The 57449-nt window shown below is 65.0% G+C and carries 53 protein-coding genes; 16 read left to right on the plus strand and 37 right to left on the minus strand.

The features are described from left to right. The 4 genes from XF30_RS32000 to XF30_RS32015 form a co-directional block, all read left to right on the plus strand. The coding region (locus XF30_RS32000; RefSeq protein WP_109144903.1) for an SMP-30/gluconolactonase/LRE family protein at positions 1-1020 on the plus strand (1020 nt) is incomplete at its 5' end. Between the two features lie 136 nt (positions 1021-1156). Continuing rightward, positions 1157-2278: a D-alanine--D-alanine ligase family protein gene (locus XF30_RS32005; protein ID WP_109145934.1), complete on the plus strand. Its 1122-nt coding sequence runs from the start codon at positions 1157-1159 to the stop codon at positions 2276-2278. A 58-nt stretch (positions 2279-2336) separates the two neighbouring features. Beyond that, entirely contained in the window at positions 2337-3434 is a 1098-nt protein-coding gene (locus tag XF30_RS32010) for an NAD(P)/FAD-dependent oxidoreductase (protein WP_109144904.1), read from the plus strand. A gap of 226 nt (positions 3435-3660) precedes the next feature. Then, positions 3661-4971 (plus strand): ABC transporter substrate-binding protein, encoded by a 1311-nt coding sequence (locus XF30_RS32015; RefSeq protein ID WP_057026370.1) that lies wholly within the window; start codon positions 3661-3663, stop codon positions 4969-4971. A gap of 199 nt (positions 4972-5170) precedes the next feature. Here XF30_RS32015 and XF30_RS32020 read toward each other — a convergent pair whose 3' ends face one another. The 8 genes from XF30_RS32020 to XF30_RS32055 form a co-directional block, all read right to left on the minus strand. Next, on the minus strand, positions 5171-6340 hold the full coding sequence (locus tag XF30_RS32020; protein ID WP_109144905.1) for a Gfo/Idh/MocA family protein: 1170 nt from the start codon (positions 6338-6340) through the stop codon (positions 5171-5173). A 113-nt stretch (positions 6341-6453) separates the two neighbouring features. Then, entirely contained in the window at positions 6454-7299 is an 846-nt protein-coding gene (locus XF30_RS32025) for a CmcJ/NvfI family oxidoreductase (protein WP_109144906.1), read from the minus strand. A 313-nt stretch (positions 7300-7612) separates the two neighbouring features. After that, entirely contained in the window at positions 7613-8551 is a 939-nt protein-coding gene (locus XF30_RS32030; protein WP_109144907.1) for an ABC transporter substrate-binding protein, read from the minus strand. Next, positions 8548-9648 carry an LLM class flavin-dependent oxidoreductase gene (locus XF30_RS32035; protein ID WP_109144908.1) on the minus strand — a complete coding sequence of 367 codons (1101 nt, stop codon included), beginning with the start codon at positions 9646-9648 and terminating at the stop codon, positions 8548-8550. The genes XF30_RS32030 and XF30_RS32035 overlap by 4 nt, the downstream gene beginning before the upstream one ends. Before the next feature lie 20 nt (positions 9649-9668). Further along, the gene (locus tag XF30_RS32040; protein ID WP_109144909.1) at positions 9669-10841 is read right to left on the minus strand and encodes an acyl-CoA dehydrogenase family protein; all 1173 of its coding nucleotides are present in this window, start codon (positions 10839-10841) and stop codon (positions 9669-9671) included. After that, entirely contained in the window at positions 10835-11632 is a 798-nt protein-coding gene (locus XF30_RS32045) for an ABC transporter ATP-binding protein (protein ID WP_109144910.1), read from the minus strand. The genes XF30_RS32040 and XF30_RS32045 overlap by 7 nt, the downstream gene beginning before the upstream one ends. Further along, positions 11626-12648, minus strand: coding sequence for an ABC transporter permease (locus XF30_RS32050; RefSeq protein WP_109144911.1), 1023 nt, complete (start codon positions 12646-12648; stop codon positions 11626-11628). Before XF30_RS32050 ends, XF30_RS32045 begins: the two co-directional genes overlap by 7 nt. Then, entirely contained in the window at positions 12626-13726 is a 1101-nt protein-coding gene (locus XF30_RS32055) for an ABC transporter substrate-binding protein (protein WP_109144912.1), read from the minus strand. The genes XF30_RS32050 and XF30_RS32055 overlap by 23 nt, the downstream gene beginning before the upstream one ends. 477 nt (positions 13727-14203) lie before the next feature. Here XF30_RS32055 and XF30_RS32060 point away from each other — a divergent pair, with 477 nt between their 5' ends. Beyond that, positions 14204-15184 (plus strand): ABC transporter substrate-binding protein, encoded by a 981-nt coding sequence (locus XF30_RS32060; RefSeq protein WP_109145935.1) that lies wholly within the window; start codon positions 14204-14206, stop codon positions 15182-15184. A 121-nt stretch (positions 15185-15305) separates the two neighbouring features. Here the strand turns inward: XF30_RS32060 and XF30_RS32065 are convergent, their stop codons facing one another. After that, positions 15306-15767 carry a hypothetical protein gene (locus XF30_RS32065; protein WP_109144913.1) on the minus strand — a complete coding sequence of 154 codons (462 nt, stop codon included), beginning with the start codon at positions 15765-15767 and terminating at the stop codon, positions 15306-15308. A gap of 341 nt (positions 15768-16108) precedes the next feature. Between XF30_RS32065 and glgC the strand changes: the two genes are divergently transcribed. The 3 genes from glgC to XF30_RS32080 are packed head-to-tail and all read left to right on the plus strand — an operon-like array spanning position 16109 to position 19114. Beyond that, the gene (glgC, locus tag XF30_RS32070; RefSeq protein WP_036006706.1) at positions 16109-17371 is read left to right on the plus strand and encodes a glucose-1-phosphate adenylyltransferase; all 1263 of its coding nucleotides are present in this window, start codon (positions 16109-16111) and stop codon (positions 17369-17371) included. Beyond that, entirely contained in the window at positions 17368-18822 is a 1455-nt protein-coding gene (gene glgA, locus XF30_RS32075; protein ID WP_109144914.1) for a glycogen synthase GlgA, read from the plus strand. Before glgC ends, glgA begins: the two co-directional genes overlap by 4 nt. Positions 18823-18853: 31 nt before the next feature. Next, entirely contained in the window at positions 18854-19114 is a 261-nt protein-coding gene (locus XF30_RS32080) for a SemiSWEET transporter (RefSeq protein ID WP_036006700.1), read from the plus strand. Between the two features lie 47 nt (positions 19115-19161). On the opposite strand, the gene XF30_RS32085 is transcribed toward XF30_RS32080, so the two are convergent. After that, positions 19162-19956, minus strand: coding sequence for a DODA-type extradiol aromatic ring-opening family dioxygenase (locus XF30_RS32085; RefSeq protein WP_036006697.1), 795 nt, complete (start codon positions 19954-19956; stop codon positions 19162-19164). A 154-nt stretch (positions 19957-20110) separates the two neighbouring features. Between XF30_RS32085 and XF30_RS32090 the strand changes: the two genes are divergently transcribed. Then, positions 20111-20290: a hypothetical protein gene (locus tag XF30_RS32090; RefSeq protein WP_036006694.1), complete on the plus strand. Its 180-nt coding sequence runs from the start codon at positions 20111-20113 to the stop codon at positions 20288-20290. A 7-nt stretch (positions 20291-20297) separates the two neighbouring features. On the opposite strand, the gene XF30_RS32095 is transcribed toward XF30_RS32090, so the two are convergent. Continuing rightward, on the minus strand, positions 20298-21782 hold the full coding sequence (locus XF30_RS32095) for a carboxylesterase/lipase family protein (RefSeq protein WP_109144915.1): 1485 nt from the start codon (positions 21780-21782) through the stop codon (positions 20298-20300). Positions 21783-21859: 77 nt separating this feature from the next. After that, entirely contained in the window at positions 21860-22108 is a 249-nt protein-coding gene (locus XF30_RS32100) for a hypothetical protein (protein WP_036006688.1), read from the minus strand. Between the two features lie 191 nt (positions 22109-22299). Here XF30_RS32100 and XF30_RS32105 point away from each other — a divergent pair, with 191 nt between their 5' ends. From XF30_RS32105 to XF30_RS32115, 3 genes are all read left to right on the plus strand, one after another. Next, positions 22300-24987, plus strand: coding sequence for a flavin-containing monooxygenase (locus XF30_RS32105; protein WP_109144916.1), 2688 nt, complete (start codon positions 22300-22302; stop codon positions 24985-24987). Between the two features lie 137 nt (positions 24988-25124). Further along, positions 25125-25397: a hypothetical protein gene (locus XF30_RS32110; protein ID WP_109144917.1), complete on the plus strand. Its 273-nt coding sequence runs from the start codon at positions 25125-25127 to the stop codon at positions 25395-25397. Between the two features lie 84 nt (positions 25398-25481). Beyond that, positions 25482-25802, plus strand: a complete 321-nt coding sequence (locus XF30_RS32115) for a hypothetical protein (protein ID WP_036006679.1) — start codon at positions 25482-25484, stop codon at positions 25800-25802. 319 nt (positions 25803-26121) lie between these two features. On the opposite strand, the gene XF30_RS38715 is transcribed toward XF30_RS32115, so the two are convergent. The 15 genes from XF30_RS38715 to XF30_RS32185 all read right to left on the minus strand — a co-directional run bounded on the left by XF30_RS38715 (position 26122) and on the right by XF30_RS32185 (position 42290). Continuing rightward, complete coding sequence (locus XF30_RS38715) at positions 26122-26277, minus strand: hypothetical protein (RefSeq protein ID WP_192893313.1); 156 nt, start codon at positions 26275-26277, stop codon at positions 26122-26124. A gap of 103 nt (positions 26278-26380) precedes the next feature. Further along, the gene (locus tag XF30_RS32120) at positions 26381-26899 is read right to left on the minus strand and encodes a septal ring lytic transglycosylase RlpA family protein (protein ID WP_036025042.1); all 519 of its coding nucleotides are present in this window, start codon (positions 26897-26899) and stop codon (positions 26381-26383) included. A 198-nt stretch (positions 26900-27097) separates the two neighbouring features. Next, positions 27098-28750 (minus strand): NAD-dependent malic enzyme, encoded by a 1653-nt coding sequence (locus XF30_RS32125; protein WP_074448138.1) that lies wholly within the window; start codon positions 28748-28750, stop codon positions 27098-27100. Positions 28751-28960: 210 nt separating this feature from the next. Beyond that, on the minus strand, positions 28961-31285 hold the full coding sequence (locus tag XF30_RS32130; protein WP_036006674.1) for a mechanosensitive ion channel domain-containing protein: 2325 nt from the start codon (positions 31283-31285) through the stop codon (positions 28961-28963). 767 nt (positions 31286-32052) lie between these two features. Next, positions 32053-33090 (minus strand): patatin-like phospholipase family protein, encoded by a 1038-nt coding sequence (locus tag XF30_RS32135; RefSeq protein WP_109144918.1) that lies wholly within the window; start codon positions 33088-33090, stop codon positions 32053-32055. Continuing rightward, entirely contained in the window at positions 33087-34016 is a 930-nt protein-coding gene (locus XF30_RS32140) for a polyphosphate kinase 2 family protein (RefSeq protein WP_109144919.1), read from the minus strand. Before XF30_RS32140 ends, XF30_RS32135 begins: the two co-directional genes overlap by 4 nt. After that, positions 33976-34995 (minus strand): branched-chain amino acid ABC transporter permease, encoded by a 1020-nt coding sequence (locus XF30_RS32145; protein WP_036025024.1) that lies wholly within the window; start codon positions 34993-34995, stop codon positions 33976-33978. Before XF30_RS32145 ends, XF30_RS32140 begins: the two co-directional genes overlap by 41 nt. Continuing rightward, entirely contained in the window at positions 34992-35873 is an 882-nt protein-coding gene (locus XF30_RS32150) for a branched-chain amino acid ABC transporter permease (RefSeq protein WP_109145936.1), read from the minus strand. Before XF30_RS32150 ends, XF30_RS32145 begins: the two co-directional genes overlap by 4 nt. Before the next feature lie 5 nt (positions 35874-35878). Beyond that, a complete protein-coding gene (locus tag XF30_RS32155) occupies positions 35879-36583 on the minus strand; it encodes an ABC transporter ATP-binding protein (RefSeq protein ID WP_109144920.1) in 705 nt (234 codons plus the stop codon). Positions 36584-36586: 3 nt separating this feature from the next. Next, positions 36587-37354 carry an ABC transporter ATP-binding protein gene (locus XF30_RS32160; protein ID WP_036037489.1) on the minus strand — a complete coding sequence of 256 codons (768 nt, stop codon included), beginning with the start codon at positions 37352-37354 and terminating at the stop codon, positions 36587-36589. A 12-nt stretch (positions 37355-37366) separates the two neighbouring features. Further along, positions 37367-38677 carry an ABC transporter substrate-binding protein gene (locus tag XF30_RS32165; protein ID WP_036037487.1) on the minus strand — a complete coding sequence of 437 codons (1311 nt, stop codon included), beginning with the start codon at positions 38675-38677 and terminating at the stop codon, positions 37367-37369. A 93-nt stretch (positions 38678-38770) separates the two neighbouring features. Then, a complete protein-coding gene (locus XF30_RS32170; protein WP_036006647.1) occupies positions 38771-39475 on the minus strand; it encodes a hypothetical protein in 705 nt (234 codons plus the stop codon). 30 nt (positions 39476-39505) lie between these two features. Next, positions 39506-40531: an ABC transporter substrate-binding protein gene (locus XF30_RS32175; protein ID WP_036006644.1), complete on the minus strand. Its 1026-nt coding sequence runs from the start codon at positions 40529-40531 to the stop codon at positions 39506-39508. A gap of 152 nt (positions 40532-40683) precedes the next feature. After that, positions 40684-41472, minus strand: a complete 789-nt coding sequence (locus XF30_RS32180) for an ABC transporter permease (protein ID WP_036006641.1) — start codon at positions 41470-41472, stop codon at positions 40684-40686. Next, a complete protein-coding gene (locus XF30_RS32185) occupies positions 41472-42290 on the minus strand; it encodes an ABC transporter ATP-binding protein (RefSeq protein WP_036006639.1) in 819 nt (272 codons plus the stop codon). The genes XF30_RS32180 and XF30_RS32185 overlap by 1 nt, the downstream gene beginning before the upstream one ends. 278 nt (positions 42291-42568) lie before the next feature. On the opposite strand from XF30_RS32185, the gene XF30_RS32190 reads away from it, so the two are divergent. Together XF30_RS32190 and XF30_RS32195 are read left to right on the plus strand one after the other, a co-directional pair. Beyond that, complete coding sequence (locus tag XF30_RS32190) at positions 42569-43351, plus strand: ATP-binding cassette domain-containing protein (RefSeq protein WP_109144921.1); 783 nt, start codon at positions 42569-42571, stop codon at positions 43349-43351. Next, positions 43348-44904, plus strand: coding sequence for an ABC transporter permease/substrate-binding protein (locus tag XF30_RS32195; RefSeq protein ID WP_109144922.1), 1557 nt, complete (start codon positions 43348-43350; stop codon positions 44902-44904). The genes XF30_RS32190 and XF30_RS32195 overlap by 4 nt, the downstream gene beginning before the upstream one ends. A 70-nt stretch (positions 44905-44974) precedes the next feature. Here XF30_RS32195 and XF30_RS32200 read toward each other — a convergent pair whose 3' ends face one another. Further along, complete coding sequence (locus XF30_RS32200) at positions 44975-46687, minus strand: sulfatase-like hydrolase/transferase (protein WP_109144923.1); 1713 nt, start codon at positions 46685-46687, stop codon at positions 44975-44977. A gap of 210 nt (positions 46688-46897) precedes the next feature. Further along, on the minus strand, positions 46898-47551 hold the full coding sequence (locus XF30_RS32205) for a TetR/AcrR family transcriptional regulator (RefSeq protein ID WP_225173547.1): 654 nt from the start codon (positions 47549-47551) through the stop codon (positions 46898-46900). A 105-nt stretch (positions 47552-47656) separates the two neighbouring features. Between XF30_RS32205 and XF30_RS32210 the strand changes: the two genes are divergently transcribed. Further along, on the plus strand, positions 47657-48277 hold the full coding sequence (locus XF30_RS32210) for a hypothetical protein (protein ID WP_109144925.1): 621 nt from the start codon (positions 47657-47659) through the stop codon (positions 48275-48277). Positions 48278-48503: 226 nt separating this feature from the next. Here XF30_RS32210 and ilvC read toward each other — a convergent pair whose 3' ends face one another. The 8 genes from ilvC to miaA form a co-directional block, all read right to left on the minus strand. Next, entirely contained in the window at positions 48504-49523 is a 1020-nt protein-coding gene (gene ilvC, locus XF30_RS32215) for a ketol-acid reductoisomerase (RefSeq protein WP_036006621.1), read from the minus strand. A gap of 133 nt (positions 49524-49656) precedes the next feature. Beyond that, complete coding sequence (locus tag XF30_RS32220; protein WP_036006650.1) at positions 49657-50259, minus strand: LysE family translocator; 603 nt, start codon at positions 50257-50259, stop codon at positions 49657-49659. An 8-nt stretch (positions 50260-50267) separates the two neighbouring features. Beyond that, positions 50268-51143, minus strand: coding sequence for an EamA family transporter (locus tag XF30_RS32225; protein WP_036025003.1), 876 nt, complete (start codon positions 51141-51143; stop codon positions 50268-50270). A gap of 49 nt (positions 51144-51192) precedes the next feature. Continuing rightward, a complete protein-coding gene (locus XF30_RS32230; protein WP_036006616.1) occupies positions 51193-51888 on the minus strand; it encodes a class I SAM-dependent methyltransferase in 696 nt (231 codons plus the stop codon). A gap of 3 nt (positions 51889-51891) precedes the next feature. Next, the gene (ilvN, locus tag XF30_RS32235; RefSeq protein WP_018640841.1) at positions 51892-52434 is read right to left on the minus strand and encodes an acetolactate synthase small subunit; all 543 of its coding nucleotides are present in this window, start codon (positions 52432-52434) and stop codon (positions 51892-51894) included. 23 nt (positions 52435-52457) lie between these two features. Continuing rightward, the gene (locus XF30_RS32240; protein WP_109144926.1) at positions 52458-53429 is read right to left on the minus strand and encodes a threonine dehydratase; all 972 of its coding nucleotides are present in this window, start codon (positions 53427-53429) and stop codon (positions 52458-52460) included. A 4-nt stretch (positions 53430-53433) separates the two neighbouring features. Continuing rightward, a complete protein-coding gene (locus XF30_RS32245) occupies positions 53434-55209 on the minus strand; it encodes an acetolactate synthase 3 large subunit (RefSeq protein ID WP_109144927.1) in 1776 nt (591 codons plus the stop codon). Positions 55210-55536: 327 nt separating this feature from the next. Further along, a complete protein-coding gene (gene miaA / locus XF30_RS32250; protein WP_109144928.1) occupies positions 55537-56478 on the minus strand; it encodes a tRNA (adenosine(37)-N6)-dimethylallyltransferase MiaA in 942 nt (313 codons plus the stop codon). 11 nt (positions 56479-56489) lie between these two features. Between miaA and serB the strand changes: the two genes are divergently transcribed. Continuing rightward, on the plus strand, positions 56490-57395 hold the full coding sequence (serB, locus tag XF30_RS32255) for a phosphoserine phosphatase SerB (protein ID WP_109144929.1): 906 nt from the start codon (positions 56490-56492) through the stop codon (positions 57393-57395). Positions 57396-57449 lie beyond the last annotated feature (54 nt).

Genomic DNA, 57449 nt, shown 5'->3' on the forward strand with positions numbered 1-57449 from the left:
CCCGACATCATCGCGGTCGATCCGTCCTTCAACGATCTCGCGCAGCCCAACACCGCGATCAAGCGTCTCTACACCGGGCTGCTCTGGGCGGAAGGCCCGGCGTGGAGTGCGCAGGGCCGCTATCTCTTGTGGAGCGACATTCCCAACAACCGGCAGATGCGCTGGACCGAGGACGACGGCCGCGTCAGCGTGTTCCGCTCGCCCTCCAACAATTCCAACGGCAACTCGTTCGACTTCCAGGGCCGCCAGCTCTCCTGCGAACACCTGACGCGGCGGGTGACGCGCTACGAGCATGACGGCACCGCCACCGTGCTCGCCGAGTCCTACCAGGGCAAGAAGCTGAACTCGCCGAACGACATCGCCGCGCATCCCGACGGCAGCTATTGGTTCACCGATCCGCCGTATGGCGGCCAGCTCTACGAAGGCGAGCCCGACGTCGCGGGCGGCCCGAGCAATGCAGGCGGCAAGCTCAATCCGCGGATCGGGCAGCCGGCCGGCTTCGTGCCGGGCAAGCGCGAGCTGCCGACCAATTGCTATCGCATCGATCCCTCCGGCCGCATCGACCTCGTCGTCACCGAAGACCAGGTGCCCGACCCGAACGGGCTCTGCTTCTCGCCCGACTACAAGAAGCTCTACATCGCCTCGACCGGCAAGGGTCCGGGCGACACCGGCCCCGGCGGCAAGGGCGAGATCTTCGTGTTCGACGTCGGCAGCGACAACAAGCTGTCGAACCTGAAGAAGTTCACCGATTGCGTGATCGACGGCGTGAAGTGCGGACCGGATGGCCTGCGTTGCGACGTCAACGGCAATCTCTGGGCCTCCAGCAATGCCGGACGCGCCGTCGGCTACAGCGGCGTCACGGTGTGGTCGCCGGAGGGCAAGCTGCTCGGCCGCATCCGTCTGCCGGAAGTGTGCGGCAACGTCTGCTTCGGCGGCCCCAAGCGCAACCGCCTGTTCATGGCCGCGAGCCAATCGCTCTACGCGGTATATACGGCGACGCAGGGCGCAGGGCCGGGCTGAAACGCAGCGAGCCTTGCTACGACATGGCGCCGGCGGCCCTCGCCGGCGCCGAACTTTTTTGATCGAAGCACCAACCTGCCAACAGAGGTGACTTTCGGACAGAGCACGTCATAAATGAGCCATGGCAAACAAAATATTGGCAGACAAAATTCGCGTCGTTGTTCTCTATGGCGGCAGGTCCGGCGAGCATGAGGTCTCGCTGAAATCGGCGGCCTCCGCATTCAGGCATCTCGACCGCACCCGCTTCGAGGTGATCCCGGTCTCCATCGACAAGGAGGGCCGCTGGCAATGGAACGATCTTGGTGCGCTCGATCTGGCGCAGACGACGTCCTTGCCGATCCTGCCCAATGCGCCCGAGATACGGCTCGCCAGAGAACCTGACGGACGGGTGGCTCTCATGCCTGTAACCGCAGGGACGATGGATCCGCTCGAGATCGACGTCGTCTTTCCGGTCATCCATGGCCCGCTTTGCGAGGACGGCACCGTGCAGGGCCTGCTTGAATTGGCCGACGTCGCCTATGTCGGATCCGGCGTTCTCGCCTCTGCCGTCAGCATGGACAAGGACGTCGCCAAGCGGCTCGCCGAATTCGCCGGCATTCCGGTCGCGCCCTATCGCGTGCTCACAAGCAAGGCCTTCGCGCAGGACCGTAGCTCGTCGCTTGCGAAGGCGGCCGGGGGCCTGAGCCTCCCGGTGTTCGTCAAGCCGTGCAATATGGGCTCCAGTGTCGGCATTCACAAGGTCAAGACCTTGGATGCGCTCGGAGCGGCGCTCGACGATGCCTTTCGTTATGACATCAAGGTGCTGGTCGAACAGGGCATCGACGCACGCGAGATCGAGGTCGCGGTGCTCGAGGGCGAGACGCTGTTCGCCAGCGTTGCCAGCGAGCTCAATCCGAACGCCCATCACGAGTTCTATTCCTACGAAGCGAAATATATCGATCCTGACGGCGCCCGGGTCGATCTTCCCGCGAGGTTGGACGCGGCGCAGATGGAGCGCGTGCGCGCGCTGGCGACGCAGGTGTTCGCGGCGCTCGAATGCAGCGGCTTCGCGCGCGTCGACTTCTTCCTCGACCGGCAAACCGGAAACTTCTATTTCAATGAGATCAACACCCTGCCCGGCTTCACCTCGATCAGCATGTATCCGAAGATGATGGAAGCCTCGGGCGTGCCTTATAGCGAGCTGCTGACGCGCCTCATCGACCTGGCGCTGGAGCGGCACCGGCAGCGGCAATCGCTGGAACGGGGTTACGCGAGCTAGGTTGTCTCCGCTCGGGAGCAAAGCGCCCCACGAATTGACGCGAACCGGGGTAGATACCATGCGCGTTGTGATCTGCGGCGGCGGCGTGATCGGGGCCTGCACCGCTTATTTCCTTCGCCGCCACGGCATCGACGCGATCGTCGTGGAGCGAACCGAGGTCGCAGCTGCTGCCTCCGGCAAGGCCGGCGGCTTCCTGGCCCAGGACTGGTGCGCCGGCACGTCGCTCGACGCGCTCGCGCGGCGTAGCTTTGCACTTCACGCGCAACTGCCGGAGGAGATCGCCGGCGATTGGGGCTACCGGCCGATGACCGCCTATAGCGGCTTCGTTGCCACCGAGGGCACTGCGCGCAAGGACGCACCATCCGCACTCGGCTGGCTCAGCAACGGCGTCGTCATCACACAACGCATCGGTACGATAGAGACAACGGCAATCGTTCATCCCCGCAAGTTCACGTCGGCTGTGATGAACGCGGCCCTTGCGCAAGGCGCGGAGCTTTACCCTGGCCGTGTCACCGGCATCGTGCGCGATGGCGACCATGCGGCCGGCGTCGAGATCGAAGGCACCCTGGTCGAGGCGAATGCCGTCGTGATCGCGATGGGACCGTGGTCGCTGCTCGCGTCGCCATGGACCAGCCTGCCGGCCGTTTACGGCCAGCGCAGCCCTAGCATCGTGTACGACACCGCCTCCGACGTGCCGGCCGATGCGTTATTCCTGGAGTATGAGGAAGCCGGCAGCGCGGTCTCGATCGAGGTCTTCCCGCGCGCCGATGGCAGCACACACATCACGGCCCTCTCCGACATCGCAGCGCTGCCGCTCGATCCTGCCGCCGTGACGCCGGACGTTGATGCGATCGCCCGGCTGCAACGCATGTCGGAGCGGCTGTCACCGCTGTTCCGTCCCGAAAGGATCATCGCACAGCAGGCCTGTTTCCGTCCGGTGACGGAGGACGGCTTGCCGCTGATCGGCAAGGTGCCGTACAGCGAGGGTCTCTATGTTGCGACCGGACACAATGTCTGGGGCATCCTCAATGCACCCGCCACCGGAGAAGCGCTGGCGCAGTTGATCGCCGAGGGCGCAACGCGCGAGATCGACCTGTCGCCATTCGATCCCGCCCGGCTGACACCGCTTGATCCATCCCTGCTGCAGGCACGCTGAACCACTTGACGGCATCGGCCGCCGCTCGCTCGCGGCCGGCCCAGGCCAACATCAGGCCCCATCCGCTCCACGGGACGCGGTGGGCCTCTCTCCTTAGCCTTCGCAACTGCGTTGTGCCGCCGCTGGCGCCCATCGACCTTGGGCGATGTTGACTTTCCGCCGCCCCCCTCCACATACTTCGCAAAAAAGCAACCAATCATAAGAACGGGTTTTGAGGGAGGATAGGATGCCGACTTCACGCAGGCAGCTGCTGAAGACATCGGCGGCTGCCGCCGCCGCACTCAGCCTCGATTGGACACGCGCCCAGGCACAAGCCGAGACTATACGCATCGGCCTGATCTACGACCTCACCGGCCCCTTCGCCGCCGGCGGCTCGGTCGCCTCCTCGATCGGCGCGCAGATCGCCATCGATCTCGTCAACGAGAAAGGCGGTGTCGGCGGCAAATACAAGGTTGCTCCGGTCGCCGCGGATTCGCAGAGCAAGCCCGACGTTGCGATCAACGAGGCCGAACGCCTGATCAGCCAAGAGAAGATCGACATCCTCAACGGCGTCTATGCGAGCTCGCATGCGGTGCCTCTCGCGGCCAAGGTCGAGCAGCAGAAGAAGATCCTCTGGATCACGACCGCGGTCTCGACCGCCGTGTTCAAGGACAAGAACCTGCAACACGTATTTCGCGCGCAAATCCATTCGGATCAATACGGCCAGGCCTTTGCAAGCTTCCTCACCGAGCACGCCAAAGCCAAGCTCGGCATGGATCCGAAGGAGGTCAAGGTCGCGTTGATCCACGAGGACGGCCCTTATGGCGTCGGCGTTGCCTCGGCCGACGAGGCCTACGCCAAGGAGGCCGGCATTCCGGTGGTGCTGCGCGAAGGCTATTCGGCCTCGGCGCCCGACCTGTCGGTGCTGGTGACGAAGATCAAGCGGGCCAAGGCCGACGTGATCTCGCACGCGGGCTACAACCCTGACATCACCCTGTTCCTGCGCCAGGCCCGCGAGAGCGGGTTGCGCTTCAAGATGCTGTTCGGAGCCGGTGCCGGCTACAGCCAACTCGACAAGTTGCGCGCCACGTTCGGCGCCGACATCGACAATTTCTGCAACATCGACCCGGTGCCGGCACAGCTGCTCGATCCCGCCAAGCTCGCGCCCGGCATGGGCGATCTGATCAAGACCATGGTCAGTCGCTACCAGGCCAAGACCGGCGCCACCGACGTGCCACCGCACTGCTCGATGGGCTTCAACCAGACCTGGGTGCTGCTCAACAACGTGCTGCCTGTCGCCAAGGAGAAGTACGGCAGCTTCGAGCCCGAGGCGATCCGGAAAGCGGCGCTCGACGTCGACATCCCCGCGGGCGGCACGATCCAGGGCTATGGCGTGAAATTCTTCCCGCCGGGCACGCCGCTCTCCGGCCAGAACGAACGTTCGACGCCGGTCGTGATGCAGAACGCCGGCGCGCACATCTCCGTCGTGTGGCCGACCAACATCCGCACGCAGGACCCGGTCTTCCCGCTGCCGAAGGGCTCGACCTACGGGGCGTGAGGGGGCGGCACGGGCAGTGTACACCCTCTCCCCTTGCGGGAGAGGGTGGCTCGCCGCGTTGCGGCGAGACGGGTGAGGGGTCTCCCTCCGCGTGTTCAACTCTCATTGGGATGCGCGGAAACAACCCCTCATCCGGCGCTTCGCGCCACCTTGTCCCGCAAGGGGAGAAGGGAAGCGTGCCTGCGGAGACACGTTGCTTTCACAACACCACCCGCCGCCCCTCCTCCGCCGCCCAATATCCTGCGTAGTTCACCTTGATCGTCTCATAGGCCAGCGCGAGGTCCGACAGCGGCTGGCGGCCCGTCGCGACGCATTCCATGAAGTCCTGGATCTCCTGCAAATAGCCGCGCGTCCATTCCTCCTCGAGGCAGACATATTGCCAGCCGGTTTTGCGGTCGACCTTCTCGGTGATGTAGACGGAAGCGAGCTTCTCCTCGCTGGTCTGATAGCTCATCAGATGATTGTTGGGCGTGATGTTGGCAAACAGCGAGCCGCCGCTCGTATAGGTCTCGATCAGATTGCGCACGCCGCCCATGATCATGTCGCCGGAGAACACCGTCGCCTTGGTGCCGTCCGAGAAAGTGGCGGTGAGCGTGCCCCAGTCCTCGACATCGACGGGATTGGCCTTGATGTAGCTGCGCTCCTCCGGCTTGAGCCCAGCGGTGACGTTGCCGACATCGCCGGTGACGCTGGCCACATGGATGCGCTCGCCGCGCGCCTTGGCTTCGACCTGCTTCAGATACAGCACGGCCGAGAGGGGATGGCAGCCCATGCGGATCAGCGAGCCGCCGCCGGTCATCGCCCATTGCGCGGCATGCGCGGCGTGCGAGCCGGAATGGCTCTCCTCGCCCTTCATGAACAGAATCTTGTCCTTGGTCGCCTTGATGATCTCGGCGGTCTTGGTTACGGCCGGCGCGTAGATCCAGTCCTCGGCATACATGAAGAGCTTGCCCGTGCGCTCGATCGCGGCGCGCGTCCTGTCCATCTCTTCGATCACGCGTTCATACATCAGCGCCTTCGGCACGTGCTTGCCGATCGGCTGCTGATCGCCTTCGCGGCCGAAATAGCCGGCGAACGGCTTTTCGCAGATGACGTGCTTGCCGGACTGCATGGCGGCGACGATCATCTCGGCGTGAAGATTGGGCGGGGTGCAGATGTCGACGACGTCGAGATCGCGGTCGGCGATCAGCTCGGCGAAGCTGCGGTAAACACGCGGGATATTGTGATGCCCGGCAAACGCGACAACCTTGTCGCCGCGGGCAACAACCGCCGCGACCTCGACGTCAACGCCATAGACGCGCCGGAACGCATACATGTGCAGCTCCGACACGAAGCCGCAGCCGACGAGTCCTACCCTGATCCTTGTCATAGCGCCCCCTTTGCATTGGGCGGCACTATAGCGCGCTCGGACGCCTAATCCACCGAGACCTGAACGACGCCCGCGCCCATGATGCATGGACCCGGCAGGGCCATCACACGTTGTTACTGCCGGTGGAACACCAGCGTGCGGACTTCGATGCTCTCGCGGGGCGCAGCATCGGCCGGCGTGGTCGGATCGACGAATGCGGTATGCGGCCCGAAACGGGTCCGGCCGTCGGTTGCGGAATCGTAGCACTTCAGCAGCAGCGCCTCATCCGGCGTCATCTCCGGGAAATAGAACCAGCGGTGGTTCGGATTGTATTTCACCGAATAGGTCTCGCCGCGGCGGTTGGGATAGATCAGGTCGGAAGCGACGAGGTCTTCCGGCTTGACCGTGGTGCCGTCGGCCATGGCGAGCGGTGAATCCCGCAAGGGACCGCGGATCGGCCGCCACAGATTGATCACCTGAACGCGCCCCTCCAGCAGCTCCTCGGCCTCATCGGGCAGATGCTCGCGGACGCGGTTGACGCCGGAGATTGCCGTCTGGTCGACATGGACGCGCGTGGCCGGCTGACGCGGGCCGCCGTCGCGGATATCCGGCGCGCCTTCGACACGCTTGCGCACGGTGTGGTCGAAGATGACGACGCGGTCGGCCTTCAGCGTCGCGCGCAGGAACGCCTCGACCGCTGGATAGTAGACGCTGCGGATTTCCTCGTCGTTGTAAAAATCCTTCACCTGGGTCGGATGACGCACCAACGCAAAGCCCTCGCGATCCAGCGAGAAGTTCTGCGCGATCAGCCGCGCATCGAAGATCGGCACCTGATGCGGCTCCGGCAGCGAGGTGGTTTTCGGCTCACCCGGCGGCGGATCGAACGCGTAGGTGCGCGGCTTGCCGTCGATCGGTGCGAGATAATTGAGTTCGGCGGTGACGAAGGGAAGCGATTCGATTTTTGTTTCTTGCAGGCCCATGGCCGGTCTCCCGATGTGGTCGTCGGATTGATCTTTGCGGGAGTGCGCCGTGCCGCAAGAGCTGCGGCGCAAATAGCAATGAGGGTGTTGCCGGGCGGTGAGAATGCAGAAGGAATCTTTCGAAGAAGGCGATTGCGCTGGAACGTGCTCGTCGCGCTTCACGAATGCTTGAGTGACTCGTGAGCTCTCACACCCACAGTCGTCATTCCGGGGCGCCCGAAGGGCGAGCCCGGAATCCATCGAGCCGCAATGTCTGTCGATGAATGGATTCCGGGCTCGCGACTTCGTCGCGCCCCGGAATGACGACGGAGCATTACAACCCCACCTTCGCGATCGCGTCCGTGAACGAGCGATCGACGATCTCCGCGGCATCCAGCCTCTGCTTGATCAGGCCCCAGCGAAAATAGAGGTCGATCGTCGCCTGCTCGTCTTTGACCACGCCGTCATCGATCGGCGCGATCCTGATCTTGGCGCGTGACAGCCAGTTCTGCGGCACGGCGGTGGGGATGTTCATCAACCTGCCCCAGGTCGCGGCATAGCTGTCGATATTGTTTAGCGACCAGGCCCGCGCCGCGGTGAGGCGGCGGATGAAATCGGTCAGCTCGGCGCGCTTGTCCCTGATCGCGTCGGGCCGCGCTACCTGGAAGCTCAGCCCCGGCGTCAGCCCTTCCGAGGTGATGACGCGCCGCGACTTGAACAGCACCTCCTCCTGGCTCACATACGGCTCCCAGGTCGACCATGCATCGACCGAGCCTTGCGTGTAGGCGATCTTGGCGTCGGACGGCGCCAGGAACGCGATCTGGACGTCGTTCGCGCTCCAGCCGTTCTTCTCCAGCGCAGCAAGGATCAGCTGATGGCCGATCGAGCCGCGGCCGGTCGCGATCTTCTTACCCCGGAGATCGGCAAAGCTCTTGATCGGCGAATTCTCGGGCACGAGGATGGCGAGCCCCTCGCGCGTCTGCCGGATAGCAGCGATCGCCTTCACCGGCGCGCCCGACGCGGCGGCGAAGGTGAAGGGCGCATCGCCAACGAGGCCGGTCTCGATCGCGCCGGCGCTGAGCGCTTCCAGAAGCGGCGCGGCCGCCGGAAACTCCCTCCACTCGATCTTGTAGGGCACATCCTTGAGCACGCCGGCCGCTTCCATCACGGCCTGCGCATTGCCCTTCTGGTCCCCGACACGGAGCGTGGTTTGCGCAGCTGCGACTTCGAACGAAGCGAACAGCAGCGCGCCGGCCAACATGAGGCGGATCATTCTGCGGCCTCGCCGCGAACGGCCTGGCGCTTGGCGACCAGCTCGCGTGTCAGCGGGATCAGCTCCCGGCCGTATTCGATGCTATCGATCAGCGGATCGAAGCCGCGGATTAGGAAATGGCTGATGCCGAGATCGTAATAGTCAGCGAAGACCTCCGCAACCTGCTCGGGCGTGCCGACCAGTGCCGTGGTGTTGCTGTTGGCGCCGGTCAGCTTTGCGATCTCGGTCCAGAGCCGCTTGTCGATGCGGCTGCCCTGATCGGCGAGCGCGAGCAGGCGCCGTGCGCCGGCGGTGGCATGCCCGTCAGCGGGCTTGCGATAGCCGGTCTTGTCCTGGAGCGCGGTGGCGCGCGCGAGAATTTCCTCCGCCTTCTCCCAGGCCTGCTTCTCGGTCGGTGCAATGATCGGCCGCACCGACAGGCTGAAGCGCGGCGTCGGCCGCCCCTGCCGCACCGCGGCGTTGTGCACGCGCGAGGTGATATCGCGCACCTGCGCGTAGGATTCGCCCCACAGCGCAAAGGTGTCGGCATGCTTGCCAGCGACGTCGATCGCCGCATCCGAGGCGCCGCCGAAATAGACGCGGATGCCTTCGGGGCGATACGGCTTCACCTGCGAGAAGGCGTTCTCGACCTGGTAGTACCTGCCCTTGTAGCTGAACGGCTTGTCGCTGCTCCATTGCAGCTTGAGCACGTCGAGGAATTCAGAGGTGCGGGCATAGCGCTCGTCCTTGTCGTCGAGCGTGTTGCCGTCTTGCCGCAGTTCGGTGGCGTTGCCGCCGGTGATGACATGGAGCGCGACGCGGCCGCGGGAAAACTGGTCGAGCACGGCGAACTGCCGCGCCAGCAATGTCGGGGCGGTAAAGCCGGGCCGCTGCGCGATGAGCACGTTGAGCCTCTCGGTGTGATTGAGCACGTGCTGGGCGACCTGGAGCGCATCGGGCGAGGTCGAATGAAACGCCAGCAGCGCGCGGTCGAAGCCGGCATTCTCATGCGCCTTCGCCACCGTCTCGATATGGGTCGGATTGAGCACCGGTCCTTCCCGGACGATGGTCTCGGACGAATTGTTGTTGCTGATGAAGCCGATGAACTCGATCGACATGATCGTCTCCCTGTTGATCCCTAGAGGCCGAGTGCGAGGCGGCCGAGGCCGATGCGCGTGGAATCATCCTGCGGCGTGTGCACGCGGCCGCACAGCACGTCGCGATAATGCCGCTCCAGCGGATTGGCGCGGCTGAGCCCGTGGTTACCGGTCAACGACAGCGCGTCCTCGACGACGGCAACGGCGTTGTTGGTCACGGTCAGCTTGATGACGTTGGATTCACCGGCAGAGAGATCGACGCCATCGTCGAAGTCGCGGGCAGCCGTGTCGATCAAACGTGCGTTGACCGCAAGCCGCGCCTCGATGGCCCCGACGATCTCCTGCGCGCGGGCTAAGGTCGCCAGCGGCGCGCCGAGGCTGGCAGGCACGCGCTGCTTCAGGAAATTGATCAGCCAGTCGCGCGCGGCGCGGGCAACGCCGTCGTAGATCGCGGCGATGAAGACGGTGTGCACAGTCTGCTGCGTAACGTCGAGCGTGCGCCAGTCCGCCGGCTTGCGCAAATCGACCTCGGCGTCGAGCGGGACCACGACGTCGTCGAAGATGACGTCGTGGCTGCCGCTGGCGCGCAGGCCGTGATGGTCCCAGGTCTGGACGATGCGCGTGCCCGGCAGGCCCGCCGGCACCAGGAACTGGCCGACGCGCGGCTCCGCCTCGTCGGTGCGCGCCCAGACCAGGTACCATTTCAGGATCGGCGATCCCGTCGAGTAGATCTTGTGGCCGGAGAGGCGCCAGCCGGTTTCGGTGCGCCGCGCGACCGTCGCCGGCAACCCTCCGCGCGCAGGCGAGCCGAGCTCCGGCTCCACGCGCAGGGCATTGATAAGGGCGATGCCCTCAACACTTTCGCGCGCGAGCTTGCGCGACAGTCGCGCCGGCCAGTTCGGACTGCGCGCCATCACGAGATGATTGATGTAGTGCATCGACAGCACCAGCGCGGTCGACGGATCGGCCTTGCCGAGAATGCCGAGCACGCGCGCGGCATAGCGCGCGCCGGCACCGGCGCCGCCATGAACCGCCGGCACCGTCAGAGACAGCAAGCCTGCCTCCGAGAGCTCGCGAAAATTCTCGAAGGGAAAGCTGCCGAGCCGGTCGTGCTCGGCCGCGCGCGCCGCAAAGCTTGTGGCAAGCGTCGCGGCGCGGGCGATGTAGTCGGGCTCGCTGTGAGCCGTGCGGCCCTTGGCTATGGAGGTCACCATGTGGCGTCCAGCCCCAACAGCCCGAGGATCTGGCGGCGCAGCTCAGCCAAATACGGATCGCCGCGATGGCGCGGATACGGACGATCGACGCGGATATCGGCCTTCACCCGCGCGGGACGATCGCTGAACACGATGACGCGGTTGGCGAGCACCAGCGCCTCCTCCGCATCATGCGTCACCAGCAGTGTGGTGAACCCCTTGCGCTGCCAGAGCGCGACGAGCTCGGCCTGCATGGTGATGCGGGTCAGCGAGTCCAGTTTCCCCAGGGGCTCATCCAGGATCAGGATCTTGGGATCGTTGACCAGCGCCCGCGCCAGCGCGACGCGCTGCGCCATGCCGCCGGAGAGCTGGTGCGGATAGGCGTTGCGGAACGGCGAAAGCCCGACGAGGTCAAGCGCGTCATCGACGCGCTGGCGCTGGCTCCTCAAAATGCCCTGGGCCTCAAGGCCCAGGGCGACGTTGTCCCAGACCGACCGCCAGGGAAACAGGGTCGGATCCTGGAACACGACGACGCGCGAGGGATGCGGGTTCCTGATGCGCTCCTCGTCCTCCCGCAGCCTTCCCGCCTTCGGCTTGTCGAGGCCGGCGATCAGCCGCAGCAAGGTCGACTTGCCGCAGCCGGACGGGCCGAGCAGCGCGACGAACTCGCCGGGCTCGACCGAGATGCTGACGTCGCTCAGCACCGGCAGCTCGGTCCCGTCGATGTCGAAGGCGTGGCTGACCTGCTCGATATCGAGCGCGGCGCCGGTGGCCGGATGCGTGACCGCTTCGGCGAGAGCTGTGGCTACCATTTGACGGTCCCCTTCTGCCAGACCAGGAGGCGATCGCGGATCGCAAACAGCAGCGTGATTGCGCCGGAGCAGAGCAGCGACATCACGATCAGCGCTGCATACATGTTGGCGTAGGCGGCCCAGCCCTGCGCCCATTGCAGGTACCAGCCGAGCCCGGCCTTAACGCCGATCATCTCGGCGACGACGAGCACGGCAAAGGACGAGCCGAGCCCCATGAACAGGCCGACGAACACGTGCGGCAACGCGGCCGGGATCGCGACCTTCAGCACCAGGAACGAAGGCTTTGCCCCCAGCGTGCGCGCGACGTCGTAATAGGCGTTGCTGACGCTCGCGACGCCCGACCAGGTCAGCACGGTAACCGGGAAGCCCGTTGCCAGCGCGATCAGGAAGGTCGAGGCGCTCCAGCTCGACGGAAAGGTGAAGAAGGCGATCGGCAGCCAGGCGGTCGCCGGCAGTGGGCCGATGAAGCGCAGCACCGGATGCACCCAATAACCGACCGCGCGCGACCAGCCGATCGAGACGCCGGTTAGAAAGCCAATCGTGGCGCCGATCAGATAGCCGCCGAGCTGGAGCTTGATCGAGGCAAGGACGCTGTCGAGCAGCTTCGGCAGATCGTCGGTATAGACCTCGATGATCGCCTGCGGCGGCGGGAAGAACGGCAGCGGCAGCCAGGCGAATTTTGCCGTCGCGACCTCCCACACCGTCAGGAACACCCCGAGCGCGACCAGCCATGGCGCGCGCTTGTGCAGCGCCTGTCCTGCCGATCCCAGATAGTCGGCCCCGACGGTGCCGAACAGCGCGAGCGCCGCGATGATGAAGGCGGCGATGCCGAGTGAATGCGTGCGCGACCAATCGCCGACATCCTGCCACCACAGGCAGGACAGGCCGAGGGCGATCCAGGCGACGCTGGCGAGAACGCCGGCGCCGGACTCCCGGATCCAGCTCGCCAGCAGCGGCACGCGCGAGGTGCGCGGCGCGCCCGAGGCAAGGCCGTCAGACAGCGAATACGTCGACATAGATGCGCTCCGCGAATTTGGCGGTGTCGGTGCTCTGCTTGAAGACCTGCACGCTCTTGAGGTCGTCGGCGTAGGCCTTGAGCTCGCGCTTCAAGATCTCGCCGACGGGATGATGATGGTGAGTGTGGTAGCGCACCATGCCCTCGATATCGGCGAGCGTCGCCGCCTTCGGCGCATAGGGCTGGAATGATTTCGCCGCGACCGTCGCATTCTGCGCGGTGAACATCGCGGCATCGAGCAGCGCCTGGGTGATGGCGCGCGCGACTTGAGGCTCTTCGCGCACGAGCGAGCCGCGCAGGCCGAGGATGCAGCAGCTCTTCTCGCGGTACTCCCCATCGAGATTTGAGGCGACCTCCTTGTACTGTGTGTCCTTGAGCCAGAGATAGGCGAGCGGATCGGACGACAGGAACGCCTGCACCTCGCCCTTCTCCACGGCAACGTTGAGCAGATTGCCGGGATAGGCGCGCCAGTCGACGTCCTTCACCGGATCGATGCCGAGTTTGGCCAATTGGATCGAGAAGAAGTTCTTGTCGGGACCGGCGAGATCGCCGACCGCGACGATCTTGCCCTTGAGGTCGGTCAGCTTCGAGACGCCGGAATCGGTGCGCGACAGCACCCGCATGCAGCCGCCATGGGTGCCCGCGGCGATCTTGACGTCAAAACCCTGCTCCAGCGGCTTCAGCCAGCGCAGCGCCATGCCGAGACCGGCATCGCTTTTGCCTGTCGCGATGGCCTCGAGCAGCTGGTCGGTCGAGCCGGAATAGTTGACGAGCTCGACGTCGAGATTATGCTTCTTGAAGAAGCCGTGCTCGATCGCGACCGGCACCGGCGCGAGGCAGACGGCGCCGGCATTCCACGACAGCTTCAGCTTGCGCGGCGCGCCAGTGAGCGCGGGTGCGTCAGAGGCCGTGCGGCACAGCGGAAACTCGGAGAAGTCGACACCCGGCACGATCGCGGGCGGTGCGAAGGCCTGCGCACCCAGCGCGCCGAGCGGCGCCGCGAAAGCGGCGGCAAGCCCTGCCTGAAGCATGTGGCGCCGGTCGAGTTTCGATCCGCTGCGCTGGTTGTCGTTGTTCATCAGCCCCTGGCTCCTGCGCTGGCACGGCTCCGCCTCGTGCGCAACGGGTCGCGTTGCGCATGTTCCGTGCGGAGCTGCGTTGAGAGAAAATTGTTCCGTCGGCGCTTCCCGCGCCACGTTGATGCGATGCGCAAATCATGCGGCGCGTTCGCGGCATCGTCAATGAAATGGATTTTCGAATGTTGCGCGCAGGAAAGTCATTTCTCTCCACCCGCGCATGCGGGAGCGATGAAAGGATTTTCGCAGATGCATGGGCGCTCAAGTTCAAGCGCGACGCCCTTGACTGCCGCGTCCTTGTCCAGTTCGGCCGTGCACGCTGTGTATTCTCGAAAGCAGCGCTCCGCTGAAACGTCATTGCCTGAAGCGCGCACAATACGGTTGGCCATTTCATTGACGGCGCACCGCGCGCTCATAGACTTGATCGTCTCGCTGCACCGTTCGCTCACGCATCGTGAGCAACGCAACAAGACGGATCCAATGAGCATCAACTCTCACGACCATTCCATCACACGCCGGCTCGCCACCTCGCTGCTCGCCGCCGCCATCACGCTATCGACCGCTGCCGCATCGCTCGCCGCCGACATTGTCGTGCTGCGCGTCGGCGACCAGAAGGGCGGCAATCGCTCGCTGCTCGAAATCTCCGGCTATGCGAAGGACCTGCCTTACAGAATCGAATGGTCGGAATTCCCCGCGGCCGCGCCGATCCTCGAAGCGCTCAATGCCGGCGCGCTCGACGTCGGCTACACCGGCGATCTCTCGTTCCTCTCGGTCTATGCCGCGGGCGCGCCGATCAAGGCGATCGGCGGCACGCGCTCGGATGCGAAGACGCAGGCTATCCTGGTGCGTCAGCATTCGCCGATCAAATCGGCGGCCGACCTCAAGGGCAAGCGGCTCGCCGGCACACGCGGCGGCTGGGGCCAGTTCCTGATCGATGCGACACTGGAGAAGGCAGCGATCAAGCTGGAGGATGCGACCTTCGCGCCGCTCGGCCCGGTCGATGCCAAGATCGCGCTGCTCGCCGGCTCGATCGACGCCTGGGCGGTGTGGGAGCCCTACGTCTCGTTCGCGACGTTGAAGGACAAGGCTCGCGTCATCGCCAACGGCGAAGGGCTGACGCCGACCATCACCTTCATCGTCGCCTCCGACAACGCCATCGCCACCAAGCGCGCGGCGGTGCAGGATCTGGTGCAGCGCTTGAACAAGGCGCGACTGTGGTCGCTGGACCATGTCGCCGAATACGCCAAGAACACGGCCGAATTGACCAAGCTGCCCGAGGACGTGCTGCTGTCGGCCTACACCGCGCAGCGCACCGGCCCGATCGTGATCGACGAGAACGTGGTCAAGGAGGTGCAGGAAGCCTCCGACCGCGCGACGCGCTACGGCATCCTGCCGAAGAAGCTCGACGTCAGCAAAGCCGTCGAGCGCAGCTTCACGGCTGCGGCCGTGGGATCGAATTAGGCGACGGCGGGAGGCGCAGGCTTCGCCTCAGGCCAGGGCCATTGCATCTCGCCGCGATCCTGCTCATGCATGTTGCATGCATGAGCCTGATCGTGTGGCTGTCATTCTAGCCGCGCGGTGCTCACCAATAGGCGCGGTAGTAGGGACGGGGATAAACACCGAACGGGCGGTGATAAACCCGGTACGGCCGGTAATAGCCATAGCTGTAATACGGACGGTACGGCCGATAGTATCGCGGATAGACCGGTGCGTAGCCGTAGCCGCCGTAATAGGCGGGGGCATAACCATAACCGTAGCCCGGATATCCGTAGCCGTAGCCACCGTAATAGGGCCGGCCATAATAGCCGTAGCCGTAAGGAGACCCCGCGGCAATGGCGCCGCCGATGAGCGCGCCGGCTGCGAGACCGCCGAGGGCAAAGCCCCAGCCGCTGCCGCGCCAATGCACCGGTGTGACATTGTCACCGGCCGCAGCCTTCATCGTCGCAACGTTGGTCGGCATCGGGGCCGCCGTGGCCTGCCCGATCTGGGCCACCATGACCACCCCGGCCAATGAACAGGCAATCGCCGTCTTCCAGATCCTCATCGTCCTACTCCCTGTCTGACCTTTCGCTTGGAAAAAGGATCGCAGCGTCATGATCGGACATCCTTGCGCCAAGTCAAAGCATTGAATTTCAAAGCCTGGAGTTTGCGTGCACCGCACAAGACGCTTGCCTCCGTTCTGATCAACCGGTGCCCGGCGACGTCATCGCCTGTGACAGCCGCGCGACGGTGGCTGAGGCCCGATCACCCCGGCAAGGCATTAAGCTTCCCGTGCATTCGCAACCAACAACCACCTTCACGATTTACTATTCGTGCCATTACTATCGGTTCCAATGTGCGCGGCCGGGAGGCTTCTCGCGAGCGCCAGAGTTGTGGGAGGATCACATGAGTGCCGCGAGACCCGAGCCGCTTGCCCGTCAGGCGCTGGCGTTTGTCCTGGCCGGAGGACGCGGCAGCCGCCTGCTGGAGCTGACCGACCGCCGCGCCAAGCCGGCGGTCTATTTCGGCGGAAAGTCCCGCATCATCGATTTCGCGCTGTCGAACGCGGTGAACTCCGGCATCCGCCGTATCGCGGTGGCGACCCAATACAAGGCGCACAGCCTGATCCGGCACCTTCAGATGGGCTGGAACTTCTTCCGCCCCGAACGCAACGAGAGTTTTGACATCCTGCCCGCCAGCCAGCGCGTCTCCGAGAGCATGTGGTATGTCGGCACGGCGGACGCGGTGTACCAGAACATCGACATCATCGAATCCCACGCCTGCCGCTTCATCGTCGTGCTGGCCGGAGACCACATCTACAAAATGGACTACGAGGTGATGCTGCGCCAGCACGTCGAGAGCGGCGCCGACGTCACCGTCGGCTGCCTGGAAATGCCGCGGACCGAATCTTCCGGTTTCGGCATCATGCATATCGACGAGAACGGCTGGATCCAGGAGTTCCTGGAGAAGCCGAAGGATCCGCCGCCGATGCCGGGCAAGCCGGACGTCTCGCTCGCCAGCATGGGCATCTACGTGTTCGACGCGAAATTCCTGTTCGACCAGCTCAAGCGCGATGCCGAGGACCCGAACTCGAACCACGATTTCGGCAAGGACATCATTCCCTACCTGGTCAAGAACGGCCGCGCGATGGCGCACCAGTACTCGACCTCCTGCGTCCGCTCCGGCAGCGACACTCGCGCCTATTGGCGCGACGTCGGCACGGTCGACGCCTATTGGGCCGCCAATATCGACCTTACCGACGTGGTGCCCGAGCTCGACCTGTTCGACCGCGCCTGGCCGATCTGGTCCTATGCCGAGATCACGCCGCCGGCGAAATTCGTCCATGACGAGGAGAGCCGGCGCGGCCAGGCGGTGAGCTCGCTGGTCTCCGGCGGCTGCATCATCTCCGGAGCGTCGCTGCGCCGCTCGCTGCTGTTCACCGGCGTGCGCATCAACTCCTACGCCAATGTCGAGAATGCCGTGATCATGCCTTACGTGAGTGTCGGCCGCGGCGCCCGCTTGAGGAACGTCGTCATCGACCGCGGCGTCGAGATCCCGGAAGGGCTCGTCGTCGGCGAGGATCCCGAGTTCGACGGAAAGCGCTTCCGCACCACCGAGCAGGGCATCTCGCTGATCACCCAGCCGATGATCGACAGGCTCAATACATGACGCCTGTTCGCGTCCTCGCGGTCGCCTCTGAAGTCTATCCCCTCGTCAAGACCGGCGGCCTCGCAGATGTCGCCGGCGCGCTGCCGGTTGCGCTGAAGGCGCATGGCGTCGAGATGCGCACCTTGCTGCCGGGCTATCCCGACGTGATGCGCCTTTTGTCCGGCACAGAGGAACTGCGGCGCTGGTCGGATTATTTCGGCGGCCCCGGCCGGCTGCTGGCGGGCTCGCATGCCGGGCTCGATCTGTTCGTGCTGGACGTGCCGCATCTCTATGCGCGGCCAGGCAACCCCTATGTCACCACTGACGGCGTCGACTGGGCAGACAACGGCGTGCGCTTCGCCGCGCTGTCGCGCGTGGCGGCCGATATCGGCCACGGCCTCGTGCCGGCCTTCGTGCCCGATGTCGTGCACGCCCACGATTGGCAGGCGGGGCTCGCGCCGGCCTATCTGCACTACGACAATCGTCCACGGCCCGGCACCGTGATGACCATCCACAACATGGCCTACCAGGGCAAGTTCGCCCCTGAGCTGATCGGATCGATCGGCCTGCCCTGGCATGCCTTCAACGTCAACGAACTGGAATATTTCGGCGGCATCAGCTTCTTGAAGGCCGGCTTGAGCCTTGCCGATCGTATCACCACGGTATCGCCGACCTACGCGAAGGAAATCCAGAGCGACGAAGGCGGCATGGGCCTCGGCGGCCTGCTTCGTGAACGATCCAACGTGCTGAGCGGCATCCTCAACGGCATCGACACCGAGGTCTGGAATCCGCAAACCGATCCCCACATCGCCTACCGCTTCGGCGCGGAAGACCTGACCTTCCGGGCCGCGAACAAGGCGGTGCTGCAGCAGCAGTTCAACCTCGATTCCTCGGACGAAGCGCCGCTGCTCGGCGTCATCAGCCGGCTGTCGTGGCAGAAGGGGCTCGATCTCCTGATGGAGGCCATCCCGACCATCCTGCGCGAAGGCATGCAGCTCGCGCTGCTCGGCAGCGGCGACCGCGATCTGCAGGATGGCTACCAGGCCGCGGCCCGCGCCAATCCGGGCCGGATCGGCGTCGTGATCGGCTATGACGAGATTCTGGCGCATTTGATCCAGGCCGGCTCGGACGCGCTGATCGTGCCGTCGCGCTTCGAGCCGTGCGGCCTGACCCAGCTCTGCGCGCTGCGCTATGGCGCAGTGCCGATCGTCTCGCGCGTCGGCGGCCTCGAAGACACCATCGTCGATATCGGCGAGGCCGACGCGTCCGGCCACGATGCCACCGGCTTCAAATTCGCCCCCGTGACGGCGGATGCCCTCGCCGGCACGCTGCGCAAGGCCAACACCGCCTTCCACGACAAGCTGACCTGGCGCCGCCTGCAACGCAGCGGCCTTGCGACCGACGTCTCCTGGCGTAATCGCGCCGGCGACTATGCCTCGCTGTACCGCGATCTCATGGCGGCGCGCGCGTGAGGCAGAGCCGAATCCATGCTATAGAGCCGACATGGACCCCTTCGCGATCAAGCTGCTCGGCTTTGCCGCCGCCACCTGCACCACCGTCGCCTACGCGCCGCAGTTCATCAAGGTCTGGAAGACCCGCTCGGCGCGCGACATTTCTCTCGGCATGTTTCTGGTCATGATGCTGGGCCTCACGCTCTGGCTCATCTACGGCCTGCTTTCAGGCGATGCCCCCCTGGTCGCGGCGAACGCCGTCACCATGGTTCTCGCCGGCGGCATTCTGGTGATGAAGCTGAGATATGGGTGAGGCTTTCTTCGCCTCTCCCCGCTTGCGGGACGACGGAGAAGAGATCATTACCCAAACACATACGAGGCCATCGCCACATGCGCGACCTCGTCGACGAAGACGCGCCGTCCGACGTCGCTTCCCGCAGCACCGGCCGCCACCATCAGCGGCAGCAGATGGTCCTCGCGCGGATGTGCAAGGCGTGCGCTCGGTGCATTCTCCCAATCGACCAGCATGGCATTGCGGCGCGCCGCATCGGGGTTGCTGATCGCCTCGTTCAGATAGGCCTCGAAATCATACGAGACGGGCTTGGACTCCGGACGGTTGAAGCCGCGCATGTTGTGATAGGTCAGGCCGCTGCCGACGATCAGGATGCCTTCGTCGCGCAAGGATGCGATCGCCTGCCCCACCTTGACGTGCTCGGCCGCGTCATAGCTGGACTTCAGCGACAGCAGCACGATCGGCATGTCGGCATTCGGATACATCAGCCCGAGCGGAACGAACGTGCCGTGATCGAAACCCTGGTCGGGATCTTCGCGGCAATCGAGGCCGGCATGCGTGAGCAGCGCCTTCACTTGCGCGGCAAGCTCGGGCTTGCCCGGCGCCGGATATTTGATGTGGTAGGTATGCTCGGGGAAACCGTAATAATCGTAGACCATCGGTGGATGCGGCGAGGTCGACACCGTGAAGGCGTCGGCTTCCCAATGCCCGGTGATGACCAGCACGGCCTTCGGCCTCTCGGGCAGAAGCTGCGGCAAGTTCGCGAACGCCTCGGCGGTCTTGGCATATTGCACCCGCCTGTCCTCCATGAAGGGCCAGGGGCCGCCGCCATGCGACAGGAACAGGGTCGGAAGTCGCGTCATCGGCTCGTCTCGTTGACAACAGGCACGTGCGAGCGGTCCGCACGATCGGCGATGAGCATAGGCAAAGCGGCATGGTTAGCAAGTCGTTAACGATTTGCCGCCCAGAATCCCCGCTGGGCCGAAGCAGTCGGCCTGAAGACAAGTGAGACGTACGATGAGGAAGTTTGCGCTGGGGGACGTCGTCAACAGTGACAAGGGCCGCCGCGGTGTCGTCCGCGCCGCCTTCAAGTCGCGGGATGGCCAGCAGTTCTATGCCGTCGAGAAGGACGGCGCGATGGATTATCTGGAGGAAGACCGGCTCAGCCCGGCGCCGCGCGTCGAGCTCGCGGCTTAAATCCGCTTCATCTCCTGCCCTCATTTGCGAGCCGGTCGAGACGATCCGCGATCGGATCGTCGCCGCTCGCGATGCCGTCGTTCGTGATCAGCAGCAGGCGATCGCCGCTGGCTGCGTCCCAGCGTGGCAGGTCGGGACCATGTAGGTCGGGACCATTGGGATCGCCACTTCGGGCGAAGTTTATCCAATAGGCGCGCATGCGGCCTGCGACCTCGCGGTCGCGCCGCGACAGGATGCCCGCACCGGGCACGCCTTCCGTACCGAAGATGAACTGCAGCTCGCGCCCGTGGCCGACGTCCGGATTGGCGCGCCTGGCCTCCGGCACATAGGCGAAGCGGTAGCGAAAGGTCGGCGCGCCGCCTGCCGCGTGCAGACGTGCCAGCAGCCGCACCGGCTCGGAAAAGACCTTGTCGGTGTAAATTCTTGCCGCGAGATCCGAAGGACTGGCAAGATCGGGATAGAGCTTGCGCAATTCGCCGTCGCCCGCGCCCGGCGGCGCAAGCTCCCCCTTGATCGCGGTCTCGTTCTCCAGGCCGGTCTCGTCCTCGTTCGAGCCGATGATCAGGGGAATGCGGCTCTGGCGTCCGGCCGCAAAGCCCGCGGCGAGGTCCTCGGTCGCGAGACGTCCATCCATCATCGGTGCAAAGCTGTGCGGCGATGTCTCCAGCAATTGTTTCTCGGCGGCCAGCAGGCGCCGCGGCTCGACCGCGCGCAGATCCGTCTTCGGCGAAAGCGCGGCCACGAAGAGCCGGCCGATGGCCTCCGCCTCTTCCGCCGAACGCAGGCGCGCGCGGCCGGGCACCGATTGCAGAATGGCCTTGTGGAACAGATTGCGCGCTTGCGCGGACAGCATCAGCAGCGCAATCGATGTCGCGCCTGCATCGCTGCCGAACAACGTGACGTTATCAGGATCGCCGCCGAACGCCGCGATATTGTCGTGCACCCAGTGCAGCGCGGCGATCTGGTCCATCAGGCCGAAATTGCCGGAGCCGGCGTCCGACAGCGCGGGATGCGAGAGCCAGCCGAGCGCGCCGAGGCGATAATTCACGGTGACCACGATGAGGCCCGCCTGCGCCAGCTTGGCGCCAACGAACAGCGCATCGTTCGCGGTGCCCGTGACGAACGCGCCGCCATGGATGAACACCATCACCGGCAACGGGCCGTCGACCCCGAAAGGACGAAACACGTTCAGCGTCAGGCAATCCTCGCTCGCCGCCGGCAGCGCCGGCTGAAGGCACGGCGCGCCGTAATCGTAGGCGGTGCGCATCTCCGAGCTTTCGGTCGTCGGCTGCGGCGGTTGCCAGCGCAGCGCGCCGAGCGGCGGCGCCGCGTAAGCCAGCCCCTTGAACGAGGCCACCTCGCCTTCCACGGCGCCGAGCATCTGCCCTTCACGCGTCAGCGCGAATGGAAACTGCCCGACCGGCTGGGCGACGGCCGAGCCGGCGCCACACAAGACTGCAATAGCCGCAACGAATGCAAGCAGGGCCCGCATCTTCGCAACGATCTCGATGAAGGGTTTCGGCAGGTTATGTCCAGAGCCGTCGGCAAGGCAAGCCTCGCGCCTTGAGCCTAACCGCCTTTGCCAATCAGCTCCGCGAGCGCGTGGCGCGCGACGATGCCGAGCTCGCCGAGCGTGGAGTGTCCCGCCCGCGCCGCCTCGATCAGGCGCTCGGCGATGAACCTGCGGCTGTCGTGATCGCCGCCATGCGGCAGTTGCCGGCACGTCTGCTCGAGGACGACGTCCATGTTCGCTTTGGTGCGTTCACTCAACTCTGTCATGACGCCCGGGCGGTACGCGTGGCTTGTAAGCGCAAGCATACACAGAAGGACGATGGCTGATTACCCCGGGCGATCACGGCCATTGTGCATCGCGCTGCGTGTGGTGCCACAACCTTCGCGCGGTCACGAAGCCGCCGCAAACGACCACCCTAAGATTGCACTTGCTCTAATGACAAGCTGAGCCTGCGGCGATAGCCTGCCGCCAAAACAAGACATCCGGGAGGAATACCATGCCTGACGCAATGGTTGCCACACGTGCCTCCGATGGGCGCGGAACCGCTCAGCAGGTCGATGTTGCCGTGGTCGGCGCCGGATTTGCCGGCCTCTACCTTCTCCATCGCCTGCGCAAGACGGGGTTCTCGGCAGTCGGGCTCGACGAGGCCGGCGATGTCGGCGGCACCTGGTATTGGAACCGCTATCCTGGCGCGCGCTGCGACATCCAGACCATCGACTACAGCTACACGTTCGATCCGGAGCTCGAGACCGCCTGGACCTGGTCGGAGAAATACGCGACCCAGCCCGAGATCCTGCGTTACCTCGGCTTCGTCGCCGATCGCTACGATCTGCGCCGCGATATCCGTTTCAAGACCAAGGTCACCGAAGCCAGATGGGACGAAGCGTCCGGGCGCTGGCTCATCACCACGGACAATGGGCCACCCGTCTCCTGCCGCCATTACATCATGGCGACCGGTTGCCTCTCCGCGCCAAAGCCGCCGGAGATCGACGGCGTCAAGGACTTCAAGGGCGAGGTCTATTTCACCGGGCGCTGGCCGCATGACGGCGTCGATCTCACCGGAAAGCGCGTCGCCGTGATCGGCACGGGCTCCTCGGCGATCCAGTCGATCCCTGTGATCGCCGAGCAGGCCGCGCATCTGACGGTGTTCCAGCGCACACCGAATTTCGCATTGCCGGCGCATAACGGCCCGGCGCCCGCGGACCGCATGAGCCTGCTGCAGAGCGACCGCGCGGCCTATCGCGAGCAGGCGCGGCAGTCGATGGCCGGCGTGCCCTATCCGCAGCAGACGGTCGTGAGCTGGCAGCTCAGCGATGCCGAGCGTCGCGAGCGGTTCGAGCGCGCCTGGGCGGCCGGCGACCTCGTCCACATCCTGACGCAGCTCTGGGCCGACCAGGCCGTAGACGTCGACGGCAACAAGATCGTCCAGGACCTGATCCGCGAGAAGATCCGCGTCGCCGTCAAGGATCCCGAGACCGCCGCGGCGCTGATGCCGGACGACCATCCTTTCGGCGCAAAGCGCCCCTGCCTCGAGACCAATTATTACGCAACCTACAACCGGCCGAACGTCACGCTGGTCAATCTGCGCAAGGAGCCGATCAAGGCGATCACCGCGAGCGGCATTTCCACGAACGGCCGCAGCTTCGACGTCGACGTCATCGTCTTCGCAACCGGCTTCGACGCCATGACCGGCGCGATCCGTGCCGTGCATCCGATCACCGGGCGCTGTGGCAAGTCGCTGTCCGATGTCTGGGCGCAGGGGCCGCAGACCTATCTCGGCCTCACGGTCGAGGGCTTCCCGAACTTCTTCATGATCACCGGACCCGGAAGCCCGTCGGTGCTGTCGAACATGGCGGTGTCGATCGAGCAGCATGTCGACTGGGTGGTCGATCGCGTTGCATCGCTGCGCGATGCCGGCTTCACCACGATCGAGCCGACCGAGACGGCACAGGCCGGCTGGAACAGGCACATGGCCGACTGCTCGATGCTGACGCTGCACCGGCTCGCCAACACCTGGTACACCGGCGCCAACGTGCCCGGCAAGGTGCAGGGCCTGATGCCCTATACCGGCGGCGTCGGCCCTTATCGCAGCATCTGCGACGAGGTGGTCAGCCGCGGCATGCTCGGCTTCAAGCTCACCGGCCCCGATGGCGCCGTCCAATGCAATGACGGCGAGGTGGTGCGCCTGCAGCCGGACGTGCGGCTGGTGCTGAACCTGCTCGCCTCGCTCAACCTGCCGCCGATCGAGTCGATGGGCGCGCTCGGCGCCCGCGCCTTCGTCAACGAGTTCAACAAGGGCCGGCCTGCGGGGCGGCCGATCGGCGAGATCGTCGACGGCACCCTGCCCGTCGCCGACGGTGCGTTGCCCTACCGCGTCTACAAGCCGGCAACGCCGGGACCGCATCCGGTCGTGGTCTATTTCCACGGCGGCGGCTGGGTGCTCGGCGACGAGCAATCGGACGAGCCGTTCTGCCGCGACATGGTGCGGCGGACCGGCATGATGTTCGTCAGCGTCGGCTATCGCCACGCACCGGAGCATCGCTTCCCGACCGCGGCCGAGGACGGCTATGCGGCCACGCGCTGGATCGCCGAGCACGCCGCCGAGCTCGGCGGCAGGCCGGGCCCGGTGCTGGTCGCCGGCTGGAGCGCCGGCGGCAACATTGCGGCCGTCACCTGCCAGCTCGCGCGCGACCGCGGCGGGCCCTCGATCGCCGGCCAGCTTCTGGTCTGCCCGGTCACCGACTGCGGCTTCGATCGGCCCTCCTACAACGAAAACGGGACCGCCTACTTCCTGACGCGCTCTCTGATGTACTGGTTCTGGGACCTCTATTGCTCGCCGGCGGACCGCACCGACCCGCGGGTCGCCCCGCTGCGCGGCAAGGTTGCCGGCCTGCCGCCGGCCCTCGTGGTCACCTGCGAGTTCGATCCGCTGCGCGACGAGGGCATCGCCTATGCCGAGGCAATGGCCGCAGCGGGCGTGCCGGTCGAGCAATTGAAGGCGCGCGGCCACTTCCACTCGTCCTTTGCGATGGTGGACGTGGTGATCACAGGCGTGTCGGGACGGGTGCAGATGGCGGAAGCCTTGCGGCGCTTCGCCGGACTGCCGCCCAAGGTCGGCAGCAGTGACGGTCACGGAGATGGTCACGCCAGCCCGCGGCACGAGATCGCGGCCGCCGCGAGCTGACTCAGCCACGAGGCGGCCGGGAACCTTTTCCCGGCTGCCGCGTTGGCTGACCTGTGGCATTGAGATGCAGCGACAGGTGTATCGGCCCCGGCACGCGAGCACGTGTGCTGGGGTCGTGTTTTGCGTGAGGCAGGGCAATGGGGGACGTGGGCGGGGATTCAAAGGTCAATTTCGGCGCGCTTGCGGTGCTGCATAAATGGCCATCACTTGCCAATCAGCGCCAGCCTGACCGGGAGCCCTACCAGCTCATCGAAGGCACGCTCGACGATTGCATCTCGGCTTTCATGCAGAAACCGGCGACGACCCGGCACCTCTACGAGATCCGCACCGTAGCGCAGCCGCCGCTCGTCACCGAGATCCTCTCCCCCGAACACGTCCTCGAGCTGTCGCGCTTGAGAGAATTTCTCTGACGCCCTTCACAAGCGTGCGAGCAGGAACCTTCTTCCGGTTCTTCCCGTTGTCAGGGATCAAAGCAATGACGTGAGCGCCTCGAGATGTTTGACGCCGGCGTATCATCACCGATCGTGCCTTACGGAGCGGACCAGACCCTGTTCGTGGTGGTTGATCGCCGTGACGAGGCGACCGAAATCCGCATCGAGCGCAGCGATCTCGACACCACGATCGGCGAGCTCGTCGCCGGCTGCTTCAATGACCCGATCAAGGTGATCTCGTTCAACACGCTCGAGCACTGGATGAAGGATATCTCGTGCGACGTCGCCGGCGAGATCCGCGCACGCTGCGACATCTATGGAATAGAGCTCCCCGATTATCTCAGCGACTTCATCGAAAGCCATTCCCAAAGCGCGATGAAATGAAGCTCACTTGCCGAAAAGGACAGAGGTGCGCTCCCTCCCTGCTTGCGGGAATGACTATCGCATTTGGGAGTTTTTCTCTGCGGCCATCCTTCGAGACGCCCGCTTTGGGCGGGCTCCTCAGGATGAGGGCGGAGTGCGCGGCAGCAGTTTCAACGAGCACTGATGCTGATTAGCCTCATCCTGAGGAGGCGCGTCAGCGCCGTCTCGAAGGACGAGGCGTGCGCGCAGGCCGCCGCCACAAGTCATATCCGATAGCCCTGCGCTTGCGGGAGAGGGAGTGCACCTCCCTTGTAGCAATCGAACCTGATCGCATCGTGCTTTAGTTGCGGCGGCGTTTGCCGGCGATGACCTCGATCTCGCGGCGGCGTTCGCCCGCGAAGGTCAGCAGCTTTTCGATCGTCAGCGTATCCGTGATCCGTTTGGCGAGCCGCTCGGCGCGCGCAGCCTGATCTTCGAGATACTGGATCGTGTTCAAGCGTCGCCTCCCCCAAAGCCCCGAATTGTGCGGACAGCCATGGTGCTTGAGAAGCCGCTAACAGCCGGTTAAGCGCGCCCGCACGGTCGCGACGCGTGGCGCCCTATTGCACGACTTCGAGCCTGACATTGGTAATGCCCTTGTCGACCATGCCGAGCGCCTCGGCGGCCGACGGCGAGATGTCGACCACGCGTCCGCGCACGAAGGGCCCGCGATCGTTGACCCTGACCGTAACGAAACGGCCGGAGGAGGTCTCGGTAACGCGCAGCTTGGTGCCGAACGGCAGGGTGGGATGCGCCGCGGTCAATTCGTTCCTGTCGAACTTCTCGCCGCTCGCGGTCTGCGTATCCGAATAGAAGCTGGCGATGCCGTGCGAAGCGGTTTGCTTTGCGTCGCGGGCGGGGACGCGCGCCCGGCTGATCGGGCGTGGATGCAGCGCCGCCACCCGGTGCGGGCGCTCGACCGCGGCTTGCCGGGTCGTTCCGGCGAGATCGGCTTTCTGACGGCCGACCGGCGATTGCGAGCAGGCAGCGAGCGATGCGGCGCCCAAGACCGCGAGCAATAACCGGCTCGAGCTCGCCAGCGACATCCGGGCAGTTTCGGCACTTGCAATGCGAGACATGATGCGCCCTCCGAACAACCCCAAGTTTCGGTGGGCAATGAGGGCAGAACCTTGTCGGAACAAAAGCGGCTCTGGGGCCGCCTTCGTTTCGCGCCAGCTGTGGCGATTCCACCACAGTGACCTGTTCAGAATCGGGACAGATCAGCGAAGGATCAGCCCGATACGCCCCGCGAGCCGCGTTTCGGCGCGGCCCGATTTCTAGTACTTCGGCTCGTACATCTGCGACTGGACCAGGGCCTTCACGTCGTTGGGCGCGGGTCCGTCGGCGAGCGCGCGTTGATAGGCCACATCCGCAACCGCCGCCGCGATGCGCACGGAGACCTCGCGGATGCGCGGCAGTGCCGGATAGAGGCTGCCCTGAGCGAGGTCCTCCTTGCCGACGCAATCGGCGAGCGCGTGGGCCGCCGCCATGAACATCTCATCGGTCACGAGGCGCGAGCGGCTGGCGATGACGCCGAGGCCGACGCCCGGGAAGATGTAGGAATTGTTGCCCTGGCGCGGCACGAAGCTGCGGCCGTTGAGCTTGACCGGATCATACGGACTGCCGCAGGCGAACAGCGCGCGTCCCTCCGTGTAGCGATAGGCATCCTCCGCCGAGCACTCGGCTTTCGAGGTCGGGTTGGAGAGCGCGAACACGATCGGCTGCTCGTTGAGCTCGGCCATCGCCTTGAGCACGTCGGGCGTGAAGGCGCCGCCGACCGCGGCGACGCCGATGATCGCCGTCGGCTTCAGCGTCTTGATGGCGGTGAGGAAGTCGGCGATCGGCGCCTGACCGGCATGGGCATAGCGGAGCTTATGGCCAGAAAGGCCTTCACGGCCGCTGACGACGAGACCGCGGGAATCCACCAGCCAGTTGCGGCGAAGCGCGTCCGCCTCGGACGCGCCTTCCGCCATCATGGCGGAGACCACGAGGTCGGCGATGCCGGTCGCCGCCTCGCCCGCGCCGAGGAACAGGATCTTCTGATCCTTCAGCTTGCCGCCGGAGATGCGCAGAGCCGAGAACAGGCCGGCGAGCGCCACCGCCGCGGTGCCCTGGATGTCGTCGTTGAAGACGCAAGCCTCGTCGCGATATTTGTGCAGCAGCTTGAACGCCGAATGATTGGCGAAGTCCTCGAACTGGATCAGCACGCCCGGGAACGTCTTGCGCGCGGCTTGCATGAACTCGTCGACGAAGCTGTCATAGGCCTCGCCCGTCAACCGCCGCTCGCGCAGGCCGAGATAATAGGGATCGTTCAACAGCTCTTCGTTGTTGGTGCCGACATCGAGCACGATCGGCAAGCACGCTTCCGGATGCACGCCGGCGCAGGCCGAATAGAGCGATAGCTTGCCGACCGGGATGCCCATTCCGTTGGCACCGAGATCGCCAAGTCCCAAAATGCGCTCGCCGTCGGTGACGACGATCAGCCTGGCCTGGTAGGGCCAGTTCTTCAGGATCTCCGCGATCTGGCCGCGGTCGCGCGAGGAGATGAACATGCCACGCGGCCGCTGGAAGATCAGGCCGTATTTCTGGCAGGCAAGCCCGACCGTCGGGGTGTAGATGATCGGCTGGATCTCGTCGATATTGTCGACGACGACGCGGAAGAACAGCGCCTCGTTGCGGTCATGCAGCGCGTTCAGGGCAACGTATTTTTCCAGGTCCGTCGGCAGCGTGCGCAGATTGGTGAGCACGCGCTGAGCCTGGGTCTCCATCGTCAGCACGCAGGGCGGCAACAGGCCGCGCAAGCCGAGTGCGGCGCGCTCTGCTTCCGTGAAGGCCGTGCCCTTGTTGAGCAGGGGGTCGCGCAGCAGCGTCATGCCGTGCGCGGTGTCGGATGATGTCGAATGGGCGCTGACCCGAGCAGGTCTATTCACGATTCCCCCAAGGAGTTTCTTATTGAACCACGGCCATTGTCGGCCAGCGTTCAGTCGAGATCAAGGACGTAGCGACTCCGGCCGCGATCGTGATCTCGCACCGCAGCAGATTTTGCGAACGCCTGGCACTTGCGCGCGAAAAGGTTTAACGCGCCAACCGGGGCGCGCGTTGGCGGACCCAAATAAAGGCAGGCCGGAATTTGGGACTGCTTATCCCGCCGCCCGCCGGGGCGTCAGATTGGCAGCGCTGTCCGCCGGCGGCGCGATGTGCATCAGGATGGTCTGCACCGGCGATGCGACCTCGATCCCGTTCTGCTGGAAGCGCAGCTTCATGCGGCGGTTGAATTCGCGCTGGACCGGCCAGCGGCCGGCCTCGGTGCAGCGGATCTGCCCGACGATCGACACCATCGCGCCATCGACTTTGTCGACGCCCCACAACTCGAGGTCGCCGCGGATGAGCGCGCGGAAGTCCGCTTCACGGCGCATCTCATCGACGATGTCCTTGAGGATCTGGCCGGCGCGGTCGGTGTCTTCCTTGTAGGCGACGTTGACGCTGACCGAAGCGTTGCCGGCGCCGCGGCTGGCATTGGTGATGGTCGTGACTGCGCTGAACGGCACGATGTGCACGGCTCCGTCGCCCGCGCGCAGACGGATGGTGCGGATCGAGACGTTCTCGACGACGCCCGACAACCCCGACACGCTGACGCTGTCGCCGACCTGCACCGTATTCTCCAGCAGCAGGAACAGGCCGGTGATGAGATCCTGCACCAGCTTCTGCGAGCCGAAGCCGATCGCAATGCCGACGATGCCGGCGCCCGCCAGCAGCGGCGCGACGTTGACGCCGATCTCGCTGAGCGCGGTGAGGCCGACGATTGTCGCGATCAGGCAGAGCAGCGCTGTGCGCAGCATCGGCTGGAAGGTGCGCAACCGCGCGGCGCGGGCATAGTGCCCGTCCCGCGACAGCGTATTGATCTGGCGGTCTAGGAGCGCATTGCTGGCTTCCCAGATCGCCGCGGCGATGAGCACGGCAAGGCCAATGGTCACCACGGCCGAGATCAGCCGGCTGCCGATCTGGCCGCCATAGAACCAGACGATCGCGTCCACGCCCCAGACCTCGAGCACCGCCACGAAACCGATGAAGGCGATCACGCCGGATACGATCCTGCGGAGCAGCGGCAGATAGCGGTTGGCACGGATCTCGAGGCCGGGAAAGCGCTGGAGGATCTCCGGCTTGATGCGGAAACCGCGATCGATCAGGCTCAGCGTCAGCATGATGACGACACGTGCGACCAGCGCCACTGCGATGGTGCCGACGAAATATTGCAGCAGCAGCGAATAGCCGTTGCGGATGTTGAGCGCCCACACCGCCCAGAGCGCGAGGTCGAGCGCGATGGCAAGATAGTGCCAGCCGCCGGCGACGCGGTTGCGCAAACGAGCCGCGATCCCCTGCCGCTCGGCCGGGGCGCGGATGGCATCGGCGACCTGGCGGCGGCATTGCAGGACGATGACGGCGATGAAGAGGTGCACGACCAGCATCACCATGCGCAGCAGCGCGGCGTAGCCGGCGCGGTGCAGGCCGAGCAGCAGCGCCACATTGGCAAAGGCGATGCCGGAGACGCCGACGCCGACGATGCGGCGTGCCCAGATCTCGACATAGGCGGCGGTCTCCGCGCGCACCGGAAACAAGCCGAACGGCCCCGCCAGCGCCCGGACCAGGCAGATGAGCCCGCGCGAGAACGCATAGGCGTTGACGACGGCGAGGATCACGAGGCGGACGGTTGTCGGTTCTCCAATCTCCGTCCCGAGCAGCGCGGTGGCGACGCCGACGAAGACGAGCACGGGAAGCAGCTCGAGCACGAAACGCCCGAGCACGAAGGGCAGGCGCAGCATGATCTGCCAGACCCGCGCAAGGCTGTGGCGTCGCTCCTGCATTTCAGGTGCAGGCGTAACGTCGGCGACTGACGACGGCGGATCGGCAAGCGGCAACGCGGGTGCCGGCAGGCGCGCGGTTTGCGGCACGCGTCCCTCCAGGAACGCGACCGGCCGGCGGATCAGGCGGAAGATCACCCATTCGGCCAAGAGGGCGCAGCCGAGCACCAGCGCCAGCTTCCAGGCGATCTCGATCAGAAGATTGTAAGCCGCGGGATCGTTCGCGGTGCGCACGATCCAGTAGTAGAACGCCGGAAAATGCGTGAGCGTCCGCGCGATGCCGGCGATCTCACGCGAGATTTCGCCGATCTCCTCCGAGACCGTCAGCATGAGCTGCGCACCGAGGCCGTCGGCCGAAAGCGGGATCGGCGAATTCGGCTGCGGCGCGGCCTGTTGCGGACCAGACGCGTTGGCGATTGCACGGAGCGTATCGATCATCTGCGCGCGCTTCTTGTCGTCCTGAAGCGTGTCCAACGCACGCTTCGCCTCGTCCGGCGATAGCGCCGCGGCACCGTTCGCGGCCGGCGCATCGGCGCGGGCGCAGGAGAGAGAAGAGATTGCAAGGAAAAGAGCGGCGAGAAGCGCCGGGACAAGCTTTTGCGACACGCACATTCCCTGGAAAAGTGAATGTGCTCGCAGGTGTCGTGACCGCCCCCGCCGAAGCACATCCGTCATGTCGGATCGGCGCTATTCGCCCCCCGCCTGTGTCGGAAGTTGGCCTTTGGGACGACATTCTCTTGGCATTTGCCGCAATGCAGGATCGGGAGCTGATGTCCCGTCAGTGCGCGCAAAGACCCGTTTGCGGATCGACCAGCAGGATTGAGACGAGCGGGGTGTCAAAAAAATTGGTGCGGCGGCCTTCACGGCCATCCGACACGATCAAAATACAGCGCCGGGAAGGTAGGGGCTTTGCCTCACTGATGCAGCCCGCTAAACCTTGTCCCGGCGTGCCGTTCGCGGTTTTCCGCCGCTATGCGATAGTCCGAACGAGCTCCATCGCAATTAACGCGGCTGGATTTGCGGAGGTGGTGTCATAGACCTCCCCTTGCTCATGAGGTGGACGTTGCGCGTCGCTTGTTGGCGACCATGGGCATGGTCCCCCTGCGACACAAAACTGTCAAGCGGGATCAATGATCTGACGATCACATTTGACGATCCGAGTTCCGCTGTGCAAATCGCTTCCGCGCGAGGTGAGGGATTTCCGAAGACGGCCGGCATGGTGACATCATGCACCTGTTTTGCCCGACGATGCAAACGAATTTCGTGAAATCCGCATCGCGAATGATGAGAGCCGATAAGCCATTGATTCCGCTATGCCCGGCTACTGTGCATGGGGTTGTTTTCACACTTTTGCTCGATGGCCACCCGGCCATTTAGAGAAACATCTCCGCGAGGTCGACCGTCGAGGCCTTTCCGATCTGGTCGAAGTTTCGCGCCAGCCAGTCGCGCGCCGCCGCGCGGCCCTCATCGCGCAGGCGGCACAACAGGGTCCATTCGGGGTGAAACTGCGTGGCCGTGCCGAGCTGCGACATCAACGCGTCGTTGCCGATCCAATGCATGTACATGCGGCTGTGCTTGTTGCTGTCGAGCTCGCCGTCGTCGATCAGCCGGGTGGCGAAAGCGATCGCGCGCATCTCGCGCATCAAGGACGAATTGAAGCTGATCTCGTTGATGCGGTGGAGGACATCGGCGGCACTGGCCGGCAGCTCGTCGCGCCGGATCGCCGTCACCTGCACGATGACGACGTCGTGACTGCCCTTGCGGTAGATCAACGGATAGATCGCGGGATTGCCGAGATAGCCGCCGTCCCAGTAATGCTCGCCATCGATCTCGACGGCCTGGAAATAGGGCGGCAGGCAGGCCGACGCGAGCACGGTGTCCGCCGTGAGCAGCGGGCTCTGGAACACCTTGATCTTGCCGGTGCGGACGTTGGTGGCGTTCAGAAACAGCTGAGGCGCCTCGGGCGAGGAATTGAGCCGGTCGAAATCGATCACGCGCTGCAGCAGCGCGCGGAGCGGATTGAAATGAAAGGGATTGAGCAGGTTCGGCGGCAGCGTGTGCGTCAGCGTGTGGATGAAGGCGTGGACCGGATGATACTCCGGCGGCAGCTTCAGGGCCTGGATCCACTGGTTCAGCGGCGACATCAGATCGTACGCCATGTCCATGCGCGAGACTTCGTACCAGAATGCGTGCAGGCTCTCCCGCGCGGCCTCCGCGCCTCCATTCGCCATGCCGGAGGCCATCGCCACCGCATTCATCGCGCCGGCACTGGTCGCGCTGATCGCCTCGATCGCGAGCCTGCCGTCCTCGAGCACCTGGTCGAGCACGCCCCACACGAAAGCGCCGTGCGCGCCGCCGCCCTGGAGCGCGAAGTTGACGTTCTTGCAGTTCGTGGTCCCGCCGGCTGTCACTTTGCTTGCCTCTTGCCTCCCGTCCCTTCTTTCTCCAGCGCCTTGCGCACCTGCTTGAACTCCTCCAGCGAGGCCTTGTCGGCGCGGGGGAAGCGCAGGTCGAGCTTTTCCAGCTCGGCATTGATCACCGAGCCGATCACGACGCGGGCGAACCATTTGTGGTCGGCGGGCACGACGTACCAGGGCGCATGGGAGGTCGCGGTGTGCCGGACGATGTCCTGGTAGACCGCCTGGTAGCGTGGCCACAGCGCACGCTCCCTGATGTCGTCCATGGAGAACTTCCACTGCTTGGCCGGATCCTCCAGCCGCGCGAGGAAGCGCTCGCGCTGCTCTTCCTTGGACAGGTTGAGGAAGAACTTCAGCACCACGGTGCCGTTACGGCAGAGATAGCGCTCGAAGGCGGAGATGTCCTCGAACCGCTCCTTCCAGATGTACTTGGTGACGAGCCTTGGCGGCAGCTTCTGCTTCGCGAGAATCTCCGGGTGTACGCGCGTCACCAGGCATTCCTCGTAATGCGATCGGTTGAAGATGCCGATATGGCCGCGCTCGGGCAGCGCGACCGCATGACGCCAGAGGAAGTCGTGGTCGAGCTCCTTGCTGCTCGGCGCCTTGAAAGCCGTGACCTCGCAGCCCTGCGGATTGATGCCCTCGAAGATCGCCTTGATCGCAGAATCCTTGCCGCCGGCGTCCATCGCCTGGAATACGATCAGGAGCGACCAGCGGTCCTGCGCGTAGAGCTTCTCCTGAAACGCGATCAGCCGCTTCTTGTTGGCGTCGAGGATCGCGAGCGCCTTCTCCTTGTCGAGATCGCCCCTCTCGTCGGTCTTGTGGTCCTTGAGGTGAAACTTGCCCGAGCCATCGTAGCGAAACGGCGTGATGTAGCGGTCAAGCTCCTGGGCGAGCGACTTGGACGGCTTTTTGCTCATGAGCGCGGGGCACCTTGCGTTGCAACTTCAATCGGTCGAGCAAGCTACCAAGGATGCCCTTGGGAAGGAATATGATGAAAAGCACGAGCAGCACGCCGTAGACGAGGTTGTCCCAGCCGACCGCCTTGGTGCCGAAACCGATGCGCAGCGTCTCCGCCAGCAGGATGGTGATGATGGCGCCGACGGTCGGACCGAGCGAGACGAACAGGCCGCCGACGATCGCGGCGAACACCATCTGCAGCGAGACTGCGATGCCGCTGACCGTGTCGGGCGTGATGAACATCTGGTACTGGCAGTAGATCGCACCCGCCAGAGCCGTCATCAACGCGCTGAGCAGCGTGATCTTCAGCTTCTCGGCGGTGACGTCGACACCGGCCGCGGCGGCGGCGTCCTCGTCCTCGGAGATCGCCTCCAGCGCATAACGCGCCATGCTGCGGTCGACCCAGTGCCAGACCACGATGCCGAACAGCCAGACCGCAAGCGCGATCAAGTACCAGGTGGTCTTGTCGTCGAATTGCAGCGCCAGCAGCCTGTTGCCGGACGCGCGGTTCGGGGTGTAGCCGAGCGAGCCGCCGGTATAGTCGCGCGTCGCGGTGATGACCTGGAGCACGATGCCTGACAGCGCCAGCGTCACCAGCACGAAATAATGCCCTGTGATGCGAAAGCGGAAGCAGGGGTAGCCGACGATCATCGCCAGCGCGCCGGCCGCCGCCATGCTGATGGGAATGCCGATCCAGGGCGACAATCCTGCGTGATTCCACAACAGCGCCGTAACGTAAGCGCCGATCCCCATGAAGCCGCCATGGCCGAGCGAGACGAGGCCGAACCTCCCCATCATCGACCAGGACGTATAGGCGAACGACCAGATCAGGATCAGCACCAGGATGTGCAGATGATAGGGATCGCGATAGACGAAGGGCAGCGCGACCAGCGCCGCCAGCCCCACGCCCCATGCAGCAAGCCGCCCCTGCCCCATCATCGGCGCCTCGCAAGCAGGCCCGCGGGCCGGATGAACATCATGACGATGAAGAACGCGAAGGCGAGCACATAGCCCCATTCGAGGTCGGAGAACAGGCCCCCGAGCGAGATGATCTCGGCGAACACGAAGGCGGCGATGAACCCGCCGATGAAATTGCCGAGGCCGCCGAGCACGCAGATCAGGAAGGTGATCGGCCCGAAGGACAGACCGACGAAGGGATGCACGTCGTATTGCAGCACCAGAAGGCAGGCCGCGAGGCCGGCGAGCGCGCCGCCGAGCGCCGACGTGATCAAGTAGATCCGCTTGGTGTCGACGCCCATCAGCGCCATGATCTGCCGGTCCTGTGAGATGGCGCGGATCGCAGTGCCGGTGAAGGTGCGCGTCATGAACAGATAGACCGCGACCATGCCGACCAGCGCGGCGGCGAACGAAAGCAGTCGTGCGTAGCTGAAATTCATGTCGCCGAAGGCGAGCACCGGCAGGCGGATGCCGAGATTGCGGAAGTCGATGCCGAAGGCCACGGTGGCAAAGCTCTGCAGCACGAACAGCACCCCGCCGGTCGCGAGCAGCTGGTTGATCGGTGGCGCGGTCAGCAGCGGCGCAATGACGAGGTAGTGCAGCGCCGCACCAAGCACGGCGACCAGCAGGATAGTGAGCGGGGCAGCGACGAAATAGCTGACGCCGTAATACTGCACCATGAAATACATGCCGTACATGCCGATCATGACGAGCTCGGCGTAGCAGATCCAGGTCACGTCGATGACGCCGAAGATCAGGTTGAGCCCCAGCGCAAGCAGCGCCAGCACGCCGCCGAGCAGGATGCCGTTGATGACGGCCTCCAGCAGGTAGATGTCGAATACGTCCAGGAAGGCCTGCATGCCCATCACACCCCGAGATAAGCTTCCTTGACCGTGTCGCTCGCCAGCATCTCGGCCGAGGTGCCGGAGGCGCGGATCGTGCCCGCCTCGATCAGATAGGCGCGGTCGACCACCTTCAGCACCTGCTGCACGTTCTGCTCGACGATCAGCACCGTCAGCCCGCTGGCACGGATCCGCTTCACCAACTCGAACACCTGCTGCACCACCACCGGCGCGAGCCCCGCCGAGGGTTCGTCGAGCAGCAACAGTTTCGGATTGGACATCATCGCGCGGCCGATGGCGCACATCTGCTGCTCGCCGCCGGACATGGTTCCGGCCATCTGGTGACGGCGTTCCTTCAGGCGGGGGAACAGGTCGAACACCACCTCCAGCCGCTCGGCGTAGTGGTCCCGCGCCTCCTTCATGAAGGCGCCCATCTTGAGATTGTCGTCGACCGTGAGCTGCGAAAACAGCCGCCGGTTCTCCGGCACATGCGCAATGCCGAGGCTGACGATCTTGTGCGACGGCGTCGCGACGAGGTCAACGCCCTCCATCCTGATCGATCCGCGCGAGGGACGGATCAGGCCGGAGATGACGCGCATCAGGGTGGTCTTGCCGGCGCCGTTGGGGCCGATGACGCCGACGGCTTCGCCGCCCTTCACGTCGAGGTTGACGTCGAACAGCGCCTGGAAGGTGCCATAGCCGGCATTGAGGCCGCGAAGCTCCAGCATCACCTAGCCCCCTGCGCGGCGGCGCGCTTCGGCGGCCGCGGCCTGCGTGGTCTCGGCGTCGGTGCCGAGATAGACCTCGATGACGCGCGGATCGCCCGCGACCGCGCTCGGCAGGCCTTCCGAGATCTTCTCGCCGTGATCGAGCACCATGACGCGGTCGACCACGCGCATCAGGACGCCCATGATGTGCTCGACCCAGATGATGGTGATGCCGAGCTCGTCGCGGATGTTGCGCAGCATGTCCGCAGCCTGGTCCATCTCGGCCTCGTCGAGACCGCCGAGGCTCTCGTCGGCGAGCAATAGCTTTGGCGCGGTGGCGAGCGCCTTCGCCAGCTCCAGCTTCTTCAGCCCCGCTGCGCCAAGCCCATCGACGCTAGCATGGCGATCGGTCGGCAGGCCGACCATCGCCAGCGACCGCTCGGCCGCCTCCTCCGCCTTGGCGCGGCTGTGGCGGCCCTGGCCGTAGAAGCCGGCAAGCGCAACGTTCTCGAAAATGCTGAGGCGGCGGAACGGCCGCGGGATCTGAAAGGTTCGCCCGATGCCGCTGTTGATGATCCGGTGCGGCGCAAGGCCCGCAATCTCGTGCCCGGCGAACAGGATCGATCCGGAGGTCGGCGCCAGCGTGCCGGACAGCATGTTGAAGATCGTGCTCTTGCCCGAGCCGTTGGGACCGATCAGGCCGAGGATCTCACCCTGATCGACCCGGAACGAGACGTTGTTCACGGCGGTGAAGCCGCCAAACCGCTTCACCAATCCGCTGACTTCCAACACCGCAGAACCCCGCTATTGGTTGCTATAGGTGGTGCCCTTGGGCAGCGGCAGCACGGCCTCGCGCTGCGCCTGGCTCTTGGGCCACACCACATAGGACTTGTCGTCGACGTATTGGATCACGACCGGGAACGAGCGCTCGTTCTGGCCGGCCATTGGCGAACCCTCGCCGTGGAATTTGACGCCGAAGCCGAGCATGGTGCCGCCTTCGGGTATGTCGGTGTCCAGTGCTGCCTTGCGCAGGGAGTCGGGATCTACGCCGCCATACTTCTTGATCGCTCGCGGCAGCACGTCGTTCAGGAACAAATAGGTGTTGGACGCAGCCATGCCGACATGGGCCGAACGGATGGCGACACCCGGCTTGCGCTTGTCGAACTCCTCGCCGACCGCCTTGATGATCGGCGGCAGCTTCGGATCCATGCTCTTCTGGTTGGCGAGCCAGATCGAGATCGGATCGGTGTTGAAGACATAGTTTACGTCGGCGCCCAGGCCTTCCTTCAGCTTCTCATAGACCCCGTAGCCGGCGCCATGTCCTACCAATGCGCCGAACTTCAGCCCCTGTTCGCGGGCTTGCCGGAGCAACAGGGTGATGTCGGGATTATAGCCGGTATGGAATACCACATCCGGCTTGGCCCGCTTCAGCTTGGTGACCAACGCAGACAGATCCGGGGCCGTCGCCGAATAGCCCTCTCTGAGCACGATGTTGAAGCCGGCCTTCTTGGCACCGGCCTCGTTGCCTTTGGCAACGTCGACGCCGTAGGCGCCGTCCTCGTGGATGATGGCGACCCGCAGGTCCTTCGGGTCCTTGCCCAGCTTTTCCTTCGCATTCTGCGCGATGAAGTCCATCGTCATCATGCCGAACTGGTCGCCGGAGGCCTGCGGTCGAAACACGTATTTGTAGTTCTTGTTCTCCAGCACTGCCGACGAAATGCAGGTCGTGATCCACATGAACTTCTTCAGCTGCTCGACCCGCGCTGCCACCGGCACGCATTGCGCCGAGGAGAAGAAGCCGAGCAGCATGTCGACCTTTTCCTGCTCGATCAAACGGATCGCTTCATTGATGGCGATATCCGGCTTGCTCTGAGCATCGGCATAGATCGCCTCGATCTTGTAGCCTTCGACGTCTTTCGCGCTGTACTGATCCAGCATGATCCTTGCGCCGGTATATTGCAGCTCCGAACCGCCGCCGGCGAGCGGGCCGGTCAGATCGTAGATGACGCCGATCTTGAGCTTCTTCTCTTGAGCCGCGGCAGACACCGCCAAGCCCGTCGCTGATATCGCGACCAACAGCCCACGTACCAAGCGGGCAGCCATGCGCAGGCGCATCAAAACCTCCCTGGACGATTTGTGCATTGCATTCTTGGTGCAATTCTTCGGCCCATCACATGGGCTGCGCGCGGCGATGTCAAGCCTCGCGCATCAGCGCGCTGCGAACTGCTGCTCGACGAAGGCCGTGACAAATCGCGGCATGGACGGCCTGAGATCGCTGGTCCCGCGCACGAGATGAATGGCGGACAGCTCCGGCTCGATCTCGCGCGCAAGGTTGGCTTCGATCCTGGCGCGGGCCGCATCGCCCGGCATGTCCAGGTTGATGACCTGCAACATTGCGATCGTGGGGCCGGTAACCACGCAATGCCAGCCGGGCTGGATCCGATAATCGGCCGCGGTCAGGCCGGTCTCCTCGCCGAGCTCGCGGACGACGCTGCCGGGGATGTCGAGCGCGCCGTCCCTGACGTCGTCGAGATCAGGCGTTCCCGAGGGGAAATAGATGCGGCCCGCATTGGCGGTGTGGGGCGCCATCTCGCCCATGATGAAGGTGCCGTCGGAGGCGCGCAACGCGCCCATGCCAAAGCCGTTGAACACGGCCTTGTCGGGAAAGCCCCAGTCGCGCCAGGCGAGAAAGCTTGCGAAATCGGTCTCGAAATAGGTCGCCCTCAGGTAACCGTCGCTGAACACAGCGTCGCGCCCGAGCAGGATGCGGCCGTTCCAGATCTTCGGCCGCTCGCGCTGCTTCTCGGCGAAATGCGCCGCGATCTCGGCGCGGCGCTCCTCGGCGAACGGCCAGACGATCGGCCGCACGGCAAGATCGAGCGTCGCGACGCGATGAATGACCGGAGACTTCATGACGGGTCGGTTACCACGCCTTCGCGTCGGCTATTTGACGCTCCCGGTGGTCTTCTTGGCCTGCTCGACGAATTTGTTGGTGAAGGTCTTGCTGACGTCGATCTTGGCGTTCGCCACCTCGGGCGAGCCGACGCTGAACACTGCAAGCACGGCGTCGGCGCCCTTCGGGTCCATCTTGCCGGTCTCGGAATACATCGGGATCGTATTCTTCAGTGCGGCAAGATAGAGGTCCTTGTTCTTGCCGACGGTTTGCTCGGGCATCTTCGCCATGATCTCCTCCGGCGTATGCGAATGGATCCAGGCGAGCGTGGCGAGGATCGCATTGGTGAGCGCCTGCGCCTCCTTCTCATGGCCGTTGATCCAGGCCACGGTCGAATACAGCGCGCCGCCCGGATATTCGCCGCCGAACGTCTCCAGCGTGTCCTTCTGGGTACGGGTGTCCGAGAGGATACGCAGATCCTTGTGGCTGCCCTGCAGCACGGTCACGGACGGATCGAGCATCACCGCCGCGTCGATCTGGCCCTGCTCCATTGCGGCCACCGCAGTGGCGCCGAGGCCCACCCCGATCACGGCGACGCTGGTGGGATCGAGCCCGTTCTTCTTGAGCATGTATTTCAGGAAGAAGTCGGTGGAGGAGCCGGGCGCACTGACGCCGACCTTCTTGCCGGCGAGATCCTTGACCGACTTGATGTCGTTGGTGCGCGAGGGCGCGACCACCAGGACGAGGCCGGGATAGCGGTCATAGACCACGAAGGATTGCAGCTCCTGCTTCTTGGCGGCGAGGTTGACGCAATGGTCGAAATAGCCGGAGACCACGTCGGCGCTGCCGCCGAGCACGGCTTTGAGCGCATCCGAGCCGCCCTTGAGGTCGACGAGCTCGACACTGACGCCGGCCTTCTCGTATTCGCCGAGCTGCTTGGCCAATACCGTCGGCAGATAGCACAGGCAGGAGCCGCCGCCGACCGCGATGGTGACCTTGCTTTGCGCCGCGGCAAGCGAGGTGGTGAGCGTCAGCGCGAGCAGTGCGCCGGCGAGCCTGGCAATCGTGTTCTTCATTGGTTTCCTCCGTTCGGCCGCCGGCACCATAGAGCAGCGGGCCTGGCTTGAGAAGCTCCGCCTGAGCGGGCTGGCCATCAGCCCCTCGGCGCAATAGCGGTGCCCAACACACGTCCGCGATCGCATCGACGCGATCAAAATAGACCTGCTTCCTACCCCCGCCCGTCCGACGCGGCCGGCCGCCACACCAGGAGGCGCCGCTCCACCAAGGTGACGCCGAAATCGATCAGGATGACGAAGGCCGACAGCACGAACATGCCGGCGAACACGCCGGCGACATCGAAGATGCCCTCGGCCTGCTGGATCAGATAGCCGAGCCCGGCCGCCGATCCCAGATATTCGCCGACCACCGCGCCGACCACGGCGAAGCCGACGGAGGTATGAAGCGACGAGAACATCCACGACAGCGCCGACGGCCAATAGACATGCTGCATCAGCTGCCGCTCGCTCATGCCGAGCATGCGGCCGTTGTCGAGCACGGTCCGGCTGACCTCCTTGACGCCCTGATAGACGTTGAAGAAGACAATGAAGAACACCAGGGTGACGCCGAGCGCGACCTTGGACCAGATGCCGAGCCCGAGCCACAGCGCGAAGATCGGCGCCAGCACGACACGCGGCAGGGCGTTGACCATCTTCACATAGGGGTCGAACACCGCGGCGACCAGCGGCTGGCGCGCGAACCAGAAGCCGACCAGGACGCCGCCAAGCGATCCGATCACGAAGGCGAGGATCGATTCCGCGAGCGTGATGCCGAGGTGCTTCCAGATCACGCCGGAGGCGAACCATTTCACGATCTGGCTGAACACGTCCAACGGGTTGGAAAAGAAGAACGGCGGCAGCAGGATCTTGCCGAACACGGGAACGGTCGACAGCACCTGCCACAGCACCAGGCCGACGACAGCGACCAGGATCTGCAGCGCAAACAGCGTCGTGCGCGACATCAGACCACCTCCGCCGCCTGAGTGGACTGTGCGTACCCCTTCATCACCTCGTCCTTCAGCACGCTCCAGATCTCGCGATGGAGCGCATGGAATTCCTTGTCGAGGCGCACCTCGAAGATGTCGCGCGGGCGGGCCAGGCCGACGCGCCAGTCACCGATGATGCGCGAGGACGGCCCCGCCGACATGATCACGACGCGGTCGGCGAGCGCGATGGCTTCTTCGAGATCGTGGGTGACGAACAGCACGGCCTTGCGGTCGGCACTCCACAGATCGAGCAGCAGATTGCCCATGACCTGGCGCGTCTGCGCATCGAGCGGCCCGAACGGCTCATCCATCAACAGGATCTTCGGATCGCGGATCAGCACCTGCGCCAGCGCCACGCGCTTGCGCTGGCCGCCCGAAAGCATGTGCGGATAGCGGTTCGCGAAGGCGCCGAGGCCGACGGCGGTCAACCATTTCTGCGCCTGCGACAAGGCCTCCGTGCGCGGCGTGCCCTTGACCTCGAGTCCGATCGCGACATTGTCGAGCGCAGTCTTCCAGGGGAACAGCGCATCAGCCTGGAACAAATAGCCGGCATCCCGATTCAGCCCCGCCAATGGCTGGTCGAAAATCCTGACGCTGCCCGCGGCGGGCTTGAGCAGGCCCGCCGCGACGTTGAGCAGCGTCGATTTTCCGCACCCTGTGGGCCCGACAATGGCGACAAACTCGCCCTGTGCCACCGCGAGATGGGCCTTCTCCACCGCCGTATAGACCCGGCCGTCCCCCAGCCGGAACGCAACCTTGGCATCTTCCAGCGCCACTGCCGTGGGCGTCGTCATGTGCTTCCTCCAACTCAGGCCGATGCCTTAGCCGCTCGTGCGGCCAAGTTCAATCAAGCCGCCAAGCGTGCTACGCATGGGGACTTGCCGTGCTCTCACCCTCCCCTGGAGGGGGAGGGTCGGTGCGCATGAAGCGAAGCGGAATGCGAACCGGGGTGGGGTGACGGTTTCTCCGCGTCGAATACTGCCCGCGTCGACAGATCACCCCACCCCGCTCGCGCTGCGCGCGATCGACCCTCCCCCTCGGGGAGGGTAAGAGAAAAGAGAGCTCTCCCACGATGTCTTCCAAGCTGGCGATCAGCTACCAGCACGTCACCAAGCGCTTCGGCTCCCTTGCAGCCGTCGATAACGTGTCGCTCGACATCGCGGCGGGCGAGTTTGTGGCGATCGTCGGCGGCTCGGGCTCGGGCAAGACCACGCTGCTGCGGCTCGCCAACCGGCTGATCGAGGCCGATAGCGGCACCATCACCGTCGAAGGCGAGGACGTGCAGAATGTCGATCCGGTCGCGCTTCGGCGCCGGGTCGGCTACGTCTTCCAGAGCGGCGGGCTGTTTCCGCATCTGAGCGTCGCCGACAATATCGGCATCACGCCGAAGCTGCTCGGCGAGCCGGCTGCGGCCGTTGCAGGCCGCGTCGACGAGCTGCTGGAGCTGGTGCAGCTCGACCGCGCAACGCATCGCGACCGGCTGCCCGAGGCGCTCTCCGGCGGCGAGCGCCAGCGCGTCGGCGTGGCGCGGGCGCTCGCGGCAAGGCCCCGCATCGTGCTTATGGACGAGCCGTTCGGCGCGCTCGATCCCCTCACCCGCGATGCGCTCGGCGACGACTATCGCGCGCTGCACCGCAAGCTCGGCCTGACCACCGTGATGATCACCCATGACATGACCGAGGCGATCCTGCTCGCCGACCGCATCGCGGTGATGCGCGGGGGACGATTGCTCGCGCAGGGTACGGCTGCGGAGCTCTCGAGCAGCAGCGACGATTACGTGCTCGAACTGTTGCGTACCCCGCGGCGCCAGGTCGAGCGACTGAATGCGTTGCTGCCGGTGGGCGGTGCGGCATGAGCCTCTTCACCGATCCGCGCTGGGGCGAGGCGCTGTCGCATCTGCCGGACTACCTCGGCAATCATGTGCGGGTGAGCCTCGCCGCCCTCGCGCTTGGCCTCGCCGTGAGCTTGCCGCTGGCGATCTTGACGCGCAATCGTCCGGCGCCACGCAGCATCCTGCTCGCGTTGGCCAGCATCGTGCAGACCGTACCCGGGCTGGCGCTGCTCGCGCTGTTCTATCCGCTGCTGCTGCTGGCTGCATCCGTCACGCTGGCCTGGTTCGGAATATCCTTTTCGGCGTTTGGCTTCCTGCCGGCGATGCTGGCGCTGGCGCTCTATTCGATGCTGCCGGTGCTGCGCAACGGCATCACCGGCCTCAACGGCATCGATCCCGCGCTGATCGAGGCTGCCGAGGGCGTCGGCATGACCGCGCGGCAATCGTTGCTGATCGTCGAGCTGCCGCTCGCGCTGCCGGTGATGATGGCCGGCATCCGCACCGCGGCGGTGTGGGTGATCGGCACCGCGACGCTGTCGACGCCGATCGGGCAAACCAGCCTCGGCAATTACATTTTTGCCGGCCTCCAGACCCAGAACTGGGTCTTCGTGCTGTTTGGCTGCGTGGCTTCCGCCCTGCTCGCGCTTGCGGTCGACCAGCTGCTCGGCCTGATCGAGAACGGCCTGCGCCGCCGCAGCCGCGTGCGCAGCGGCCTCGGGGCGCTCGGAATCGCGGCGCTAGTCGCAGCAACGCTGGTGCCGACCATGGGGCGCTCGTCGTCAGGCTACGTGGTCGGCGCCAAGACCTTCGCCGAACAATATGTCCTGTCGGCGTTGATGAGGGACCGCCTCGAGGCGGCGGGCCTCGCGGCGACCGCGCGCTCCGGCCTCGGCTCCAGCGTGATCTTCGGGGCGCTGAAGGCCGGCGACATCGATCTCTATGTCGACTATTCCGGTACGCTCTGGGCCAACCAGCTGCATCGCACCGACATCAAGCCGCGCGCAGAACTGGTGGCGGAGTTGAAGACGGCGCTCGCCAAGGACAACATTATCCTGCTCGGCGAGCTCGGCTTCGAGAACGCCTATGCGCTGGTGATGCCAAGACGACGCGCCGATGCGCTCGGCATCCGAACCGTCGCAGATCTCGCCGCACATTCGGCCACGCTGTCGATTGCCGGCGACTACGAGTTTTTCTCACGCCCCGAATGGGCTGCCCTGCAGAAGGCCTATGGGCTGCAGTTCCGCGCCCAGCGCCAGATGCAACCGGACTTCATGTATGCGGCCGTCGCCAGCGGCGAGGTCGACGTCATCGCCGGCTACACCAGCGACGGCTTGATCGCCAAATACGAGCTCACGGCGCTCGACGACCCCAAACGCGCGATCCCGCCCTATGACGCCATCCTGCTGCTTGCGCCGAAGCGCGCCGGAGACGAGCGACTGCAGGCGGCGCTCAAGCCATTGCTCGGCAAGATCGACATCGCCACCATGCGCGAGGCGAACCTGCGCGCCAGCGGCAATGATGCGAATTCATCGCCCGATGCTGTGGCGAAGTGGTTGTGGGAGAAGATCAAACAGTAGGTCCGCCGCCGCTTGATGAGCACCTCAGGGGTGACGGTCGAAGAGTTGCGTCCGCGATCCAAGCGAGAGGCTACAGCCCCCGGATCATCCCCGCGTCGATCAGCAGCCGGTTCAGCCGCCGCGCCTCGGCGCCATCCTTGCAGCCGTAAAAGATGCCTTTGCAGCGGAGCATGATCTCCTTCTGCTCGGCAAAGGACGGGTCGAGCGGGATGCCGGCGGCTTCCTGAACCACCAGCGGCAGATAGGGACCGTCAATCGTGTCCATCACGGCCTGGCTTCCGACCGGTTCGAAATTGATGGCGTCGATGGCATAATAGGTCGCGTAGAGGCGCGGATCGTAGGCGTCGAGCTTCTTGCCGATGGCGCCCTCGTCGAGCCCGGGCTCGAGGATGGCAGCCGCAAACTCCGGCTGATGATCGCCGTAGCGCACGATCAGGAATGGCTCGCCGGGAAAGGTCTTCTTCAAACCGGCAACGAACGCCTTGTACTGTTCGGCGCTCATAGTCTGGCGGCGCAGATATTCATCGATGGACGGCACATTGCCCGGCGCGCGCCAATTCGGCAGCAGATCGGGACGGAAGCGGGTCTCCCAGGGGAAGTGGTTGGCACCGAGATAGATGAAGGCGAACAGCGGCTTGTTCGGCGGCTGCTGGCCGATCAGCTGAAGCGCCTTGTCGTAGAAGAAGCTGTCGGGCTCGACACCCTTGGCGCCCAGATCCTTGGAATCGAGGAAGCGCTCGATTCCCGTCGTCATCTGGAAGCTGCGCGCGCCCATGAAGCCGCCATGGGCGGGATAGAGCGACAGCGTGTCATAGCCGCAGCGGCGCAGCGCCAGCGGCAGGCCGCGCTCGACCCGGTTCGAGGCGATGCGCGTGACGAAATAGGCGAAGCGGCCGAATGAACGCGAGGAAAGCCCTGCGAGCACGTTATACTCAGTGAACCAGCTCGGCCCGCCATTGCTCTCGGCGAGGAACGTGCGCTGCTTGCCGTCCCACGATTTGAAATAGTCGCCATAGCGCGGCGGCACCTTGATGCCCTGGGCGGCGCGGATGTCGAAGCTCGATTCATCATGGATCATGATGATGTTGGGCCGGCGGCCAGCCGGGTGGCAGGCATCGACCAGCGGCATGTTGAGCCGCTCGCCGGTCGAAGCAGACGCCTCCATGAAGCCGTATTGCGCAAAATCGGAGACGGCCGTGACGCCCGAGCGGAAGAATTTCGAGAGATAGCCGTCGTCGTAATAGCCGCGCCAGGCCTCGTCCGGGTGATAGAGCGAATAGCAGACCAGGGCGGCAAGGCAGGCGAGCTTGCAGGCGAGCGCCGGCAGGCGGCGGATGCGGAACGGATCGAGCCACCACAGCGCATACATCAGCGGCAGCGTGACCAGACCGGCCAGGATCACCGACCAGCGTAAGTTCGGGAAGATCGTGAACAGGAACGCGACGGAGTCGCGGTCGATCATCATCAGGTCGATGAAGTTGACCGTCATCTGCACGACGTCGTGCTTGAGCCGCGACAGCAGCACCAGCACGACCACCATGGTCAGCGACAGCGCACCCGACAGCGCGGGACGACGCAGCAGCATGATCCAGAAGAAGTTGAGGATGCCCCAGGCCAGCGCGAAGGACAGGCGCGAGCCGAAATCGGTCTCGGTCTCGTACATCAGGGCGAGTGCCGCCAGATGCGGCGCTGCAACCGCGAGCAGCCGCCAGATGCCGAGCGCGGCGACACTCGCCAGCACGGCCGTCGTGGCAGAAGGACCTGGATTGGGCGCGGACGCCATCGACGACACGCAACTTCTGGTCCGGCGCGGTGATGCCAAGCCTGGCTGGCCGACCCAAAAACAGCCAGGGCGTCCGGAGCAGCCGGAAGCCTGCACCGTGTCATAAAACTGTAACGGAATGATCAAGGAGAGGCAACGCGCGGCGCGGTCCGACCTTCGCTTAATGTTAGCGGGCTGCGCCGTACGGCATCGACCAGAGCCGCTGGCCCGCTAGGGCTTTGCGATACCTGCGATGAACAGGTCGATCACCCCCTCCGCCATCCGCTGGATCTCGCCCTCCCCGACGCCCCAGCGCGGGAAATGGCCGTCGAGATTCATCCGAGCGAAACCGTAGACGAGGGCGCGCCCGGCGACCTGGATACGCTTGAGGTCGGCCGACCGCAGCAGGCCTTGCTCTGCCGCGTCGACCAGCATCTGCTCCGTTAGCGCGATCAGCTCGGCGTTGTCTCGTGTCAGGTCCGGCGAGCTGCCATGGGCAAAATAGCGCCCGGTCGAGATGATCTCGAAATGCGCGGGATTGCGCATGGCCCAACGCAAATAGGCGAGACCGAAGGCGCGGAAGCGGGCGAGCGGGTCGGCGGCCGGAGCCTCGCGCAGCGCCGCATCGATCTCGGCGCGAAAGCGCCGCTGCGCCTCCTCGGCCGCGGCCGCCATGAGCGCATCGCGGTTGGGAAAGTGTCGGAATGGCGCCCCCGGCGACACCGCGGCCCGGCGCGCGGCCTCCCGCACCGAGACTTCGGCGCCTTCCGCTGCGAGTTGCAGCGCAGCATCGATCAACACGCGGCGGAGGTCGCCGTGATGGTACGGCCGGGCTTCGGTGGCAGGGCGGCGGGCGCGCGGCTTGGACGGCTGATGGACAGGCATGGATCTTTCTAGCCTCACCCGAACGTGAATGTAAGCAATGATTACACCGTTGACGGCGCCTTCAACGCCAAATGTAATCGATGATTACATAGGGAGGAGATCGCCATGTCCGAACGTCGAAGCTGGCTCGAAGGCTGGCGGCTGCTGGCCGTTCTCTGCGTGAGCCTCGTCGCACTCAGCCTATGGATCGCCTCGATGCGGCAGTTCGAGGTCGAGGGCGTGCGCACGGTGATCCGCTTCACGGCGCGAAGCTCGCTCCTGTTGTTCTGCCTCGCGTTCAGCGCCGCGGCGCTGGCGCGGCTGTGGCCCAATGCCTGGACGCGCTGGCAGAAGCGCAACCGTCGCTATCTGGGCCTCAGCTTCGCGGCCTCCCACGCCATCCACGCGGCGGCGATCATGACGTTTGCCGGGATGGATCCGGCCGGATTTGCCGAGGCCACCTCGGCAGCCTCCTACGTCTTCGGCGGCATCGGCTACGGCTTCATCATCGCAATGGGCGCGACATCGTTCGACCGCACCGCCGCACTGATCGGCCCGCGCGCCTGGCGGGCCCTGCACCTTGTGGGCGGCTATTACCTCTGGCTCCAGTTCATGGTCTCGTTCGGCAAGCGCGTGCCGACGATGCCGCTCTATGCCGTCTTCCTGCTTCCGCTGCTCATCGTGCTGGCGCTGCGCATGATTGCGATGGCCCGCGATCCGCGTGGGCAGACCGTCCCGGCGAGCTGATGCGACGCCGTATTTGGCAGGAGCCGAGCCGCTCAACTGCGCTTCAGGCCGCGGAAAGAATGAGCGAGCGATGTCTCGCCGAGACGAAAAGAGCGAGACCGCTGTTTGCGATCTCGCTCGACCATAGCCGCCAAGGTCCAAGATTTGGCTTGGCGAGCGAAGCTTGAATTTCGCTCGTCATTCCGGGGCGCGCGCTGAGCGCGAACCCGGAATGACGGCGCAGACGTCAGTTCTTGCTCTTGTCGACCAGCGCGCCCTTCTTGATCCAGGGCATCATGTCGCGCAGCTTCGCGCCGACTTCCTCGATCGGGTGCTCGGCGAGCTTGGCACGGGTCGCCTTGAACGAGGTCTGGTTGACCTTGTTCTCGAGCATCCAGTCGCGGGCGAACTTACCGCCCTGGATGTCGGCCAGAACCTTGCGCATCTCCTTCTTGGTCTCGTCGGTGATGATGCGCGGGCCGGTGACGTACTCGCCGTACTCGGCGGTGTTGGAGATCGAGTAGTTCATGTTGGCGATGCCGCCTTCATAGATCAGGTCGACGATCAGCTTCACTTCGTGCAGGCACTCGAAATAGGCCATCTCCGGCGCATAGCCGGCTTCGACCAGGGTCTCGTAGCCGCCCTTGATCAGCTCGACCAGGCCGCCGCAGAGCACCACCTGCTCGCCGAACAGGTCGGTCTCGCACTCTTCCTTGAACGTGGTCTCGATGATGCCGGCGCGGCCGCCGCCGATGGCGGAGGCGTAGGACAGGCCGAGGTCGTGGGCGTTGCCCGAGACGTCCTTCGCAATTGCGATCAGGCAGGGCACGCCGCCGCCGCGCTGATATTCCGAGCGCACGGTGTGGCCGGGGCCCTTCGGCGCGATCATCAGCACGTCGAGGTCGGCACGCGGATCGAGCAGGTTGAAGTGAACGTTGAGGCCGTGCGCGAACACCAGGGCAGCGCCCTTCTTCATGTTGTCGTGCAGGTGCTCGCGGTAGATGTCGCCCTGGAGCTCGTCCGGGGTCAGCATCATGACGAGGTCGGCCCATTTGGCAGCTTCCGCAACTTCCAGCACCTTGAAGCCGGCGGCTTCCGCCTTCTTCGCCGAAGCCGAACCCTTGCGCAGCGCAATGGCGACTTCCTTTACGCCGGAATCCTTCAGGTTGAGCGCATGGGCGTGACCCTGGCTGCCGTAGCCGACGATGGCGACCTTCTTGCCCTTGATCAGGTTCAGGTCGGCGTCGCGATCGTAATAAACACGCATAGGTCGTTTCCTCGTTCAGGGCCGAAATCGGCCAATGGTCAGTGTCCGAAGGGTGAAATTTGCGGATTTCGGGGGCTGTCTAGAGCATTTTCAGCCCTTAGGGAAACCCGTTTCTGCATGGAAATCCGCGACATCATGCATCCATGAAAACGGGGTAGAGGGAGGCCAGCAGCAGGATCGCCATCAGGATGTTGAAGGCGCGGACCAGCCGCTCGGAAGTCAGAACCGGCCGCAATGCGGTACCGAATAGCGCCCAGACCACCGTCGAGACCGTGCCGACGACGAGGCTGATCACGGTCTGAATGGCGATGTTGAGCGGGAATTGGGCGATCGCCGCATAGGCAGTGATGGTGCCGATCACGATCACCCAACCCTTGGCATTGATCCACTGGAACATGGCCGCGCCCCAGAAGGTCATGGGGCCGCGGCCATTCTCCTCGCCCGGCTTGGCCGGACCGGCCATGGCGATCACAGCGGCGAGATAGATCAGATAGGCGGCACCGGCATATTTCAGGATGGTCTGGAGGATCGGATAGGCCAGGAACACGGAGCCGAGCCCGAGGCCGACCGCGGCGACCATGAAGGCGAAACCGAGCACGATGCCGACGATGTGCGGGATGGTGCGCCGGAAGCCGTAGGTCAGGCCGGAGGACAGCAGCATGATGTTGTTCGGCCCGGGCGTGAAATACATCACGACCATGAAGACGAGGAAGGCGTAGAGCAGCGAGTACGTCATCATCACCCTCACGCAGTCTTCGGTAGAACTTGCGGGCGCTTCGCCAGCACCATCACGGCGATCCCAAAGATCACGGTCAGCATGCCGGCGAGGCGCAGCGGCCCGAACCGTTCGCCGAACACGATGCTGGAGGCCGCCGAGCCCACGAACGGCACCAGCAGTGCGAACGGCACCACTTGTGCAGCCGGATAGTCGCGCAAGAGGCGGCCCCATAGCCAATAGGCGATGCTGGTGGAAATGCCGCCGAGCATCAGCATGCAGAGCGCCGATGTGAGCGACATGTGCGTCAGCGACGTCCAGGTCGGCGCCGGACCGTTGGCGATCAGCGCCAGCACGAACAGCGGCACGGCCGAGGCGAGGCAGAGCCAGGCGAAGAGATCGAACATCGGCACGCCGCGGGCGCCGCGCAGCAACAGATTGCCGATGGCGAAGCTGAGCGGCGAGACCATCAGAACCGCGAAGGCGCCGACGCTGAAATCATAGCCGACGGTGCCGCAGATCATCAAAAGGCCCGCCGCGGCAACGACGATCCCCAGGGTCTGCACCGGCGTCGGCCGCTCACCGAACGCGAGCACGGCAAAGCCGATCGTGAACAGCGCCTGGCTCTGCACCACGACGGAGGTCAAACCCACCGGCACGCCGTGGGCGATACCGTAAGCCTGAGACAGGAACTGGCCGAGGAACAGCGTGAAGCTGATCGCGATCAGCAGTGACCAGGCGACCTTCGGCTTGGAAATGAACAGGCACGGCACCGCGGCGATGGTGAAGCGCAACGCCGTCATCAGCTCCGGCGACAGCTCGTCGAGCGCGATCCGGCTCGCCACGAAGGCAAGCCCCCAGATGATCGCCACCATGACGGCGATGAGGATGTCGGCCGGCTTCATTGTTGTTTCCGGTTCTGCTTTGTCTCGCAGCCCTGTTTGTTGTTCTGGTCTAGCCTTGCTCGCCGGCTTTCGGTTTCCGCAGCAGATACGTGCCGTGCATCGGCGCGTGGTAGTCGGCCGCGACCAGGGTGAAGCCGACGTCGGTCAGCATCCGCTCCATCACCCAGCCGAAGGTGGAATATTCATCGCGCATGTGAGTCACCACGCCCTCGCGGGAGAAATCGTGGTTCTTGATCTGGAAGTCGGCCCATTGCTCGACGTCACGCTCGATCGCGTCGGGCATCGATGAGTAAACGATGTCGCGGAGATAAAATGTCGCCCCGGGCTTGAGGGCGCGAAAAATCCGCGACATCGCCACCGCCTTCCAGAAATCCGGCAGGTGGTGCAGCGTGAACTCGCTGACGATGAGATCGTAGGATTCCGGCCGGTAGGCGAAGCTGAGCAGGCCGGCGGATTGGGTGCGCACGGGCGCCTTGCGGTCGCGGGCGTAGATCTCGGCGAGCGCCAGCATGGCCGGCGAAATGTCGATGGCGTCGACGTCGGCCCCCATCAACGCCGCTTCGGTGGCGAGCACGCCGTTGCCGCAGCCGATATCGGCGATGCGCCAGCCGCGCTGGACCCCGAGCATCTTCAGCGCGGCGCGCGCGCGCAGATCGGCATCGTCATGGTTGTCGTAGATCGAGGCCACAGCGGGCTCGATCCCCATCCGGTTCCGCTCGTTGTAGTACCAGTCGCGCGCCAACATGGCTCACATCCCTTCAGGCCCGCGACCTATCGCGGCAACACCCGTGCGCGACACCTCGACGAGGCCGAGCGGGCGCATCAGATCGATATATTGATTGATCTTGTCCGTATTGCCTGTGATCTCGAACACAAAGCTCTCGGTGGTGGCGTCGATCACACGGGCGCGGAACGCATCCGCCAGCCTGAGCGCCTCGACCCGATGCTCGCCCTGCCCGCGCACCTTGACCATCGCCAACTCGCGCTCGATCGAGCGCTTGGTCTGGGTCATGTCGACGACCTGGTACACCGGGATCATGCGGTCGAGCTGGTTCTTGATCTGCGCGATCACCATCGGCGTGCCCGTGGTGACGATGGTGATCCGCGACAGATGCTTCTGGGCCTCGGTCTCCGAGACCGTGAGGCTCTCGATGTTGTAGCCGCGCCCCGAGAACAGGCCGATGACGCGCGCGAGCACGCCCGGCTCGTTCTGCACGAGCACCGCAAGCGTATGCGTCTCGTTGGGATCGTGACGGTCCTCGATGAAATAGGCGGATGCGGGCTGGTTCATTGTCGTCCCCTCTTGTCTCTCCGTCACGCCGTCGCCGGCGCGTCCGTCCCGACCCAACGGCGGAACAGATCGAAATCGATATTGCCGCCGGACAGCACGAGACCGACGCGCTTGCCCTTCAGCTTGCTCTTTTCCTGCAGCGCCGCCGCCAGCGCGGCGGCGCCGGCGCCTTCGGCGAGATTGTGCGTGTCGGTCCAATAGGCGCGGATCGCGAGCGCGATCTCATCGTCCGTAACCTGGACGATGCGCGAGGCGCCCTTGCAAACAAGCGCAACAGCTTCCGCGTCCGGAAAGCGTGTCGCCACGCCATCGGCCAGCGTATCACTGGTCTCGGTCGTTACGACCTTGCCGGCCGCGAACGAAAGCGCATATGACGGCGCCTCGGTCGATTGCACACCGACGATCTCCGTCTTCAGGCCCAGCAAGTCGCGCACCAGGATGCAGGCGCTGATACCGGAGCCCTGCCCGATCGGAACGTAGAGCACGTCGAGATCGGGCACCGCGCGGAACAGTTCCAGTGCGTAGGTCGCCACCCCCAGCACGAGGTCAGGGTGGAACGACGGCACCATGTGCAGGCCTTCGAACTGCGCGCGGCGCCCGGCTTCTTCGCGCGCCAGCTGGAAATCGTCGCCGTGCTCGACCAGATCGGCGCCGAACGCGCGCATGGCATGGTTCTTCTCAACCGAATTGCCTTTTGGCACATAGATCACGGCGGGCACGCCGTGACGCCGCGCCGCGAAAGCAAGACTCTGGCCATGATTGCCGCGGGTGGCCGAGATGATGCCCGGCACGTTCGGCCGCTCTCGCTTCAGCCGATCGAGATAGACCAGGCCGCCACGCACCTTGAAGGCGCCAGTCGGCGTGTGGTTCTCGTGCTTGACCACGACCGCGGTGCCGAGCCGGCGGCTGAGCAACGGCCAGGCATGCGCCGGCGTTGCCGGCACCGCCTGCCCCACGATCGCATGTGCGCGCTCGAGTTCGTTCAGGTCGAACATGGCCTCACACCAGCGCCTTGCCGCCGGCGAATGCCTTCGCGGTCGCTTCGTCGTTGGCCTGCTCCGGCAGCAGCATCTCGTTGTGCGCCTTGCCGGAGGGGATCATCGGGAAGCAGTTTTCGAGCGCCGCGACGCGGCAGTCGAACAGCACCGGGCGCTTGACCGAGATCATCTCCTTGATGGCGCCATCGAGATCGGCCGGCTTGTGCACCTGAAGCCCGACGGCGCCGTAGGCCTCCGCGAGCTTGACGAAATCCGGCAGCGCTTCGGAATAGGAATGCGACAACCGGTTGCCGTGCAACAGCTGCTGCCACTGGCGCACCATGCCCATGTATTGGTTGTTCAGGATGAAGATCTTGATCGGCAGCTCGTACTGAACCGCCGTCGACATTTCCTGCATCGTCATCTGCACCGAGGCATCGCCCGCAATGTCGATGACGAGGCTGTCGGGATGGGCCACCTGAACGCCGACCGCGGCCGGCAGGCCGTAGCCCATGGTGCCGAGACCGCCGGAGGTCATCCAGCGATGCGGCTCCTCGAAGCCGTAGAACTGCGCCGCCCACATCTGATGCTGGCCGACCTCGGTCGTGATGTAGGTATCCTTGCCGCGCGTCTGCTCGAACAAGGCCTGGATCGCGTGCTGCGGCAGGATGACGTCGTTGCTCTTCTTGTAATAGAGCGAGTTGCGGGCGCGCCATTGCGCAATCTGCTGCCACCACGACTTGATGTCAGGCTTCTTCGCCTCCGCCTTGAACACCTGGAGGATGTCGCCGAGGACGTTGCCGCAATCGCCGATGATCGGCACGTCGACGCGGATGTTCTTGTTGATCGAGGACGGATCGATGTCGATGTGGATCTTCTTCGAGCCGGGCGAAAACGCATCGACGCGGCCGGTGATGCGGTCGTCGAAGCGCGCGCCGACGCACAGCATGACGTCGCAATCATGCATGGTCATGTTGGCCTCATAGGTGCCGTGCATGCCGAGCATGCCGAGCCAGTTCTTGCCCGACGCCGGATAGGCGCCGAGACCCATCAGCGTCGAGGTGATCGGGAAGCCGGTGACCTCAACCAGCTCGCGCAACAGCTGGGTCGCCTCGCGGCCGGAATTGATGACGCCGCCGCCGCTGTAGATCACGGGACGCTTGGCGTTCGCGAGCAGCGAGACCGCCTTGCGGATCTGCGTCGCATCGCCCTTCACGCGCGGCGCGTAGGAGCGGTGCACGTCGGACTTGCGCGGGGGATGGTAAGTGCCGGTGGCGAACTGCACGTCCTTGGGAACGTCGACCAGCACCGGGCCCGGACGGCCCGAGGTGGCGACGTAGAAGGCCTCATGCAGCACCTTGGCGAGATCGTTGACGTCGCGCACCAGCCAATTGTGCTTGGTGCAGGGACGCGTGATGCCGACGGTGTCGCATTCCTGGAACGCGTCGTTGCCGATCAGATGCGTCGGCACCTGGCCGGAGATACAGACCAGCGGAATGGAGTCCATCAGCGCATCCGTCAGCGGCGTCACCATGTTGGTGGCGCCGGGGCCGGAGGTCACGAGCGCAACGCCCGGCTTGCCGGTGGAACGCGCATAGCCCTCGGCGGCATGGCCCGCGCCCTGTTCGTGGCGGACCAGGATGTGCTGGACCTCGCTCTGCTGGAAGATCTCGTCATAGATCGGAAGCACCGCGCCGCCGGGATAGCCGAAAATGTCGGTCACGCCGTGATCGATGAGTGCGCGGACGATCATCGCGGCGCCGGTCATCTGGTTCGGATCGTGGCTCTTGTCGCTCATTGGCTTGCTCCGGATGCGCTGTTGTCAGCGGCTTCATTCGTGTCGGGTTCGGGAAATAAAAAGGGCCCCGAAGAGGGCCCATGCACACCGCCTGTCATGTGGATGGCAGCTAGCCACCCCCGGCGGTGTGCCTGGGTACGACGGCGATAAGGAGTTTGGTAATAATGTTACGCATGGCGGCGCTCGGCTTCCCAAAGGTTGCGCGAAACATAGCGGCCAAACCTTGGATGTCAAGGCAATGCGGCCGTTCCCGCGCGATTTCGGCAGTGTAGCGGTGTTCCCCGGGTTCGGCGAGAGGTAAATTCGGGAACCCGGCACAAAAGCGCGTCAGTCGGGGCGCCGTTCCGCCGGCACGGCCGCGGCGAGCCATCCGCTCGCTTGCTCCGGCCTCACCCATTCGAAGTCCGGCAGCTGGTGCCGGAACCAGGTGAATTGCCGCTTGGCGTAATGGCGCGTATCGGCGCGGCCAATGCTGGCGGCCTCCTCCAGGCTGAGCTCGCCGCGCAGGTGCCGGATCAAGGATGGCACGCCATGAGCCTTCATGGCCGGCAGCAGCGGATCGAGATGCCTGGCGGCCAGCCGCTCGACCTCCTCGAGCGCGCCGGCGCCCAGCATGGCATCGAAACGGGCATCGATGCGGGCATAGAGCTCGTCACGTTCGGGCGCGAGGAAGACCGCGCGAAATCTGTCCTTGGGCAGCAGCGGTGGCTGTCCCTCCCGCTGCCAATCGAGCAGCGAACGGCCGGTTGCCTCGATCACCTCGAGCGCGCGCGCGATGCGGGTGCGGTCGCGCAGGTTCAATCGCTCGGCCGCGCGCGGATCGCGGCCTGCGAGTTCCGCGTGCAGCGCTTCGACGCCGTTCCGTTCCAGCCGCGCGCGCACATCCTCGCGCAGCTCGGCAGGGATCGGCGGCACCACGGAGAGACCTGTGGTCAGCGCCTTGAAATAGAGCCCGGTGCCGCCGATGAAGATCGGCAGCCGTCGCTGAGCCCTCGCCTCGTCGAGCGCCTTCGCCGCATCGCTTACCCAGGCACCGGCCGAGAAATTCACGGCGGCATCGACGTGGCCATAGAGCCGATGCGGCACGAGCGCCTCGTCCGCTGCGGTCGGCCGCGCCGTGATGATGCGGAGGTCACGATAGACCTGCATGGAATCGGCATTGATGACGACGCCGCCGGCGGCACGCGCAAGCTCCAGCGCCAGCGCCGACTTGCCGCTGGCGGTCGGGCCTGCGATAAGCACGGCCTTGCTGGAATACCCCTCGCTCACGAAAACCTCAAATGTCCCTCGTCGCCACGCTGATCTGCAACCCTGACAATCCCGCGCTCGACTCGACCATCGTCGATGGCACCCGCGCCGTGCTGCCGCAGGCGGCGCCCGCGCACTGGCTGTTCGACGGGGTTGCGGTCGACATCCCCTTCGGCGCGGACAGTAACCTCGAAGGCGACCGCAACGCCATCGAGCAGCGGCTCCGCGAGCTCCGCGGCGATTTGCCCATCGACATCGTCGTGCAGCCTGTCGGCTTCCGGCGCAAGAAGCTTTTTCTCGCCGACATGGATTCCACCATGATCGGCCAGGAATGCATCGACGAGCTCGCCGATTTCGTCGGGGTCAAGGCGCATGTCGCTGCCATCACCGAGCGTGCGATGCGCGGCGAGATCGAGTTCGAGCCGGCGCTGCGCGAGCGCGTCGCGCTGCTCAAGGACCTGCCCGCCAGCGCGGTCGACGAAGTCCTGGCCAAGCGCATCACGCTGACGCCGGGCGGCCGCGAGCTGGTCGCCACCATGCGCGCGAACGGCGCCTATACCTGCCTCGTCTCTGGCGGCTTTACGCTATTCACGAGCGCGGTCGCCGCCAAGATAGGTTTCCAGGAGAACCGCGCCAACGAGCTCGTCGTGCGCGACGGCAAGTTCACCGGGGAAGTGAAGGAGCCGATCCTGGGCCGCGCGGCGAAGCTCGCGACCTTGGTGGACCTGATGGAATCGTTCGATCTCGACGACATCGACTCGGTCGTGGTCGGCGACGGCGCCAACGATCTCGCGATGATCCAGGCCGCAGGTCTGGGCGTGGCCTATCACGCCAAGCCGGCGGTGGCTGCCGCCGCGGCCGCGCGGATCGATCACGGCGATCTCACCGCGCTGCTGTATGCGCAGGGGTATCGGCGGGACGAGTTCGTGGAGGGGTAAAGCCTCCCCTCTCTCTGTCATCGCCCGCGAAGGCGGGCGATCCAGTATTCCAGA

The organism is Bradyrhizobium sp. SUTN9-2, from assembly GCF_003122645.1.
GTDB classification, from domain to species: domain Bacteria; phylum Pseudomonadota; class Alphaproteobacteria; order Rhizobiales; family Xanthobacteraceae; genus Bradyrhizobium; species Bradyrhizobium yuanmingense.

Coding starts and splice junctions, on each gene's coding strand:
- XF30_RS32045 (WP_109144910.1), bottom strand. CDS start 11,632: ATGGTAGCCACAGCTCTCGCCGAAGCGGTCACGCATCCGGCCACCGGC.
- XF30_RS32220 (WP_036006650.1), bottom strand. CDS start 50,259: ATGACGTACTCGCTGCTCTACGCCTTCCTCGTCTTCATGGTCGTGATG.
- XF30_RS32200 (WP_109144923.1), bottom strand. CDS start 46,687: ATGGCGTCCGCGCCCAATCCAGGTCCTTCTGCCACGACGGCCGTGCTG.
- XF30_RS32110 (WP_109144917.1), top strand. CDS start 25,125: ATGGGGGACGTGGGCGGGGATTCAAAGGTCAATTTCGGCGCGCTTGCG.
- glgA (WP_109144914.1), top strand. CDS start 17,368: ATGACGCCTGTTCGCGTCCTCGCGGTCGCCTCTGAAGTCTATCCCCTC.
- XF30_RS32055 (WP_109144912.1), bottom strand. CDS start 13,726: ATGAACAACGACAACCAGCGCAGCGGATCGAAACTCGACCGGCGCCAC.
- XF30_RS32090 (WP_036006694.1), top strand. CDS start 20,111: ATGAGGAAGTTTGCGCTGGGGGACGTCGTCAACAGTGACAAGGGCCGC.
- XF30_RS32095 (WP_109144915.1), bottom strand. CDS start 21,782: ATGCGGGCCCTGCTTGCATTCGTTGCGGCTATTGCAGTCTTGTGTGGC.
- XF30_RS32035 (WP_109144908.1), bottom strand. CDS start 9,648: ATGTCGATCGAGTTCATCGGCTTCATCAGCAACAACAATTCGTCCGAG.
- XF30_RS32065 (WP_109144913.1), bottom strand. CDS start 15,767: ATGAGGATCTGGAAGACGGCGATTGCCTGTTCATTGGCCGGGGTGGTC.
- XF30_RS32225 (WP_036025003.1), bottom strand. CDS start 51,143: ATGAAGCCGGCCGACATCCTCATCGCCGTCATGGTGGCGATCATCTGG.
- XF30_RS32115 (WP_036006679.1), top strand. CDS start 25,482: ATGTTTGACGCCGGCGTATCATCACCGATCGTGCCTTACGGAGCGGAC.
- XF30_RS32240 (WP_109144926.1), bottom strand. CDS start 53,429: ATGTTCGACCTGAACGAACTCGAGCGCGCACATGCGATCGTGGGGCAG.
- XF30_RS32195 (WP_109144922.1), top strand. CDS start 43,348: ATGAGCCTCTTCACCGATCCGCGCTGGGGCGAGGCGCTGTCGCATCTG.
- XF30_RS32060 (WP_109145935.1), top strand. CDS start 14,204: ATGAGCATCAACTCTCACGACCATTCCATCACACGCCGGCTCGCCACC.
- XF30_RS32205 (WP_225173547.1), bottom strand. CDS start 47,551: ATGCCTGTCCATCAGCCGTCCAAGCCGCGCGCCCGCCGCCCTGCCACC.
- XF30_RS32020 (WP_109144905.1), bottom strand. CDS start 6,340: ATGACAAGGATCAGGGTAGGACTCGTCGGCTGCGGCTTCGTGTCGGAG.
- XF30_RS32210 (WP_109144925.1), top strand. CDS start 47,657: ATGTCCGAACGTCGAAGCTGGCTCGAAGGCTGGCGGCTGCTGGCCGTT.
- XF30_RS32040 (WP_109144909.1), bottom strand. CDS start 10,841: ATGGTGACCTCCATAGCCAAGGGCCGCACGGCTCACAGCGAGCCCGAC.
- XF30_RS32245 (WP_109144927.1), bottom strand. CDS start 55,209: ATGAGCGACAAGAGCCACGATCCGAACCAGATGACCGGCGCCGCGATG.
- XF30_RS32150 (WP_109145936.1), bottom strand. CDS start 35,873: ATGCAGGCCTTCCTGGACGTATTCGACATCTACCTGCTGGAGGCCGTC.
- XF30_RS32030 (WP_109144907.1), bottom strand. CDS start 8,551: ATGATCCGCCTCATGTTGGCCGGCGCGCTGCTGTTCGCTTCGTTCGAA.
- XF30_RS32025 (WP_109144906.1), bottom strand. CDS start 7,299: ATGGGCCTGCAAGAAACAAAAATCGAATCGCTTCCCTTCGTCACCGCC.
- ilvN (WP_018640841.1), bottom strand. CDS start 52,434: ATGAACCAGCCCGCATCCGCCTATTTCATCGAGGACCGTCACGATCCC.
- XF30_RS32185 (WP_036006639.1), bottom strand. CDS start 42,290: ATGACGACGCCCACGGCAGTGGCGCTGGAAGATGCCAAGGTTGCGTTC.
- XF30_RS32105 (WP_109144916.1), top strand. CDS start 22,300: ATGCCTGACGCAATGGTTGCCACACGTGCCTCCGATGGGCGCGGAACC.
- ilvC (WP_036006621.1), bottom strand. CDS start 49,523: ATGCGTGTTTATTACGATCGCGACGCCGACCTGAACCTGATCAAGGGC.
- serB (WP_109144929.1), top strand. CDS start 56,490: ATGTCCCTCGTCGCCACGCTGATCTGCAACCCTGACAATCCCGCGCTC.
- XF30_RS32165 (WP_036037487.1), bottom strand. CDS start 38,677: ATGCGCCTGCGCATGGCTGCCCGCTTGGTACGTGGGCTGTTGGTCGCG.
- XF30_RS32050 (WP_109144911.1), bottom strand. CDS start 12,648: ATGTCGACGTATTCGCTGTCTGACGGCCTTGCCTCGGGCGCGCCGCGC.
- glgC (WP_036006706.1), top strand. CDS start 16,109: ATGAGTGCCGCGAGACCCGAGCCGCTTGCCCGTCAGGCGCTGGCGTTT.
- XF30_RS32085 (WP_036006697.1), bottom strand. CDS start 19,956: ATGACGCGACTTCCGACCCTGTTCCTGTCGCATGGCGGCGGCCCCTGG.
- XF30_RS32175 (WP_036006644.1), bottom strand. CDS start 40,531: ATGAAGAACACGATTGCCAGGCTCGCCGGCGCACTGCTCGCGCTGACG.
- XF30_RS32180 (WP_036006641.1), bottom strand. CDS start 41,472: ATGTCGCGCACGACGCTGTTTGCGCTGCAGATCCTGGTCGCTGTCGTC.
- XF30_RS32145 (WP_036025024.1), bottom strand. CDS start 34,995: ATGATGGGGCAGGGGCGGCTTGCTGCATGGGGCGTGGGGCTGGCGGCG.
- XF30_RS32140 (WP_109144919.1), bottom strand. CDS start 34,016: ATGAGCAAAAAGCCGTCCAAGTCGCTCGCCCAGGAGCTTGACCGCTAC.
- XF30_RS32170 (WP_036006647.1), bottom strand. CDS start 39,475: ATGAAGTCTCCGGTCATTCATCGCGTCGCGACGCTCGATCTTGCCGTG.
- XF30_RS32230 (WP_036006616.1), bottom strand. CDS start 51,888: ATGTTGGCGCGCGACTGGTACTACAACGAGCGGAACCGGATGGGGATC.
- XF30_RS32080 (WP_036006700.1), top strand. CDS start 18,854: ATGGACCCCTTCGCGATCAAGCTGCTCGGCTTTGCCGCCGCCACCTGC.
- XF30_RS32010 (WP_109144904.1), top strand. CDS start 2,337: ATGCGCGTTGTGATCTGCGGCGGCGGCGTGATCGGGGCCTGCACCGCT.
- XF30_RS32155 (WP_109144920.1), bottom strand. CDS start 36,583: ATGCTGGAGCTTCGCGGCCTCAATGCCGGCTATGGCACCTTCCAGGCG.
- XF30_RS32120 (WP_036025042.1), bottom strand. CDS start 26,899: ATGTCTCGCATTGCAAGTGCCGAAACTGCCCGGATGTCGCTGGCGAGC.
- XF30_RS32190 (WP_109144921.1), top strand. CDS start 42,569: ATGTCTTCCAAGCTGGCGATCAGCTACCAGCACGTCACCAAGCGCTTC.
- XF30_RS32015 (WP_057026370.1), top strand. CDS start 3,661: ATGCCGACTTCACGCAGGCAGCTGCTGAAGACATCGGCGGCTGCCGCC.
- XF30_RS32100 (WP_036006688.1), bottom strand. CDS start 22,108: ATGCTTGCGCTTACAAGCCACGCGTACCGCCCGGGCGTCATGACAGAG.